Annotated in this window: 51 protein-coding genes and 1 pseudogene (1 of these 52 only partly in view); 30 read left to right on the forward strand and 22 right to left on the reverse strand. The window is 63.2% G+C overall.

What is annotated here, in order from left to right:
* Positions 1–217 precede the first annotated feature (217 nt).
* From IVB22_RS13975 to IVB22_RS13990, 4 genes are all read left to right on the forward strand, one after another.
* Entirely contained in the window at positions 218–979 is a 762-nt protein-coding gene (locus tag IVB22_RS13975) for an SDR family NAD(P)-dependent oxidoreductase (protein WP_247517924.1), read from the forward strand.
* Positions 980–1,020: 41 nt separating this feature from the next.
* On the forward strand, positions 1,021–1,857 hold the full coding sequence (locus IVB22_RS13980; RefSeq protein WP_247517925.1) for an enoyl-CoA hydratase family protein: 837 nt from the start codon (positions 1,021–1,023) through the stop codon (positions 1,855–1,857).
* A gap of 175 nt (positions 1,858–2,032) precedes the next feature.
* Positions 2,033–4,381, forward strand: coding sequence for a bifunctional salicylyl-CoA 5-hydroxylase/oxidoreductase (locus IVB22_RS13985; protein ID WP_247517926.1), 2,349 nt, complete (start codon positions 2,033–2,035; stop codon positions 4,379–4,381).
* 78 nt (positions 4,382–4,459) lie between these two features.
* A complete protein-coding gene (locus IVB22_RS13990; RefSeq protein WP_247517927.1) occupies positions 4,460–5,710 on the forward strand; it encodes a flavin-dependent oxidoreductase in 1,251 nt (416 codons plus the stop codon).
* Between the two features lie 121 nt (positions 5,711–5,831).
* Here IVB22_RS13990 and IVB22_RS13995 read toward each other — a convergent pair whose 3' ends face one another.
* On the reverse strand, positions 5,832–6,287 hold the full coding sequence (locus IVB22_RS13995) for a cupin domain-containing protein (protein ID WP_247517928.1): 456 nt from the start codon (positions 6,285–6,287) through the stop codon (positions 5,832–5,834).
* 21 nt (positions 6,288–6,308) lie between these two features.
* Positions 6,309–7,484, reverse strand: coding sequence for an ABC transporter substrate-binding protein (locus IVB22_RS14000; protein WP_247517929.1), 1,176 nt, complete (start codon positions 7,482–7,484; stop codon positions 6,309–6,311).
* Positions 7,485–7,694: 210 nt separating this feature from the next.
* On the opposite strand from IVB22_RS14000, the gene IVB22_RS14005 reads away from it, so the two are divergent.
* The gene (locus IVB22_RS14005; RefSeq protein WP_057833485.1) at positions 7,695–8,189 is read left to right on the forward strand and encodes a MarR family winged helix-turn-helix transcriptional regulator; all 495 of its coding nucleotides are present in this window, start codon (positions 7,695–7,697) and stop codon (positions 8,187–8,189) included.
* A 24-nt stretch (positions 8,190–8,213) separates the two neighbouring features.
* On the opposite strand, the gene IVB22_RS14010 is transcribed toward IVB22_RS14005, so the two are convergent.
* Positions 8,214–9,227 (reverse strand): AraC family transcriptional regulator, encoded by a 1,014-nt coding sequence (locus IVB22_RS14010; protein WP_247517991.1) that lies wholly within the window; start codon positions 9,225–9,227, stop codon positions 8,214–8,216.
* A gap of 252 nt (positions 9,228–9,479) precedes the next feature.
* Between IVB22_RS14010 and IVB22_RS14015 the strand changes: the two genes are divergently transcribed.
* From IVB22_RS14015 to IVB22_RS14030, 4 genes are all read left to right on the forward strand, one after another.
* Positions 9,480–9,929, forward strand: a complete 450-nt coding sequence (locus IVB22_RS14015; RefSeq protein WP_247517930.1) for a cupin domain-containing protein — start codon at positions 9,480–9,482, stop codon at positions 9,927–9,929.
* Positions 9,930–10,014: 85 nt separating this feature from the next.
* On the forward strand, positions 10,015–11,505 hold the full coding sequence (locus tag IVB22_RS14020) for an NAD(P)/FAD-dependent oxidoreductase (protein ID WP_247517931.1): 1,491 nt from the start codon (positions 10,015–10,017) through the stop codon (positions 11,503–11,505).
* Between the two features lie 175 nt (positions 11,506–11,680).
* Entirely contained in the window at positions 11,681–13,369 is a 1,689-nt protein-coding gene (locus tag IVB22_RS14025; protein WP_247517932.1) for a benzoate-CoA ligase family protein, read from the forward strand.
* A 31-nt stretch (positions 13,370–13,400) separates the two neighbouring features.
* The gene (locus IVB22_RS14030) at positions 13,401–13,859 is read left to right on the forward strand and encodes a RidA family protein (protein WP_247517933.1); all 459 of its coding nucleotides are present in this window, start codon (positions 13,401–13,403) and stop codon (positions 13,857–13,859) included.
* 22 nt (positions 13,860–13,881) lie between these two features.
* Here the strand turns inward: IVB22_RS14030 and kynA are convergent, their stop codons facing one another.
* Positions 13,882–14,721 (reverse strand): tryptophan 2,3-dioxygenase, encoded by an 840-nt coding sequence (gene kynA, locus IVB22_RS14035; RefSeq protein WP_247517934.1) that lies wholly within the window; start codon positions 14,719–14,721, stop codon positions 13,882–13,884.
* Positions 14,718–15,911 (reverse strand): kynureninase, encoded by a 1,194-nt coding sequence (gene kynU, locus IVB22_RS14040; RefSeq protein ID WP_247517935.1) that lies wholly within the window; start codon positions 15,909–15,911, stop codon positions 14,718–14,720. The genes kynA and kynU overlap by 4 nt, the downstream gene beginning before the upstream one ends.
* Positions 15,912–16,075: 164 nt before the next feature.
* On the opposite strand from kynU, the gene IVB22_RS14045 reads away from it, so the two are divergent.
* On the forward strand, positions 16,076–16,906 hold the full coding sequence (locus tag IVB22_RS14045) for an alpha/beta hydrolase (protein WP_247517936.1): 831 nt from the start codon (positions 16,076–16,078) through the stop codon (positions 16,904–16,906).
* 69 nt (positions 16,907–16,975) lie between these two features.
* Here the strand turns inward: IVB22_RS14045 and IVB22_RS14050 are convergent, their stop codons facing one another.
* On the reverse strand, positions 16,976–18,496 hold the full coding sequence (locus tag IVB22_RS14050) for a mannitol dehydrogenase family protein (protein WP_247517937.1): 1,521 nt from the start codon (positions 18,494–18,496) through the stop codon (positions 16,976–16,978).
* Positions 18,497–18,618: 122 nt separating this feature from the next.
* Here IVB22_RS14050 and IVB22_RS14055 point away from each other — a divergent pair, with 122 nt between their 5' ends.
* The 6 genes from IVB22_RS14055 to uxuA all read left to right on the forward strand — a co-directional run bounded on the left by IVB22_RS14055 (position 18,619) and on the right by uxuA (position 24,763).
* Positions 18,619–19,356 (forward strand): FadR/GntR family transcriptional regulator, encoded by a 738-nt coding sequence (locus tag IVB22_RS14055; RefSeq protein WP_247517938.1) that lies wholly within the window; start codon positions 18,619–18,621, stop codon positions 19,354–19,356.
* A gap of 95 nt (positions 19,357–19,451) precedes the next feature.
* Positions 19,452–20,426, forward strand: coding sequence for a sialic acid TRAP transporter substrate-binding protein SiaP (locus tag IVB22_RS14060; RefSeq protein ID WP_374207529.1), 975 nt, complete (start codon positions 19,452–19,454; stop codon positions 20,424–20,426).
* 88 nt (positions 20,427–20,514) lie between these two features.
* Complete coding sequence (locus IVB22_RS14065) at positions 20,515–21,087, forward strand: TRAP transporter small permease (protein ID WP_247517939.1); 573 nt, start codon at positions 20,515–20,517, stop codon at positions 21,085–21,087.
* 4 nt (positions 21,088–21,091) lie between these two features.
* Positions 21,092–22,498 (forward strand): TRAP transporter large permease, encoded by a 1,407-nt coding sequence (locus IVB22_RS14070; protein ID WP_247517940.1) that lies wholly within the window; start codon positions 21,092–21,094, stop codon positions 22,496–22,498.
* Positions 22,495–23,541, forward strand: a complete 1,047-nt coding sequence (locus IVB22_RS14075; RefSeq protein WP_247517941.1) for an L-idonate 5-dehydrogenase — start codon at positions 22,495–22,497, stop codon at positions 23,539–23,541. The genes IVB22_RS14070 and IVB22_RS14075 overlap by 4 nt, the downstream gene beginning before the upstream one ends.
* Positions 23,542–23,572: 31 nt before the next feature.
* Complete coding sequence (uxuA, locus tag IVB22_RS14080) at positions 23,573–24,763, forward strand: mannonate dehydratase (RefSeq protein WP_247517993.1); 1,191 nt, start codon at positions 23,573–23,575, stop codon at positions 24,761–24,763.
* Position 24,764: 1 nt separating this feature from the next.
* Here the strand turns inward: uxuA and IVB22_RS14085 are convergent, their stop codons facing one another.
* Genes IVB22_RS14085 through IVB22_RS14110 form a run of 6 tightly spaced genes read right to left on the reverse strand, consistent with a single transcriptional unit; the run spans position 24,765 to position 31,795 of the window.
* Entirely contained in the window at positions 24,765–25,844 is a 1,080-nt protein-coding gene (locus tag IVB22_RS14085) for an ABC transporter ATP-binding protein (protein ID WP_247517942.1), read from the reverse strand.
* Entirely contained in the window at positions 25,841–26,821 is a 981-nt protein-coding gene (locus IVB22_RS14090; protein WP_247517943.1) for an ABC transporter ATP-binding protein, read from the reverse strand. The genes IVB22_RS14085 and IVB22_RS14090 overlap by 4 nt, the downstream gene beginning before the upstream one ends.
* Entirely contained in the window at positions 26,821–28,392 is a 1,572-nt protein-coding gene (locus tag IVB22_RS14095; protein WP_247517944.1) for an ABC transporter substrate-binding protein, read from the reverse strand. The genes IVB22_RS14090 and IVB22_RS14095 overlap by 1 nt, the downstream gene beginning before the upstream one ends.
* Positions 28,393–28,407: 15 nt before the next feature.
* Positions 28,408–29,976, reverse strand: coding sequence for an ABC transporter substrate-binding protein (locus IVB22_RS14100; RefSeq protein ID WP_247517945.1), 1,569 nt, complete (start codon positions 29,974–29,976; stop codon positions 28,408–28,410).
* On the reverse strand, positions 29,973–30,860 hold the full coding sequence (locus IVB22_RS14105) for an ABC transporter permease (RefSeq protein WP_247517946.1): 888 nt from the start codon (positions 30,858–30,860) through the stop codon (positions 29,973–29,975). The genes IVB22_RS14100 and IVB22_RS14105 overlap by 4 nt, the downstream gene beginning before the upstream one ends.
* Entirely contained in the window at positions 30,857–31,795 is a 939-nt protein-coding gene (locus IVB22_RS14110) for an ABC transporter permease (protein WP_247517947.1), read from the reverse strand. Before IVB22_RS14110 ends, IVB22_RS14105 begins: the two co-directional genes overlap by 4 nt.
* 494 nt (positions 31,796–32,289) lie before the next feature.
* Between IVB22_RS14110 and IVB22_RS14115 the strand changes: the two are divergent.
* Positions 32,290–33,537 (forward strand): annotated as a pseudogene (locus tag IVB22_RS14115) (SulP family inorganic anion transporter); the annotation flags it as partial.
* Positions 33,538–33,560: 23 nt separating this feature from the next.
* On the opposite strand, the gene IVB22_RS14120 reads toward IVB22_RS14115, so the two are convergent.
* The 4 genes from IVB22_RS14120 to IVB22_RS14135 form a co-directional block, all read right to left on the reverse strand.
* Complete coding sequence (locus tag IVB22_RS14120) at positions 33,561–34,142, reverse strand: DUF2889 domain-containing protein (RefSeq protein WP_247517948.1); 582 nt, start codon at positions 34,140–34,142, stop codon at positions 33,561–33,563.
* 29 nt (positions 34,143–34,171) lie between these two features.
* On the reverse strand, positions 34,172–35,149 hold the full coding sequence (locus IVB22_RS14125) for an NADPH:quinone oxidoreductase family protein (RefSeq protein WP_247517949.1): 978 nt from the start codon (positions 35,147–35,149) through the stop codon (positions 34,172–34,174).
* An 82-nt stretch (positions 35,150–35,231) separates the two neighbouring features.
* Positions 35,232–36,305, reverse strand: coding sequence for an LLM class flavin-dependent oxidoreductase (locus IVB22_RS14130; RefSeq protein ID WP_247517950.1), 1,074 nt, complete (start codon positions 36,303–36,305; stop codon positions 35,232–35,234).
* Positions 36,306–36,387: 82 nt separating this feature from the next.
* Positions 36,388–37,146, reverse strand: coding sequence for a FadR/GntR family transcriptional regulator (locus tag IVB22_RS14135; protein ID WP_247517951.1), 759 nt, complete (start codon positions 37,144–37,146; stop codon positions 36,388–36,390).
* 154 nt (positions 37,147–37,300) lie between these two features.
* Here IVB22_RS14135 and IVB22_RS14140 point away from each other — a divergent pair, with 154 nt between their 5' ends.
* From IVB22_RS14140 to IVB22_RS14180, 9 genes are all read left to right on the forward strand, one after another.
* Positions 37,301–38,665, forward strand: coding sequence for an ABC transporter substrate-binding protein (locus IVB22_RS14140; protein ID WP_247517952.1), 1,365 nt, complete (start codon positions 37,301–37,303; stop codon positions 38,663–38,665).
* Positions 38,662–39,561, forward strand: a complete 900-nt coding sequence (locus IVB22_RS14145) for a carbohydrate ABC transporter permease (protein ID WP_247517953.1) — start codon at positions 38,662–38,664, stop codon at positions 39,559–39,561. Before IVB22_RS14140 ends, IVB22_RS14145 begins: the two co-directional genes overlap by 4 nt.
* Positions 39,558–40,397, forward strand: a complete 840-nt coding sequence (locus IVB22_RS14150; protein WP_247517954.1) for a carbohydrate ABC transporter permease — start codon at positions 39,558–39,560, stop codon at positions 40,395–40,397. The genes IVB22_RS14145 and IVB22_RS14150 overlap by 4 nt, the downstream gene beginning before the upstream one ends.
* 5 nt (positions 40,398–40,402) lie before the next feature.
* Positions 40,403–41,194 carry a shikimate dehydrogenase gene (locus IVB22_RS14155; RefSeq protein ID WP_247517955.1) on the forward strand — a complete coding sequence of 264 codons (792 nt, stop codon included), beginning with the start codon at positions 40,403–40,405 and terminating at the stop codon, positions 41,192–41,194.
* Between the two features lie 140 nt (positions 41,195–41,334).
* On the forward strand, positions 41,335–42,477 hold the full coding sequence (locus tag IVB22_RS14160) for a mechanosensitive ion channel family protein (RefSeq protein WP_247517956.1): 1,143 nt from the start codon (positions 41,335–41,337) through the stop codon (positions 42,475–42,477).
* A 142-nt stretch (positions 42,478–42,619) separates the two neighbouring features.
* Entirely contained in the window at positions 42,620–43,033 is a 414-nt protein-coding gene (locus IVB22_RS14165) for a DUF3830 family protein (protein WP_247517957.1), read from the forward strand.
* A 2-nt stretch (positions 43,034–43,035) separates the two neighbouring features.
* Positions 43,036–43,974, forward strand: coding sequence for an allantoinase PuuE (gene puuE, locus IVB22_RS14170; RefSeq protein WP_247517958.1), 939 nt, complete (start codon positions 43,036–43,038; stop codon positions 43,972–43,974).
* Between the two features lie 4 nt (positions 43,975–43,978).
* Positions 43,979–45,244, forward strand: a complete 1,266-nt coding sequence (locus IVB22_RS14175) for an allantoate amidohydrolase (RefSeq protein ID WP_247517959.1) — start codon at positions 43,979–43,981, stop codon at positions 45,242–45,244.
* A gap of 101 nt (positions 45,245–45,345) precedes the next feature.
* A complete protein-coding gene (locus IVB22_RS14180) occupies positions 45,346–46,716 on the forward strand; it encodes a hypothetical protein (RefSeq protein WP_247517960.1) in 1,371 nt (456 codons plus the stop codon).
* Between the two features lie 6 nt (positions 46,717–46,722).
* Here the strand turns inward: IVB22_RS14180 and IVB22_RS14185 are convergent, their stop codons facing one another.
* The gene (locus IVB22_RS14185; RefSeq protein WP_247517961.1) at positions 46,723–47,271 is read right to left on the reverse strand and encodes a DUF4440 domain-containing protein; all 549 of its coding nucleotides are present in this window, start codon (positions 47,269–47,271) and stop codon (positions 46,723–46,725) included.
* A gap of 99 nt (positions 47,272–47,370) precedes the next feature.
* Between IVB22_RS14185 and IVB22_RS14190 the strand changes: the two genes are divergently transcribed.
* The 3 genes from IVB22_RS14190 (at position 47,371) to IVB22_RS14200 (ending at position 50,908) form a co-directional block, all read left to right on the forward strand.
* Positions 47,371–48,369: a LysR family transcriptional regulator gene (locus IVB22_RS14190; protein ID WP_247517962.1), complete on the forward strand. Its 999-nt coding sequence runs from the start codon at positions 47,371–47,373 to the stop codon at positions 48,367–48,369.
* Between the two features lie 179 nt (positions 48,370–48,548).
* Positions 48,549–49,259, forward strand: coding sequence for a cysteine hydrolase family protein (locus IVB22_RS14195; protein ID WP_247517963.1), 711 nt, complete (start codon positions 48,549–48,551; stop codon positions 49,257–49,259).
* The gene (locus IVB22_RS14200) at positions 49,256–50,908 is read left to right on the forward strand and encodes a regulator (RefSeq protein WP_247517964.1); all 1,653 of its coding nucleotides are present in this window, start codon (positions 49,256–49,258) and stop codon (positions 50,906–50,908) included. The genes IVB22_RS14195 and IVB22_RS14200 overlap by 4 nt, the downstream gene beginning before the upstream one ends.
* A gap of 169 nt (positions 50,909–51,077) precedes the next feature.
* On the opposite strand, the gene IVB22_RS14205 is transcribed toward IVB22_RS14200, so the two are convergent.
* Complete coding sequence (locus IVB22_RS14205; protein WP_247517965.1) at positions 51,078–51,932, reverse strand: VOC family protein; 855 nt, start codon at positions 51,930–51,932, stop codon at positions 51,078–51,080.
* 73 nt (positions 51,933–52,005) lie between these two features.
* Between IVB22_RS14205 and IVB22_RS14210 the strand changes: the two genes are divergently transcribed.
* Positions 52,006–53,310: an FAD-binding oxidoreductase gene (locus IVB22_RS14210; RefSeq protein WP_247517966.1), complete on the forward strand. Its 1,305-nt coding sequence runs from the start codon at positions 52,006–52,008 to the stop codon at positions 53,308–53,310.
* Between the two features lie 37 nt (positions 53,311–53,347).
* On the opposite strand, the gene IVB22_RS14215 is transcribed toward IVB22_RS14210, so the two are convergent.
* The 4 genes in view from IVB22_RS14215 to IVB22_RS14230 are tightly spaced (at most 24 nt apart) and all read right to left on the reverse strand, a layout consistent with a single transcriptional unit that may run on beyond the window.
* A complete protein-coding gene (locus IVB22_RS14215) occupies positions 53,348–54,979 on the reverse strand; it encodes an ABC transporter ATP-binding protein (protein WP_247517967.1) in 1,632 nt (543 codons plus the stop codon).
* Positions 54,976–55,806, reverse strand: coding sequence for an ABC transporter permease (locus IVB22_RS14220; protein WP_247517968.1), 831 nt, complete (start codon positions 55,804–55,806; stop codon positions 54,976–54,978). Before IVB22_RS14220 ends, IVB22_RS14215 begins: the two co-directional genes overlap by 4 nt.
* Before the next feature lie 4 nt (positions 55,807–55,810).
* Positions 55,811–56,785 carry an ABC transporter permease gene (locus IVB22_RS14225; RefSeq protein WP_247517969.1) on the reverse strand — a complete coding sequence of 325 codons (975 nt, stop codon included), beginning with the start codon at positions 56,783–56,785 and terminating at the stop codon, positions 55,811–55,813.
* Between the two features lie 24 nt (positions 56,786–56,809).
* On the reverse strand, positions 56,810–57,549 hold the end of the coding sequence (locus tag IVB22_RS14230) for an ABC transporter substrate-binding protein (RefSeq protein ID WP_247517970.1). Its footprint extends 877 nt past the window's final position; the window shows 740 of its 1,617 coding nt (coding positions 878–1,617); its start codon lies beyond the right edge, outside the window; its stop codon occupies positions 56,810–56,812.

Raw genomic sequence — 57,549 nt, forward strand, 5'->3', positions numbered from 1 at the left:
CGCACCAAACCCGGCCCCATCACCATCAGGCATGGCCTCCAATACTTCTTGGGCGTCGCCTCCGCGTGGGAAACCCTCAAAGATGTGTGAATCAGCTAGTGCGTTCGCAGGGACGACCCTTTGATTTAGGCTGCCGTGACCGTGGGCTCCAGCCACTTCCTTGCAAAAGCTTGAAGTTTAAAATATATGCTGAACCCTCATCCAGGAGGCTTGACCGATGTCCTCATTGTCGCGTTCCTCCCATGCGCTCGTCACCGGCGGCGGGCGGGGCATAGGACTAGCGATATCGGCGGCGCTGTCGAAGGCGGGCGCGACGGTAACGGTGCTCGGCCGCAACCGCGCGACGTTGGATGAAGCCGTTACCTCCGGCGCGGCGCAGTTCGCAGCCGTAGCCGACGTCGCCGATCAGGCGTCGGTCAAATCGGCCGTTGCGGAAGCTGCCGCGCGGCAGCCGATCGACATCCTCATTGCCAACGCGGGCGCGGCGGAATCCGCGCCGTTCGGCCGCTCCGATGCGGCGTTGTTCCAGCGGATGATGGACGTCAATTTCATGGGCGTGGTCCACGCCACGCAGGCCGTATTGCCTGGAATGGTCGAGCGCCGTCACGGGCGGATCATTGCCGTCGCGTCCACCGCCGGTTTGAAAGGCTACGCCTATGTCTCGGCCTACAGCGCGGCGAAGCATGCCGTGATCGGCCTCGTTCGTTCGCTGGCGCTGGAGACGGCGAAGAGCGGCGTCACCGTCAACGCCGTCTGCCCCGGCTTCACCGAAACCGATCTGCTGGAAGGCTCGATCGACAACATCATCAAGAAGACCGGCCGCAGCCGCGAGCAGGCCATCGCGGAACTGTCAAAACACAATCCGCAGGGACGCCTCGTGGCGCCATCGGAGGTAGCCGACGCCGTGCTGTGGCTGTGCGGCGAGGGCGCCGGCGCGATCACTGGACAGGCCATTGCGGTGGCGGGCGGCGAAGTCTGATCGGCCGTCATATCGATAACGATTAAATTCAGGGAGATCCCATGAGCAAGCCTGCCAATCCAGTCACGCTGCCGCTGGCTGACTATTCACCGAAGCATTTCCTGCTGGCCGTGGTCGATCGCGTCGCCACGGTGACGCTCAATCGTCCCGAGCGCAAGAATCCGCTGACCTTCGAAAGCTATCGCGAACTCACCGATTTCTTCCGCGCCTGCGCAATGGATGACGAGGTCAAGACCATCGTCGTGTCAGGTGCGGGCGGCAATTTCTCGTCGGGTGGCGACGTGTTCGAGATCATCGGTCCCCTGATACAGATGGACACCAAGGGGCTGACCGCCTTTACCCGGATGACCGGTGATCTCGTGAAGGCAATGCGGGCCTGCCCGCAGCCGATCGTGGCTGCCGTCGAGGGCATCTGCGCCGGGGCCGGCGCGATCGTCGCGATGGCCTCCGACCTGCGCCTGGCCGCCACCGGCGCCAAGGTCGCGTTCCTGTTCAACAAGGTCGGGCTCGCCGGCTGCGACATGGGCGCCTGCGCGATCCTGCCGCGCATCATCGGCCAGTCGCGGGCCTCCGAACTGCTCTACACCGGCCGCTTCATGACCGCGGAGGAGGGCGAGCGCTGGGGCTTCTTCAGCCGTATCGTCACCCCGGAGGCGGTGCTGCCGCAGGCGCAGCTTATGGCCAAGCAGATTTCCGAAGGCCCCACCTTCGCCAACACCATGACCAAGCGTATGCTGGCGATGGAATGGGCGATGTCGGTGGAGGAGGCGATCGAGGCCGAAGCGGTAGCCCAGGCGCTCTGCATGACCACGGAAGATTTCGGCCGTGCGTTCGAGGCGTTTTCGAACAAGCGGACCCCGGTATTCGAGGGGAACTAGCGGGATCGTAGCCCGGGTGAAGCGAAGCGAAACCCGGGACCGCCGCCCGAATGTCGCGGGAATCCCGGATTGCGCTTCGCTCCATCCGGGCTACCCACCAGCCCCCTTGCCGGAAAATTATTTTAGGCTTAAAGTAATTTCGAACTAGCCCGACGGCCTGTTTCGGAGGCGGCAGATGAAGATCGCGATTATCGGCGGCGGACCGGCCGGTCTCTACGCCGCGATCCTCTTGAAGAAACAGCGGCCCCAGGCCGAGATCACGGTCTATGAGCGCAACCGCACCGACGACACGTTCGGTTTCGGCGTGGTATTTTCAGATGCGACGCTGGACAATTTCGAGAAATACGATCCGCCAAGCTATCGCCGCATCACGCAAGAGTTCGCCTATTGGGACGACATCGCCGTGCATTTCCGCGGCACCGTGCACCGCGTTGGTGGCAACGGTTTTTGCGGCTGCTCGCGCCGGACGCTGCTATTGATCCTGCAAGAGCGGGCCCGCGAACTCGGCGTGACGCTGCTGTTCGAGACCGATATCGACGACGAGCGGCGTTTCGCCGATGCCGATTTGATCGTGCTCGCCGACGGCATCAATAGCCGCTTCCGCGACAAGCACGTCGAGCACTTCCAGCCGCAGGTCGACCTGCGCTCCAACAAGTTCGCGTGGATGGGCTCAACCAAGCCGCTCGACGCCTTTACCTTCATCTTCCAGGAGACGGAGTGGGGTCCGTTCATCGCCCATGCCTATCAGTATGAGGCAGGACGCTCGACCTGGATCTTCGAGACGGATGCGGAAACCTTCCAGCGTGCGGGTCTGGAAGGGTTGAGCGAACAGCAATCCGCCGATCGGATGGCGGAGATTTTCGGCTGGTTCCTCGACGGCCATCCGCTGCTGATCAACCGCTCGATGTGGCGCAATTTCCCGATGATCCGCAGCCAGCGCTGGGTCAAGGACAATATGGTGCTGCTCGGCGATGCCAAGGCGACCGCGCATTTCTCGATCGGCTCCGGCACCAAGCTCGCGATGGAAGACGCGATTGCGCTGGCGGACGCCATGGCGCAGGCGCCGACGGTCGATGCCGCGTTGCATACCTACGAGCATGGCCGGCGCGAGGAGGTCGAGAAGACCCAGCACGCCGCCGACGTTTCACTGGTCTGGTTCGAGCATGTCGACCGCTTCTGGGATTTCGATCCGGTGCAATTCGCCTTCGGCGTCATGACCCGCGCCAAGGCGATTACCTACGATAACCTTACGCTGCGCGCGCCGGAGTTCGTCCGCGAGGTCGACACGGCCTTTGCAAAGCAGGTCCGTTCAAAGGGCTTCGACGTCGATACCGACAAGCCGGTGGCGCCGATGTTCCAGCCGCTCAAGTTGCGGGAGATGGAAGTCAGAAACCGCGCGGTGGTGTCGCCGATGTGCATGTACTCCGCAAAGGAGGGTGTGCCCGGCGATTTCCATCTGGTGCATTACGGCTCGCGCGCGATCGGCGGCGCCGGGCTGATCTTCACGGAGATGACCTGCGTCGGCCGCGACGCCCGCATCACGCCCGGCTGTACCGGTCTGTGGAACGACGAGCAGCAGGCGGCCTGGACGCGGATCGTCGATTTCGTCCACGCCAATTCGGCGGCCAAGATCTGCCTGCAGCTTGGACATGCCGGCCGCAAGGGCGCGACCAAATTGATGTGGGAGGGCATGGACCGGCCGCTGGAGCAGGGCGGCTGGGACACGATCTCGGCGTCGCCACTGCCTTACTTCCCCGACAGCCAGGTACCGCGCGAAATGGATCGCGCCGCGATGGATCGCGTCAAGCAGGAGTTCGTCGCCGCGGTCTTGCGTGGCGAGGCCTGCGGCTTCGACATGCTGGAGCTGCACTGCGCTCATGGCTATCTGCTGGCGAGTTTCATCTCCCCGTTGACCAACACACGTACCGATGAATATGGCGGCACGCTCGCCAACCGGCTGCGCTATCCGCTGGAAGTGTTCGAGGCGATGCGCGCGGCATGGCCGGCGCACAAGCCGATGTCGGTTCGAATCTCCGCCACCGACTGGGCGGCGGGCGGCATCACCGGAGACGACGCGGTGGCGGTCGCACGCGCGTTCGGCGAAGCCGGTGTCGACCTGGTCGATGTTTCCACGGGCCAGACCGTGCGCGACGCGCAACCGATCTACGGCCGGATGTTCCAGACACCATTCTCCGATCAGGTCCGCAACGAGGCCCGGGTCGCGACCATGTGCGTCGGGAACATCACCACCGCAGACCAGGTCAACACCATCCTTGCTGCCGGCCGCGCCGATCTCGTCGCGTTGGCCCGGCCGCACCTGGTCGATCCGTCGTTCACGATGCGGGCGGCGGCCTGGTATGGCGCCGATATCGCCTGTCCGCCGCAATATCTCACCGGCAAGGAACAAATCTTCCGCAACAGTGTGCGCGACCGGCAGGATTTCGAGGACCTCAAAATTAAGGGTAAGCCGAAAACCCGCGCCGAGCTGAAAGCCGAGGCGACAAAGCCGCTTGCAGCCGAATAGGCCGGATGGCAGGCTTGCTCTATCCTTCCCTCTCCCCGCAAGCGGGGCGAGGTTGAGGAAGAGAGTGGAGTAGAGCGCATGAAAGCAATCATCGTCGGGGGCGGCATCGGAGGCCTTACCACTGCGCTGATGTTGCGCGCGCGTGGCATCGACTGCGAATTGTTCGAGCAGTCCGAAAGCATCCGCGAGCTTGGCGTCGGCATCAACACGCTGCCGCATGCGATCAGAGAATTGACAGGTCTCGGTCTGCTGGACCGGCTCGATGCTGCCGCCGTTCGCACCGACCAATTATATTATCTCAACCGCCACGGTCAGGAAGTCTGGAGCGAGCCGCGCGGGCTCGAGGCCGGACACGACGTGCCGCAATTCTCGGTTCATCGCGGCCGTCTGCAAAGCGTGATCCATCGCGCCGTCGAGGAACGGATCGGTAATGAGGCGATCCACACCGGCTGCCGTCTCGGCGCGTTCGCGCAGCACGAGGGCGGCGTGGTCGCGCATTTCTTCGACCGCACTGGTGCCCATGTAAAAACCGCGCGCGGCGATATTCTGATCGGCGCCGACGGCATTCACTCGCGCGTGCGCGAGATGCTATTCCCGGATGAGGGGCCGCCGTGCTGGAACGGACATATGCTGTGGCGCGGCGCGCGCGACTGGCCGGCGTTCCTGACGGGCAGCTCGATGATCGTGGCCGGCGGGCTGAACGCCAAGGTCGTGATTTATCCGATCGCGGAAGGATCGAGCCCGGCGAGCCGGCTGACCAACTGGGCGGTCATGGTGAAGATCGGCGACGGCAATTCGCAGCCGCCGCGCCGCGAAGACTGGTCGCGGCCCGGCAAGCGCGAGGAGCTGATGCCGCATGTCGAGCGATTCAAGGTGCCGTATGTCGACGTGCGCAGCCTGATCTCGGCGACGCCGGAATTCTACGAGTATCCGTGCTGCGACCGCGATCCCCTGCCGCACTGGACCTGGGGCCGGGTCACGCTGCTCGGCGACGCCGCGCATCCGATGTATCCGGTCGGTTCCAACGGCGCCTCGCAGGCGATTCTCGATGCCCGCGCGCTGGCCGACGAACTGGCGCGAGCTGAGCATCCGCGCCAGGCGCTGGTGGCCTATGAGCAGAAGCGGCTGCCGATGACGGCGGAGATCGTGCGCGCGAACCGCCGTGGCGGCCCCGAGGGGGTGATCGACGCGGTCGAGCAACTGGCGCCGGATGGCTTTACCGATATCGAAAAGGTGCTGAGCCACGCCCAGCGCGAGGCGATCGTGCGCGGCTATGCCTCCAAGGCCGGCTTTGCGGCACCGCCGCTGGGATTGGCGGCGGTGCGGTAAAGGTCCCGTAGTCCCGTAGCCCGGATGGAGCGAAGCGCAATCCGGGATTCTCGCAAGATCAGGCAGCGGCCCCGGATTTCGCTGCGCTACATCCGGGCTACGGGCGCCTACGAAGAACGCCTCACGCCCCCGGGGGCGGTGGCAGGAAGTGGATGTTGTGCTCGGCGGCCAGCGCCACCACCGCGTCCGGCGTCTGCTCCTTCATGTTGTGGATCACCCAGAACAGGTCGTAGAGCCGCCGCGTCGGCGACACCCAGAACAGCGTCTTCGCGGTGCGGCCGGACTTGTTGAAGATGCCGTGCGGCTTGCCCATCGGCAGCCGCACCAGATCGCCCGGTGTGGCCTGCGTCTCGGTGCCGTCGAGGAAGAAGTCGAGTTGACCTTCCAGGATGTAGAGATACTCGTCCTGGTCGGGATGAATGTGCGGCGGCACGAAGGTCTCCGGCGGAAACGTCGCATGCCATGAGAAGGAATGCTCGGTGACGTGCTTCGGCACATAGGTCTGGCCGAGGATGCTCCAGGAAATTCCCTGGATGCCTTCATTGGCGCGGGTGATGCCGGCGATTTCGGTCTTCATTGGCTGTTCCCTTCCCAAACATTATTTCGCGGGCGAGCAATCCTTGGCGTAACGGTCGCCGTAGTTGGAAAACACCTTCTCGACGATCTCGGTCTGGAATTTTCCGTCCGCGCGTTTGGCGACCTTGGTCAGGTAGAAATTCTGGATCGGATAGCCGTTGACGTTGAACTTGAAGTCACCGCGCAGCGAGGTGAACTCGGCCTTCCTGAGCGCGGCCGACACCGCCTCCTTGTTCTTGAGATCGCCCTTCACCGCCTTCACCGCGCTGTCGATCAGCATGGCCGTATCATAGCCCTGCATGGCATAGGTGCCGGGCACGCTGTTGTAGGCAGCTTCATAGGCGGCGACGAATTTTTTGCTCTGCGGATTGTCCATGTTCGGCGCCCAGTTGGCGCCGCCGAACATGCCGACGGCGGCGTCCTGCTGCGCGGGCAGGGTGGATTCATCGACCGTGAATGCCGACAGCACCGGAATCTTGTCGGCGAGGCCGGCCTGCCGGTACTGCTTGACGAGGCCGACGCCCATGCCGCCCGGCATGAAGGTGAACAGCGCATCGACCTTGGAAGAGGAAATCTTGGTCAGCTCGACCTGGAAATCAAGCGTACCGAGCGGCGTGTAGCTTTCCTCAGCGATCTCGCCCTTGTAGTCGAGCTTGAATCCGGCCGCTGAATCCTTGCCGGCCTGATAGTTCGGCACCAGCACATACATGCGCTTGTAACCGCGGTCCTGCGCGACCTTGCCGAGGATCTCGTGAACCTGGTCGTTCTGGTAGGAGGTCACGTAGAAGAACGGGCTGCACTCCTTGCCGGCGTAGCTCGACGGCCCCGCGTTCGGGCTGATCAGGAACGTCTTGTTCTCGGTCACCGGCCGGTGAATGGCCTGCAGGATGTTGGAGAAGATCGGTCCGACCACGAAGTCGACTTTCTCGCGCTCGAGCAGGCCCTTGGCCTTGGTCACGGCGCCGTCGGGCTTGAGCTCGTCGTCGACGACGACGACCTCGACGTCCTTGCCGGCCATCTTGCCGCCGAGGTCCTTGATTCCAAGTTGCAGGCCGTCGCGCGATTGCTGGCCGAGCACTGCCGCAGGGCCGGACAAGGTCGTGATCACGCCGATCTTGATTTTCTCCTGCGCTGCGGCCGGAGCTGCGGCAACACCCAGCAAGACGGCAAGTCCGGTCAGCTTCAACGACTGCTTCATGATTACCTCCGTTCGGCCTTTGCAGCCGAAACCCACGCCACACCAAATGCTCTGGCTGCAGCTTATTCTGACCGTGACGGCGCCTGCAAGCACAACGCGTCCATGCAAGCCATGCGCCAATTACTTGAAACCTAAAGAAATCTGGGCAATGATCCGCAAGCTGCGCTCTGTTCGGATCACCGAACGCCCAAGCCGGACAAGATTTGCATCATGATCCTCGATTCAGAGACCAAGGCCGTCGAACTCCCCGAACATCATGGCGACGAACTCAGGCTGTGGCTGCGCCTGCTGACCTGCACGACCCTGATCGAGGGTGAGGTGCGCAGCCGGTTGCGCGAGCGCTTTGACGTCACGCTGCCGCGGTTCGATCTGATGGCCCAGCTCGACAAGGTGCCGGAGGGCATGACGCTATCTGACGTCTCCAAGCGGATGATGGTCTCGAACGGCAACGTCACCGGGCTGGTCGAGCGCCTCGTCGAATCCGGGCACCTCGACCGCCGCACGTCGGATGCCGACCGCCGCGTGCAGGTGATCCGCCTGACCAAGGCAGGGCGGGCCGAATTCCGCAAGATGGCGGCGGAGCACGAATTGTGGATTGCCGATGTCTTCGGCGACTTGACGCCGAAGGACGTCCGCGAACTGATGCGCCTGCTGGCGAAGACCAAGGCGTCGGCGCAGAAGTCTGCGAAGGCGCGAGCGGGCTGAGGCGACGAAGCAACTGGCCGGGCGCTAGTTCATCCCGCGCAGGGTTGCCGACGGCGTCTCGCCGAACTTGGCGCGATAGGCGCTCGCCATCCGGCTGAGATGGGTAAATCCAAGCTCGAATGCGATATCGGTGATGCTGTCGCCAGGGGAGGCGGCGGCCAATCTGGCATTGAGATGCGCGAGCCGGATATCGCGCAGCATCTCCGAGATCGACATTCCGAAATGCCGCTGGAAGCCGAGCTGCAGCGCACGGATACCTGTGCCTGCTGCTTCCCCCAGTTGCACGAGATCGAGCGGCTCGTCCGCGTGCGCATAGAGGAATTCGCGCGCTCGCCGTAACGACTGCGGCAGCGCTTCGGCCCGGCCGCCAAATCGCTCGATCGCATCGCTGGCGCTGTGGCGCTGGCCGTGGAGCAAGGTACCCAACAGCGCCTCGCGCAGATTGGCTGCTGCGATCGGCGAAAGCGGCCGTCGCGGTCCGAGGCGTTCGGCGAGATCGACGAGCTCCAGAATCCGCGACTGAAGCGCTCGGCCGCCTGTGGAGGAGAGATCGACCGCAGGTTCGAACTCGACCGCGCCCGCCGGCCGGCCCGATAGCGCCGCAGCCCGTTGCTCCAACAGGCGGCGGTCGACCAGCAGGATGAGCTGGGCGCAATCGCCCAGCCAGGTCATTCGTGTGGGAATCGTCGGCGACAATAGCGAAGCGCAGGCGCCGGGAACGGCTGCGATGTCGCGCGCCGCCGTTTGGATCCGCGCCGAACCGTGCACCGGAATCTGCAACAGGAAGAATCGCTCGAGACAGCCGGGGTCGATCGATACCGACCCGCCATAGGCGACGTAGTTGACGGAGAATCCGCCAAAGACGGCGCTGTTATGCAGGGCGAAAAAGTCGGGTGATGTCCTGTGCTCAGGCGTAAGGCGATGCGGGCAGAATATCCGACCGACCGCATCGGCGGCAGCGTCGACACTGTCGGTCGAAACGCGGTTAAACGCCGCCAGCCGGGCGGCGGGATCATGCTGGGGAATGCTGGTAGCTATCGCCACGGCCCGGCCCTTGCATTATTTGAAGCCTATAATATCTGCGGGCGCGGTGGTTGGGAAGGCGATTTGATGGCCGTTGATGCCCGATCGGAGCGCGATGCGATCTTTCCGCGCCGCAGCAATCCGAAAATTCGCATGTCGCGCGGGCGGGATTCGTTTTGCGGCTAGACGGCCGTTTCGGCTCGATCCAGCCTGCGTGAACCATTCGGAACATCGCAACCAAGCCAACTGCGACAGAGGAGATGGACAATGGCAGCACTCGAAAAAGGCATCACCGCCAACGGCACCGGTTACGGCGGCAAGACCTGGAACATCCTGGGTCAGGTCTACTTCCCCAAGGCCGTAACCGATTCAACCTTTGCCTTCGAGACCAACAGCGAGCCCGGCCAGTTCGTGCCGGTGCACGTCCACCCGACGCAGGATGAATTCATCCTGGTGCAGGAGGGTACCCTCGACCTCAAGCTCGACGGCGTCTGGGTGCAGGCCAAGGCCGGCGACCTGGTTCGGATGCCGCGCGGCATTCCGCATGGCTATTTCAACAAGTCAGACAAGCCGGCGCGTGCGCTGTTCTGGGTGTCGCCGATGCAGAAGCTGGAAGCGCTGTTCAACCAGCTCCACAATCTGACCGATCCCGAAGAGGTGGTTCGGATCTCGGCGCAGCATGAGGTGAACTTTTTGCCGCCCGAGGCCAACGAATAGCTCCGCGCGCCGCCGAACAACTGCGCCGGAAATCGCAACGCGTTGAGCCCTCAGTTCTGGGGCCGAACCCTGCTGGAGAATTGTCATGGTCAGGCAAAAACAGGTTTGCATCATCGGCGCCGGCGTATCCGGTCTGGCCGCTGCAAAAGCCTTCGTCGCGCGCGGACATCGGATCACGATCGTGGAGCGCAGCGGCGATCTCGGTGGCGTCTGGGAGCCGGCGCGGTCCTATCCCGAGGTGCAAACGCAAAGCCCGAAGGATCTCTATCGCTACACCGACAAGGCGATGCCGGACTCTTATCCCGAATGGCCGAAGGGTCCGCAGGTCCACGCCTATCTCACCGAGTACGCCAAGGACAATGATCTCCTCGGTGCTGTCAGCTTTAACACGGCCGTGGTACAGATGACCCGGCGCCCGGATTCTGCCCCGGGCTGGCGGCTTGATCTGCGCAGGCCGGACGGTAGCACCAGCCATGAAGACTTCGATTTCGTCGCGGTGTGTACCGGGCAGTTCAACGAGCCCCAGACGCTCAGCCTGCCCGGCGAAGAATCGTTCAAGGCGCAGGGCGGGCGCATCCTGCACTCCTCGCAATACAACGATCCGATGATCGCCAAAGGCAAGAGGATCGTCGTACTCGGCGGTTCGAAGTCGGCGACAGACATTGCGGTCAATGCGGTCCATTCCGGCGCTGCCGAAGTGACGCTGGTGTATCGCGAACCGGTATGGCGAATTCCTTATTTCATCGGCGGCCTGGTCAATTTCAAACGCATTCTCTACATCCGCGCGCAGGAGGAGATGTTCCGGAGCTGGGGCATCGGCGCGATGTCACGGTTCGCGCATGCGGTCGCAAAGCCGCTCGTCTGGGCCAACTGGCGTGGACTGGAGAGCTTGCTGAAAGTTCAACTCAAGCTCGGCAAGTGCGACATGGTGCCGAAGGAGAGGATCGAAGACGGCGTCAACTGCTCGGTGCCGATCGCAACCCCCGACTTCTTTCCGATGGTCGCTGACGGCCGCATCAAGGCTATCAGAGGCAGCTTTGAGCGCTACGACGGCAACTCCATCGTGACGACCGGCGGGCAGCGCGTCCAAGCTGATGTTGCCGTGCTCGCGATCGGCTACAAACTTGGCGTGCCATTCCTGCCGCAGGCGTACCGCGACAAACTTGTCGACCCTGACGGGCAGTACCGGCTCTATCGGCTGATCGCCAATCCGGACCTGCCCGAGATGGGGTTCGTCGGCTTCAATTCCAGCTTCTGCACGGTGCTGTGCGCCGACCTCGCGGCGAACTGGCTGGTGCGCTACGCCGATGGCCAGCTCGTCCGTCAGCCGACGCCTAAGGAGATGCAGGACAACATCGAGATGATGCTGCATTTCAGGCGCGTCGAGCGGCCGGCGGCCGGTGTCTATGGCGGGCTGTGCGTCGCGCCTTATCACTTCAAGCATTTTGACGAATTGCTGGCCGATATCGGCGTGTCCGGGCGCCGGGCCAATCCACTGGTGGAGAAATTTACCCCGCCCGATGCCGCCGCCTATGGCCGCTTCCTGGCCTCGGCGCCGGCCTATCGCGCAGCCTGACGGGTTCCCATGGCGCTGCCGCCGTCAGGTTGGGGCGGGGGAGGCGTGATTCCGTTCGTGATTCTACCCTTGCGAAAAATTGTTTTAAGCCTAAAATGATTTGCGAGCCGGCGTTGCCGGGCGTCCTCGATATTGATCTCGAGCCTTTCATTGATGGAAGCGAGGGGAGATGAAAATGTCAGGTAGAACTCCCAGCCAACCTCTTGGCCCGTCGGGCCATGTCGACGATTTCGCGCGGCGAAACCTGCCTCCATCAGAACAATGGCCGGACCTGCTGCTCGACCGGCCCGAGTTTCAATATCCGGAATACCTGAATGCCGCGGTCGAACTGACCGACCGTATCGTCGAACAAGGCTGGGGTGATCGGATCGCGCTGATCGGCAACGGCCGCCAGCGCACCTACAAGGAGCTGGCTGACTGGTCCAACCGCCTCGCGCATGCGCTGGTGGAGAATTACGGCGTCAAGCCCGGCAACCGCGTCCTGATCCGGTCCGGCAACAACCCGGCGCTGGTGGCGGCATGGCTTGCGGCCACCAAGGCTGGTGCCGTCGTCGTCAACACCATGCCGATGCTGCGTGCCGGCGAACTGACCAAGATCATCGACAAGGCGGAGATTGCGCTGGCGCTGACCGACAGCCGCATTGCTGATGAACTGGTCGCGTGCGCGAAGACCAGCAAGTTTCTCAAGCAGGTCGTGAACTTCGACGGCACGTCCAACCATGACGCCGAACTCGACCGGGTAGCGCTGAACAAGCCGGTGAAGTTCGACGCCGTGAAAACGGGACGCGACGACGTCGCCTTGCTCGGATTCACCTCGGGCACTACGGGCGAACCCAAGGCGACGATGCATTTCCATCGCGATCTCATGATTGTGGCGGATGGCTATGCCAAAGAAGTTCTCAAGGTCACCGAGGATGACGTCTTCGTCGGCTCGCCGCCGCTGGCCTTTACGTTCGGGCTTGGGGGACTGGCGATCTTTCCGTTGCGGTTTGGTGCGACCGCAACGCTGTTGGAAAACGCGGCGCCGGCCGAAATGGTCAAGATCATCGAGACCTACAAGGCGACGATCTGCTTCACTTCGCCGACGGCGTATCGCGCGATGATGGCGGCGATGGACAAGGGCGCCGATCTGTCGTCGCTGCGGCTGGCCGTTTCCGCCGGCGAGACATTGCCGGCGCCGGTGTTCGAAAATTGGACCCGCAAGACCGGCAAGACCATTCTCGACGGCATCGGCTCGACGGAACTGCTACACATCTTCATCACCAACCGGGTCGGCGACGCCGTCGCCGGGACGACAGGGCAACCGGTCGCGGGCTACGATGCAAAAATCGTCGACGACGACATGAACGAATTGCCACCTGATACCGTCGGCAAGCTTGCGGTGCGCGGGCCGACCGGATGCCGCTATCTCGCCGACAGCAGGCAGTTGAATTATGTGCGCGACGGCTGGAATCTGACGGGCGATTCCTTTTTCCGCGACGCGACCGGCCGGCTCTCCTTTGTCGCCCGTTCGGACGACATGATCGTCTCTTCCGGCTACAACATCGCGGGTCCCGAAGTCGAAACGGCGTTGCTGTCGCACCCTGCGGTGGCCGAATGCGGCGTGGTCGGCGCCCCCGACGATGCGCGCGGCATGATCGTCAAGGCTTACGTGGTTCTGGCCGGCGGCGCTGCTGCCGATGCCGCGCTGACGCAGGCGTTGCAGGATCACGTCAAGCAGACGATTGCACCCTATAAATATCCGCGTGCGATCGAATATGTCGCGCAACTGCCGAAGACCGAAACCGGCAAGCTGCGGCGCTTTGCGCTGAGGCAGATGGCGTCGGCCGGAGCCGCCTCATCGCCTGATGTCGCCGCGGAGTGAATGCTTTGAACTCGACGAAGGAGAACAGCCGGTGACCGCGCCCAAAGGCCCCACCTTGACGGTGGTGCCTAATCCCAAGTCCGATACCTCGTCATCCGGCCCGCAAGTGCTGCAGCCGAGTGGCTGGCCGATGCCGAAAGGCTACGCCAACGGCATGGCCGCCGATGGCCGGCTTGTGGTGACCGGCGGTGTGATCGGCTGGGATACGCAAGGGCATCTGGCGCCGGACTTCGTCGCGCAGGTGCGTCAGACGCTCTCCAACATTTCCGAAATTCTTGCCGAGGGCGGCGCCGGGCCTGAGCATCTCGTGCGTCTGACCTGGTATGTCGTCGACATCGAGGAATATCTCGCGAGCCTGAAAGAACTTGGCCGCGCCTACCGCGAGATTTTTGGTGCGCATTATCCGGCGATGGCGCTGGTTCAGGTGGTGCGCCTGGTCGAGAAAGCCGCCCGCGTCGAGATCGAAGCTACCGCAGTGGTGCCGCGCTGAAACCCGCTTATCGGCTGACGTCTTAGAGTTCTGTTCTCAGCCTCCAGAGTTCCGGAAAAAGTTCGACCTCGAGCATCTTGCGCAAGTAGGAGACGCCCGACGTGCCGCCGGTTCCGCGCTTCAGGCCAATGATGCGCTCGACCGTCGTGACGTGGTTGAAGCGCCAGCGGCGGAAATAGTCCTCGAAGTCGACCAGCTTTTCCGCAAACTCGTAGAGCATCCAGTGTTTCGCCGGCGATGCATAGACGGTCTTCCAGGCCGCCAAAACCTCGTCGTTTGGCGTGCGCTTGACGCGCCAGTCGGTTCGGCGTGCGTCTTCGCCGATGTCAAAGCCGTTGCGCGCCAGCAGGAGCAGCGCCTCGTCATAGAGGCCCGGCTCGGCGAGAATTTCCTCGAGCTTCGCCATGATGTCGGCGCGGTGGGCGTGCGGGCCAAGCAGCGCCAAATTGCGATTGCCGGCGAGGAACTCGATCGCGCGGTACTGGTACGACTGGAAACCCGAGGATTGCCCGAGCTGATCGCGAAACTCGGTGTATTCGCTGGGCGTCATCGTCCGCAACACGTCCCAGGCGGTATTGAGCTGCTCGAAGATCCGCGCGATGCGCGACAGCATCTTGAAGGCGGGCTGCAACTGGTCGTGGCGGATCGCCTTGATGGCGGAACGGAGTTCGTGGATGGCGAGCTTCATCCAGAGTTCGGAAGTCTGGTGCTGGATGATGAACAGCAGTTCGTCATGCGCGTTCGAGAGCGGCTCTTGGGCGTTCAGAACGCGTTCCAGATGCAGATAATCGCTGTAGGACATGCGCCCTTCGAACGACATCTGGGCTGCCTCAGGCGAGGAGTCGTCGGGCTCGCCAGTCATGTTACGAGCGCCTTTTTGCGGTAATCCGCGGTATCCCAGCGGCGATTGGTCAAGACGTCGGCGATGATTTCGACTGCCGCGCGCACCTCCGCTTCTCCGATGTAGAGCGGCGTAAAGCCGAAGCGCATCATGTCCGGCGCGCGGAAGTCGCCTATCACGTCGCGCGCGATCAGCGCCTGCATGATCGCGTAGCCATCCGGGTGACGGAACGAAACCTGGCTGCCGCGCTGCTTTCCGTCCCGCGGCGAAGCCAGCGTCAGTTCGGGACACCGTCCTTCGACTTCGCGGATGAACAGGTCGGCGAGCGCGATCGATGCATGGCGCACGTCAGTCATGTTGACGCCGTCCCAGACGTCGAGGGCGGCGTCGAGCGCGGCCATCGCAATGATCGGGGGCGTACCGACCCGCATTCGCTCAATACCCGGCCCGGCCCGATAGTCGAGGTCAAAGGCAAAGGGCGCGTGATGACCCATCCAGCCGGAAAGCGCCGGCCGCGCCGTATCGGCGTGCTTCGGCGCGACATAGATGAAGGCCGGCGCGCCAGGACCGGCATTGAGATATTTGTAGGTGCAGCCGACTGCGAAATCGGCCTCAGTACCTTCCAACTCGACCGGAATCGCGCCCGCGGAATGCGCCAGATCCCAGACCGTCAACGCGCCGGCGGCATGCGCCCTGCGCGTCAGTGCGCGCATGTCGTGCAGCCGGCCGGTGCGATAGTCGACCTCGGTCAGCATCAGCACCGCGATCGTCTCGTCGATGGCGGCTTCGACGTCTTCGGGGGCCACGACCTTTAACTCGTAGCCACGGTCGAGCGATTCAAGCAGACCGCTGGCGATGTAGAGATCGGAAGGAAAGTTGCCGGTGTCCGACAAGATCACGCGCCGCGACGGATTGAGTTCGAGCGCGGAGGCCAGCGCCTGGTAGACTTTGATGGACAGCGTATCGCCCACGACCACCGTCCCGTCGGCTGCGCCGATCAACCGGCCGATGCGATCGCCGATGCGCCGCGGCTGCGTCATCCACCCGGCGACGTTCCAGCCCTTGATGAGGTGCTTGCCCCATTCCTCCGATATCATGCGGCCGACACGATCGGCGGCTGCAACGGGCGGGGGACCGAGCGAATTGCCGTCCAGATAGATCACGCCATCCGGGATGGCGAACCGGGATTTTGTTCGCGTGAAATCGGTCATGTCTTTCCCTGGTCCACGCCCCGGTGGAATTATTCGCGCTGATATCGATTATTTCAAGCTTGAAATTTATGGGCGCAAGGTGCGCTTCCCGGTATAGTCTGGTTGCCTGCGGGCATCGATCGGACATCCGCCCGGCCCACAGAATCAAATGGAAACCGAACCACGTGATTTTTCATCAGATTTCCGACTGGAACGACGCCTATGCGAATGCTCCGAACATTCCGGGCGGCGAACGCTGGCCGGCGGCGTGGGTGCAGCCCGCGCAGGCCTATCGCGACGCGCTTCAAGGCAGCGGCCGCGCGACGCTCGATATCAGCTATGGCGAGCGCGCACGAAACCGCTTCGACCTCTTTGCGCCGGAAGGCCGGCCAAAGGGCCTGGTCGTCTTCGTCCATGGCGGATTCTGGAAGGCGCTCGACAAGAGCTTTTGGTCGCATCTCGCGCGCGGGTCGGTTGAAAGCGGCTATGCGGTGGCGATGCCCTCCTACACGCTGTGCCCGACTGTGCGCATCTCCGAGATCACGTGCGAAATTGCCGCGGCCGTCGAGCGCGCCGCCGCGATGGTCGAAGGCCCGCTTTTTCTGGCCGGCCATTCCGCCGGCGGGCATCTGGTGACGCGCATGATTTCGGCGACGTCGCCGCTCCCGGACCGTGTCCGGGAGCGCATCAGCCACACCGTTTCCATTTCCGGCGTTCATGACCTTCGTCCGCTGATGAAGGCCGCCATGAATACGGACCTTCGGATAGACGAGGCCGAGGCGCTCGTGGAAAGCCCCGCATTGCTGGAGCCGATGCAGAATGCACGCGTGACGTGCTGGGTGGGCAGCGCCGAGCGCCCGGAATTCGTCCGCCAGAACGCGCTCCTCTCCAACATCTGGACTGGGCTCGGCGCGAAAACCCGCATCATCGAAGAACCCGGCCGGCATCATTTCGATGTCATCGACGGGCTCGCCGATCCCGATCACCAACTCACCAGGACCTTGTTGTCTCCGTAGCCGGCTGAATTTCCGAAATGAATGGCGGTCGCGGCGTGGCCTTGCCACCAGATGGTTCTGACCTAGCAATCATGCTGGCTGAAACGTCTGCACGGTCTGACGTGCACCGAGTGCATAGAGTTTTGAGAGCGCCTCGGTGACGGCGCTGCGCATGCGAGGATCGCTGCCAAGGTTGCCGAAAATCGAGTGCACCTCCAGCAGCGCGGGAGCAAGGCGCTCCGCGTAGGGGCCGGCGCGCTCGGCGATATCAGCCAGTTCCCTGGCAAGCGGATCGCGCACGTCGATGGCGCGTCCCTGTTCGTCCTTTGCGGTGACGTAGCGCATCCAGCCCGCTACCGCGAGCGCATGGGTGTCGATCGAAAGGTCCAGCCGCAACCGGTCCTGCATGGTGGCGAGCAGCCGCTGCGGCAGTTTCTGCGAGCCATCCATCGCGATCTGCCAGGTACGGTGATGCAGAGCGGCATTGGAAAAGCGCTGCAGCAGCGACGCGCTGTAGGCCGCAATATCGGTGCCTTCAGGCATCGTAAGCGTCGGCGCCGCGTCGTGCATCACCTGTCGGGCAAGCGCTGCAAAGCGATGGTCGGTCATGGTGGAAGCGATGGTCTCATGGCCGGCGAGATAGCCGAGATAGGCCAGCGCCGAGTGACTGGCGTTGAGCAGCCGCAGTTTCATGTGCTCGAACGGCGTCACATCCGAAACCATTTGCACGCCCGCGGCCGCGAAATCCGGCCGTCCGGCCGGAAAGCGATCTTCAACGATCCATTGCGTGAACGGCTCCGTCACTACCGGCCACGCATCGTTCATGCCGAGCGCGGAGGAAACCTCTGATCGGTCGAGATCGGTGGTCTCCGGCACGATCCGGTCCACCATGGTCGAAGGGAAGGCGACCTCGGCTTCAATCCATTTGGCGAGATTGCGCGATCGCAAGGCGGCGAACTGCGTCACGATCCGCCCGACGGTATGGCCATTGGCGGAGAGATTGTCGCACGACAGAACGGTGAAGGGGGCTGCGCCTGCAATCCGCCGGCGCGCCAGCGCTGCCACCAGGAATCCGATGGCCGAGCGCGGCGTGCCCGGATTCTGCAGGTCATGAACGATGTCGGGATGATGCTCGTCGAGGTCGCCGGTTTGCGGCGTGTGGCAGTAGCCCTTCTCGGTGACCGTCAGCGAGACGATGCGCGTGGCCGGATGGGTGAGGCGCGCGATCAGCGGGGCGGGTTTCTCGGTGGCGACTTCGCATGCGAGGACCGAGCCGATGATCCGGTGATCGGTGCCCGCGCCGGCGCGAACGGCGAGGGTGTAGAGGCAATCCTGCGGGGCGAGGGCATCGCGCGTTTCCGAACTGCGCAAGCTGGCCCCGACGATTCCCCAATCCGTGGCGCCAATTGTAAGGAGGTCGTCGATCACCACCGCCTGGTGTGCCCGGTGGAACGCGCCGATTCCGAGATGAACGATGCCCGGCGTGACGCGCGAGCGGTCATAGGCTGGACGCTGGACCTGGCTGGGGAGCCTGTCGAGGTTGGCGTTGGACAGGCGCAAATCGCCGTTTTTCGGGCCGGAAGGCAGGCTTTTCGCCGTTTCGCTTGACATGGGAGACTCGATCTATCAATCTTTGGTCAATTGGTAAGGCCAATATTTCCGATTTATTGGCCTTGGCCCGATCAAAGCAAGAAAAATCGATCACTTCAGGGGATCGTCAGGGAGAGCCGAGCGTGCCGCTCGAAGCCGTGGAAGCGCGACGCCTATATCGCCAGGTTGCCGATCAGCTCCGCGCCTTGATCGACAGCGGCGAATACTCCGTCGGCAGCCGGCTTCCGACCGAGCGCGATCTTGCCGAACAGTTGAAGGTGTCGCGGCCGACGGTACGCGAAGCGCTGATCGCTTTGGAAGTCGAGGGCCGGGTTCGCATCCGCGTCGGCTCCGGAATTTACGTCAGTGAACCGGCGGCGCTCGCACCGCCCTTGCTGGCGGCGGCCGAGATCGAAGGTCCGTTCGAACTGTTGCGCGCGCGCGAATTCCTCGAAGGCGCCATCGCCGAACAGGCAGCGCGGGTGGCGACATCTGAAGACATCGCGCGCATCGAGGCTTCGCTGGAAGCGATGGCCACCGTGCAGCATCCCGGCGAAGCCTCGATGATCCATGACCGCGCGTTTCATGTCGCGGTAGCCGGATGTCTCGATAACGCCGTGCTGGTCCGTGTGGTCGGCGAGTTGTTCGACCAGCGGCTCAATCCCTACTTCGCCAAGCTCGCGCACTATTTCGAGAATCCGCAATCCTGGAGCGCGGCGCTGGCCGAGCACCGGGCGATCCGCGATGCCATTGCCGCGCGTGATCCAGACGCGGCGCGCGTGACGATGCGCGAACACCTGGCGCGTTCGCAGGCCCGCTTTGCACAAAATTTCGGGGCCGAAGCCTCGTCCGCGTCCCGCGTCCGCGCGAGGAGCAGCTGAACGACCAAGGAAAACGAAAGAATTCGAACGGTTCGGCGAAATGCCGCGCCGGTTGGGTAACAAAAGCAAATTGTAGCAAGGGAGGAATTCACGTGTTGAAGAAATTGACGATTGCATTCGCGGCGTCTGCTGCTGCGCTGTTGGCCGCGACCACATCTGGCATGGCGCAGACCAAGCTCAAATGGGCGCACGTCTACGAAACTTCGGAGCCGTTCCACACCGCTTCCGTCTGGGCCGCTGGCGAAATCGGCAAGCGCACCAATGGGCGCTATGCGATCGACGTCTATCCGGCCTCGCAACTCGGCAAGGAAACCGACATCAACCAGGGGCTTTCGCTCGGCTCCGTCGACATGATCATTTCCGGCTCGAGCTTCGCGGCCAAGAGCTTTCCGCCGATCGGCGTGACCTATTATCCCTACACGTTTCGCGACGCCGACCATCTGTTGGCCTATACCAAGAGCGACGTCTTCAAGGAGCTTACGAAGGGCTACGAGGACAAGACCGGCCATCGCATCCTCGCGGTGACCTACTACGGCGTGCGCCACACCTCCTCGAACAAGCCGATCAAGACCTGCGCCGACATGAAGGGCCTCAAGATTCGCGTGCCTGACGTTCCGGCCTATCTCGCGATGCCGCGCGCCTGCGGCGCCAATACCGCGCCGATCGCGTTTGCAGAGGTCTATCTCGCGCTGCAGAACGGCACCGTTGAAGCCCAGGAAAATCCGCTCACGACCATCGAGGCCAAGAAATTTTACGAAGTGCAGAAGCACATCGTGCTGACCGGCCACATCGTCGATCATCTCAACACCGTGATCTCCGCCGCGCTCTGGAAGAAGCTGTCCGAGGAAGACCGCAAGATCTTCACCGACGTCGCGCAGGAAGCGGCGGCGAAGGCGACCGCCGAGATCAAGACCAACGAAGCCAAGCTGGTCGATTTCTTCAAGCAGAAGGGCCTGACGGTGACCGAGGTCAACAAGTCTGAGTTCCGCGACACCGTCCTCAAGACCGTCAGCTTCGAGAGCTTCGACTACCGCAAGGCCGACTGGGAACGCATCCAGGCGGTGAAATAAACGGTTGGGCTTTCGTCCGTGCCTGCTGTGATTCCACGGCAGGCACGGCGGTGGCTTTCAAACGCCGGTTCGGGGAGGGCGCAAGCCGATGGTTGAAGTTCACAAGCAGATCACGGCGGACGAGATCGCCCATACGTTCGAGGACGAGGTCCCCAAGGGCGCCGATCTCGGGCAATACGCCGCCGAGGACTGGCTGGCGCTGGTGATCTTCTGGATCATGGCGCTGTCGGTCTTCCTGCAGTTCTTCACCCGCTATGTCCTCAATGACAGCTATGCCTGGACCGAGGAGATCGCGACCTACTGCCTGATCGGCGTCGTGTTCATCGGCTCGGCGATGTGCGTGCGGTTGTCGCGGCACATCCAGGTCGATCTGCTGTTCCGCTATCTGCCGCATCTGCCGGCGCGCGCGCTTTCGACCGTCATCGACCTGATCCGTATCGCGTTCTTCGGTTATGCGATCAAGCTGGTCTGGCAATTCATCCAGATCATCGGCGACGAGCGGATGACCACGATCAAGTTTCAAAAGGGTTTTGTGTATTACGCGGTGCTGCTCGGCTTCGTGCTGATGTTCGCGCGCTCGATCCAGATCGCGGTCGAGAACTGGCGGCGGGGCTACTCTATCCTGGAGCGTCCCGGCGCATTCGACGGAACGGAAGGGTAGGGCGATGCTGCTGCTGCTTGGGGGATTTCTGCTGCTGATGCTGATCGGCCTGCCGGTCGCACTGGCGATGGCGGTATCGTCGCTGGTCTACATTCTCGTTACCGGCATCACGCCCGACGTGACGCTGGCGCAGCGCATGATCGCCGGTGTCGAGAGCTTTCCGCTGCTCGCGGTGCCATTCTTCATTATGGCCGGCAACCTCATGAACATCGCGGGCGTGACGGGGCGCATCTACAAATTCGCGGTCGCGCTGGTGGGGTGGATGCGCGGCGGTCTCGGCCACGTCAATATCGTCGGCTCGGTGATCTTTTCCGGCATGTCCGGCACCGCGATCGCGGACGCCGCAGGCCTCGGCACGATCGAGATCAAGGCGATGAAGGATCACGGCTACTCCACCGAGTTCGCCGTCGGCGTGACCGCGGCGTCCGCGACGCTCGGGCCGATCATTCCTCCGTCGCTGCCGTTCGTAATCTACGGCATGATGGCGAACGTCTCGATCGGCGCGCTGTTCCTCGGCGGCGTGATTCCCGGCGTGGTCATGACGTTGGCCATGATGGCGACGGTGGCCTATTTCGCCCACAAGAACGGCTGGGGCAGTGACACGCCGTTCTCATGGCCGCAGATCGGTTCGGCCGCCCTCGAGATCTTTATCGTTCTGGCATTCCCGCTGGTGGTCTGGCTGTTGGTCGTCGGCGGGATGTCGGTGAACATGGCGGTCGGCATCGGTCTCGTGGCGCTGCTGGCGCTCGACTGGTACTTCGATTTCTCCGCCGTGATGGCACTGATGGCTCCGGTCATCCTGATCGGCGGCATGACGCTCGGCTGGTTCACGCCGACCGAAGCCGCGGTGGCAGCCGTGATCTGGTCGCTGTTCCTCGGGCTGGTGCGGTACCGCTCGATGACGCTGCAGACGGTGGCCAAGGCGACCTTCGACACCATCGAGACCACGGCCTCGGTGCTGTTCATCGTCACCGCGGCCTCGATCTTTGCGTGGCTGCTGACGGTGTCGCAGGCGGCGCAGACGCTGACGGATGCGATGCTCGGGATCACCCAGAACAAATGGGTGTTCCTGCTGCTCGCCAACATCCTGATCCTGTTCGTCGGCTGTTTCATCGACACTATCGCCGCCATCACCATCCTGGTGCCGATCCTGCTGCCGATCGTTCTGAAACTGGGCATCGACCCCATTCATTTCGGCCTGATCATGACGCTGAACCTAATGATAGGCCTCTTACACCCGCCGCTCGGCATGGTGCTGTTCGTGCTCGCGCGCGTGGCGAAACTATCCGTCGAGCGCACGACGATGGCGATCCTGCCGTGGCTGGTGCCGCTGCTGCTGGCGCTTATCGCCATCACCTACATCCCGGAGCTGACGCTCTGGCTACCGAAGTATATGGGACTCTCAAAATGACATCGATGGCTTTGGCCGCAACGCTGTTTGGCCCGGAAGATCTGCGCATGGTCGAGCGGCCGCTCGATCCGTTGGCGTCAGGCATGGTGCGGATTCGCTTCGGCGCCGGCGGCATCTGCGGCTCCGACATGCATTACTATCGCCATGCTCGCACCGGCGATTTCGTCGTGACCTCGCCGCTCGTGCTCGGCCACGAGATTGCGGGCGAGGTGGTCGAGATCGCGGGCTCCGCGCCCGGCGTGAAGGTTGGCGACCGCGTCGCGGTCAATCCGTCGCGCTGGTGCGGCCACTGCAAGCCCTGCCGTGAAAACCGGCCCAACCTCTGCGAGAATATCTTCTTCATGGGTTCGGCTTCGAAGACCCCGCACATGCAGGGCGGCTTTGCGTCCTACTTCGACGCCGTCCCGGCGCAATGCGTGAAGATTCCGGACCACGTGACGTATCAGGCGGCGGCGCTCGCCGAGCCGCTTGCGGTATGCCTGCATGCGGTCGCCCGCGCCGGCGACGTCGCGGGAAAGCGCGCCGTGGTGTTCGGCGCCGGTCCCATCGGCTTGCTCACCATGCTGGCGGCGCAGCGCGCCGGGATCGCGGAGACGACCGTCGTCGATATTGCGAAGGCGCCGCTGGCGTTTGCCAAGCGATTGGGCGCCAATCATGTCGTCGATATCTCCGGTGGCGAAGAGGCGTTGAAGGCGGAAGCTGCGGCGCGTCCGTTCGATGTCGCATTCGAAGTCTCGGGCACGGCCGCTGGCCTTGCCAGCGCCATCGGCGTCATCAGGCGCGGCGGTGTTGTGGTTCAGGTTGGCAACCTGCCCGGCGGGCAGATCCCGGTGCCGGCGAATGCTGTCATGGCCAAGGAGATCGACCTCCGCGGCTCGTTCCGCTTCGGGACGGAATTCTTCACCGCGGTCGAACTGATCGCCGATGGCAGCGTCGATGTGCTTTCGCTGGTGACAGCTCAACGCCCACTATCGGTCGCGCCCGATGCAGTGCGGCTGGCGCTCGACCGCTCGCAGAGCGTCAAGGTCGTGCTGACGGCTTGATTGCATTTTTCGTTTCAGGAGATCGCCCATGATGCTGCAGGGATGGCGGTGGTACGGCCCCAGTGATCCCGTATCGCTCGATGATATCCGCCAGGCCGGCGCGACCGATGTGGTGACGGCGCTGCATCAGGTGCCGATCGGCGAGGCGTGGACGCGCGCCGCGGTCGAGGAGCGCAAGAACCTGATCGAGAACAGCCAGCCCGGTCGTTCGCCGTTGACATGGTCGGTGGTGGAATCGATTCCGATCCCCGATGACGTCAAGCGGCTCGGCGGCGGCGCGACGCGCTCGATCGAAGCCTGGATCGCAAGCCTCGAGGCGGTGGCTGCCGCCGGCATCAAGATCATCTGTTACAACTTCATGCCGGTCGTGGACTGGTGCCGCACCGATCTCGAATGGGAACTGCCGAACGGCGCCAAGGCGATGCGCTTCGACCAGGAGCGCTTCGCTGCGTTCGATCTGCATATCCTGCAGCGGCCGGAAGCGCCGGCCGAATATTCCGAGGCCGCGCGGCGTCGCGCCAAGGAGGTTTATTCGCAGATGACGGAGGCCGATATCGATGTCCTCGTCACCAACATTGCCAGCGCGCTGCCGGGCTCTACGACGGATCCGCTGACGATCCCGCAATTCCGCGACCGCTTGCAGCAATATCGCGGCATCGATTCCGCGGTGCTGCGCCGGCACCTCAGCGAATTCCTCGCGCGCGTGACGCCGGTCGCCGAAGCCCTCGGCGTGACGCTGACGCTGCATCCGGACGATCCGCCGCGGCCGCTGTTCGGCCTGCCGCGCATTGCCTCGTCAGCCGAGGACTATCAAGCGCTGTTCGACGCGGTGCCCTCCAAGGCCAACGGAATCTGCTTCTGTACTGGTTCCCTCGGCGTGCGGGCGGAGAACGATCTGCCCGCGATGGCGAAACGCTTCGCGCCGCGGATCGGCTTTGCCCACCTGCGCGCGACCAAGCGGGAAGGCGACGGCCTGTCGTTCTTCGAGTCCGATCATCTCGACGGCGACGTCGACATGATCGCGGTGCTCAAGGCGCTGCTTGCCGAGAACCACAAGCGTTCATCCAGTCATCAGATCGTGTTCCGGCCGGATCACGGCCATCGCATGCTCGACGATCTCGCGGAGACCAAGCGGACCAATCCCGGCTATACTGCGATCGGCCGGCTGCGCGGGCTCGCTGAACTGCGCGGCGCCATCCGCGCCATCGAACACGCCGGCTAACTCAGACGAGCGTCTTCGCCTGCTTGGCGGCCTCGAACGCCGCCAGCCGCTCGGCGAATTTGCCGTTGGCGAGGCCGGCGCGCGCGATGATGGTGGGGATGGGCAACGTCTCGAAGAAGTGACAGGCCACGCGATGGCCGGGCGCTGCCTCGCGCAGCTTCGGCTCCTCGGCCGCGCAGCGTGGCTGCGCATGCGGGCAGCGGGTGTGGAAGCGGCAACCGGTCGGCGGCTTGAACGGGCTCGGCACGTCGCCCTGCAGCATGACGCGCGTGGTGCGCAAGCCCGGATCGGGCTTGGGAATCGCCGCCAGCAGCGCCTGGGTATAGGGATGCAGCGGCCGATCGTAGAGCGTCTTCTTGTCCGATATCTCGACCAGCTTTCCCAGATACATCACCGCGACGCGGTCGCTGATGTGCTTCACCACGGCGAGATCATGGGCAATGAACAGGTAGGAGAGGCCGAAGCGCTGTTGCAGATTCTGCAGGAGGTTGACGATCTGCGCCTGGATCGAGACATCAAGCGCCGACACCGGCTCGTCGCAGACGATCAGGTCGGGATTGACGGCGAGCGCGCGGGCGATGCCGATGCGTTGGCGCTGCCCACCCGAGAACTGGTGCGGATAGCGCCTGGCGTGTTCGGGCGACAGGCCGACGATGTCAAGGAGCTCACGCCCGCGCGCGGCGCGTGACGAGGCGTTGCCGATCTCGTGGACCCGCAGCGGCTCGTCCAGGATTTCGCCCACGGTCATGCGCGGGTTGAGCGAGGCGTACGGATCCTGAAAAATGATCTGCATGTGCCTGCGCATCCGGCGCAGCGAATCCTTGTCGAGATTGGCGATTTCCTTGCCCTTGAAGCGCACCGAGCCCGACGTCGGGTCCATCAGGCGCAGGATCAGGCGTCCCGTGGTCGACTTGCCGCAGCCGGATTCGCCAACCAGCGCCAGCGTCTCGCCGCGGGCGATCTCAAAAGTCACATCCTCGACGGCGCGCACGAGTCCAATCACCTTGCGGCGGATCAGGCCGCGCGTGACCGCAAAGTGCTTGACCAGACCGTCGACCTGCAGAACCGGGGCATCGTTCATGACGCCACCTCGACCGGCGCCTTCCAGCAAGCCACCTGATGGCCGGGTGCGATATCGCGCAATGGCGGCGGTTGCTGCTTGCAACGCAGGTCCGCGAACGGGCAGCGCGGCGCGAAGCGACAGCCGGCAGGTTGGTTGTTCGGGCTGGGCACCGTTCCCTCGATGGTGGCGAGGCGTTCGCGGTCGACGTTGATGCGCGGGATCGAGCCGAGCAAGCCGATCGTATAGGGATGCTGCGGATCGGCGAACAGGTCGTTGACGTCGGCGCTCTCGACGATGCGGCCGGCATACATCACCAGCACCTGATCAGCGACCTCGGCGATGACGCCGAGATCGTGCGTAATGATCAGGATCGCCATGCCGAGCCGCTGCTGCAGGTCGCTCAGGAGGTCGAGGATCTGGGCCTGGATGGTGACATCCAGCGCCGTCGTCGGCTCGTCGGCGATCAACAGCGCCGGCTCGCAACTCAGCGCCATCGCGATCATGACGCGCTGGCGCATGCCACCCGACATGTTATGCGGGAAATCGTCGATGCGCTGAGCCGGTGAGGGGATACGCACCAGGTCGAGCATCTCGATCGCGCGTTCTCTCGCCGCGCGCGGCGACATCGCGCTGTGGGCCAGGATCGCCTCGATGATCTGCTGGCCGACAGTGTGGACCGGATTGAGCGAGGTCATCGGCTCCTGGAAGATCATCGACATCTTGCCGCCGCGCAGCTTGCGGCGTTCGTCGGCCGAAAGCCGCAGCACGTCGCGATTGCCGAACAGCACCGCCTCGGCCTCGACCTTGCCCGGCGGGCTCGGCACCAGGCCCATCACCGACAGCGACGTCACACTCTTGCCGCAGCCGGACTCGCCGACAAGGCCGATCGTGCGTCCGCGGGGAACGCTGAAGCTGATGCCGTCGACGGCGCGGAACAGGCCGCGATCCGTCGCGAAGTGGGTTTTCAGCCCACGAACCTCGAGGAGTGTATCCATCAGAACGAATAATCCAGTCCCTTGTAGAAGGTGTTCTGATAGAGCATGTGCGGCCTGACGCCCTTCATCTTCTTCGAACTCGTCGTATACATCGCGACGTTCATTACCGGCATCAACAGATGCTCATTCGTCACCTTCTCCTGCACGCGCGCATAGTTGAGCGCGCGCTCGGTGTCGGTCAATGCGCCGCGGCCGGCGCTCAGCCACTCGTCGGTCTCGGCGTCCTTCCAGTTCATGCGATTGGGGGTGGGGATGTTCTTCGAGTTGAAATAGATATTCATCAGCTCACCCGCCGACAGATAGGGCACCGTCACGGTCCACAGCTCGTAGTCCTGTTTGCCCATCTCGGCTGGCGCAATCGTGGAGTCGTAGCCGACGATCTTCCAGTCGACGCCGATCTTGCGCATATAGCCCTGAATGGCTTCGGAGACGCGCGGGAAATAGCTAACCTGCGTGAACAGCACACGGGGCGCGAGCTTCATGCCGTCCTTCTCGCGGATGCCGTCACTGCCTACCTTCCACCCTGCCTCGTCCAGGAGCTGCTTCGCCCGCTCGACGTCCTCCTTGATGACACCCTTGGTCTTTTCGGCGAAGTCGAGCGCCTTCGGATCGACGAAGGTGTACGCCGGTTCGGCATTGCCCAGCATGACGCCCTTGACGATGTCGGCGCGATTGATCGCGATGTTCATCGCCTCGCGCACGCGCTTGTCGGAGACCATCGGGCGCGTGATCTTGTAGCCGTAATACATCAGCTGGAAGTTCGGCTGGGCTTCCTGGACAGTCAGGTTGGGCGCAGCCTTGACCTGCGCGATGAATTGCAGCGGAACCTGGTGGCTGAGATCGAATTGACCGCCCATGATCGCGGCGACGCGGCTGGCGTCCTCGGGCACGATCTTGATGCTGAGCTTGTCGAATTTCACCGGGCCCTTGTTCGTGTACATCGAGGGGCCCCATTTGTAGGCGTCGTGGCGCTTCAGCACGATTTCGGTGCGCGGCTGCCAGCTCTCGAAGCACCACGGTCCGGTGCCGTCAATTCCCTTGATGCCGTAGTCCTTGCCCAGCGTTTCCACGCTCTCCTTGCTATGGATCGCGTTGGTGTACATGGTGAGCTGCAGCAGCAATTCGGAGTAGGGTTCGTTAAGCTCATACTCGACGGTGTAGGGATCGGGCGCGCGGAGTTCCTTGATGTCGCCGGCGCGCCAATGATACGGCGCCTTGGTGTCGGGATCCTTCAGCCGCTTGAAGCTGTAGACGACGTCGGCGGCGGTGAACTTCTTGCCGCTGCAGAACGTCACGTCGTCGCGCAGCTTGAAGGTATAGGTTCTGCCGTCCTCGCTGATCGTCCACGACTTGGCGAGATAGGGGATCGCGGTCTTGCCGTCCCAGTCGAGCGCCACCAACGTATCCTGGAACATGTTGACGATATCCGACGTCGGCGACCACGTCGTGCGCTGGCCGTCGTAATGCGGCGCGTCCAGCGACTTCATCACCCGCAAGGTCTGCGCCTCGGCGGCTGAAGCAATTCCGACCGCTCCCAGCAGCGCCGCAACGCCCGTCAAAATGCTGCGCATCGTATTCTCTCCCTGTTATTTCTGGCGCGACACGTCCAGGCCTTTGTAAAAAGTGTTCTGGTAGATCATGTGCGGCCTGGCATCGGTGATCTTCTTGTTGGCCACCTGGTCCATGTTGATGTTGAGCACGGGTATCCAGAGGTGCTCGCGCATCACCTTCTGCTGCACCAGCGCATAGTATTTGGCGCGGTCGGCCTCGGTCAGTGCCGAGCGGCCCTGCTTCAGCCAATCATCAGTCTCGGCGTCCTTCCAGTTCATCCGGTTCGGCGTCGGGATGTTCCTGGAGTCGAAGTAGATGTTCATGAGGTCGCCGGCCGACAGATAGGGCACTGTCACCGACCAGATTTCGTAGTCCTGCTCGGCCATCTTGGCGGGAGCAATGGTGGAGTCCCAGGGCTGAAGCTGCCACTGCACGCCGATGCGGCGCAGGTAGCCCTGGATCGCCTCGGCGACCCGCGGCGTGTTGCCGGCCTGGGTATAGTAGACCTTGGGCTGCAGCTTGACGCCGTCCTTCTCGCGGACGCCGTCGCTGCCCATCTTCCAGCCGGCCTCGTCGAGCAGCGCCTTTGCGCGCTCAATGTCCTCCTTCACGATGCCCTTGGTGCCGGCGTCGTGATCGAGGGCGTCGGGATCGACGATAGTGAAGGCAGGATCGGCGTTGCCGAGCAGGATACCTTTGGCAATCTCGCCGCGGTTGATGGCGATGCTCATCGCCTCTCGCACCCGCCGGTCCTCCACCATCGGCCGCGTCGTCTTGAAGCCGAAATAGAGCAACTGAAAATTCGGCTTGGCGGCGGTGACGGTCAGCATCGGGGCGGCCTTGGCCTGGGCGATGAAGGCCGGAGGAAACTGGTGGGTCATGTCGAACTGCCCGGCCATCATCGCTGCGACGCGGCTGGACTCCTCGGGCATGATCTTCATGCTGAGCTTTTCGAACTTCACCGGCCCCTTGTTCTTGTACAAAGACGGGCCCCATTTGTAGGCGTCGTGGCGCTTGAGCACGATCTCGGTGCGCGGCTGCCAACTATCGAAACACCAGGGTCCGGTGCCGTCGGCGCCCTTGATGCCGTAATCCTTGCCGAGCGCCTCGACGCTCTCCTTGTTATGGATGACGTTGGTGAACATCGTTAGTTGCAGCAGCAGTTCGGAGTAAGGCTCGTTCAGCTCATACTCGACGGTGTGGGGGTCGGGCGCGCGCAGCTCCTTGATATTGCCCGCGCGCCAGGCATAGGGCGCCTTGATCGCGGGATCCTTCAGGCGCTTGAAGGTGTAGACGACGTCATCGGCGGTGAATTTCTTGCCGCTGCAGAACGACACGTCGTCGCGGAGCTTGAATGTATAGGTTCTGCCGTCCTCGCTGATCGTCCACGACTTGGCGAGATAGGGAACCGGCGTACGGCCGTCCCAGTCGAGCGCCACCAGCGTGTCCTGGAACATGTTGACGATGTCGGAGGTCGGTCCCCAGGTCGTGCGTTGCGCATCGTAATGCGGCGCGTCGATGCCCTTCATCAGTTGGAGCGTCTGGGCCGTTGCCGGGCCCGTAACGCTGAGTGCCAGACACATTCCCAGTACGATCCTGATCATGTCTGCAGCCTCGGATCGAGGACGTCGCGGAATGCGTCGCCCAGAAGATTGGCGGCCAGCACGATCACGAAGATCGCACAGCTCGGGATCGTCGCGATGTGCGGCGCCATGAACAGGAAGTCGCGGCCTTGCGCTGCCATCATGCCGAGTTCGGCGGTCGGCGGTTGCGCGCCCATGCCGAGGAAGCCGAGCGCGGCGCCGATCAGGATGATCTGGCCGAAGCGTAAGGTAAGAAACACGAAGATCGTCGAAATGCAGTTGAGCGTCAGATAGCGCCAGATCAGTTCGCGGTCGCACACGCCGACGGCGCGGCCGGCTTCCATGAATTCCTGGCCCATCACGCTTATCGCAGCACCTCGCGCCACTCGCGCGACATCGGGCACGGTGGCGACGACGAGCGCGATCACCACGGCCGTCAACCCGGCGCCGAAGATCGCGGCGACCGCCAGCCCGATCAGGATCGCGGGGAAGGCCAGCATCACGTCGACCAGCCGCATGATCCAGCCATCGAGACGGCGATAATAGGCGGCGAGGATGCCGAGAACGCCGCCGATGACGCCGCCGACGATCACGCCGACCAGCCCCAGCATCAACGTGTTACGCGTGCCGTAGATGACGCGGCTGAAGATGTCCCGGCCGGTGTTGTCGGTGCCGAACCAGTGCTCTGCGCCGGGCGGCTGCATCACCTTGGTGAGATCCGTGAAGTAGGGATCGTAGGGCGCGATCCAGGGCGCAAACATTGCGGCGAACACGATCACCGTGAGCACCAGCCCGGCCATGGCAGCCACGCGGTCGCGCGCCAGACGGCGCAGCACCCCGGAACGGGCGAATACGCCGGTGTCGCGCTCTTGGACAAAGCCTGTATCGAGAGCCTCGGCGCTCATCGTCGCTGCACCCTCGGATCGAGATAGACGTAGAGCACATCGACCAGCAGGTTGATCGACAGGAAGGCGATCGCGAGGATCATGATCGCGCCCTGTGCGGTCGGAAAATCGCTGGAGACGATGGCGCCGACGGCGAGCCGGCCGACGCCGGGCCACGAGAACATGGTCTCGGTGACGACGGCACCGCCGAGCAGGAACGCCGCCTGCAGCCCGATCAGCGTGACGACGGGGATCATGGCGTTGCGCAGCGCGTGATGGATGATCACCACCCGTTCACGCAGTCCCTTGGCGCGCGCCGTGCGTACGAAATCGGCGCCGAGCACTTCGAGCACGGCGGTGCGCGTCAGGCGCGCGATCGGGCCGATCAGCACCGCGCCCAGCGTCAGCGCCGGCAGGATCAGGCTCGGCAGTCCGCCGTCCCATATCGGCCCGGTGCGGCCGGTGAATGGCAAGAGCGCCCATTTGAACCCGACATACTGGATCAGGATCAGGCCGATGAAGAACACCGGCATCGATACGCCGGCCACCGAGCAGGCCATGATGACGCGGTCAGTGAGGCGGCCGCGGTTGACGGCGGCCAGCGTTCCGAGCGCGAGCCCGATCGGCACGGCGAGCAGCATCGCGCCCAGCATCAGTTCGACCGTAGGCCCGATGGTCATCGCCAGTTCCTCGCTCACCATCCGGTTGGAAATGATGGAGCGGCCGAGATCCCCACGCAGCACACGCAGGATGTATTCGAAGAACTGGATGGGAATAGATCTGTCGAGGCCGAGTTCCAGGCGGATGGCGGCGATGGTCTCGGCCTTGGCATCGGGCCCGGCAATGATCATCGCCGGATCGGCCGGCACGACCTGCAACAGGCAAAAGCAGAGGAAGAGAACCCCGAGCAAGGCGGGGAACGAAATCAGCAGACGATGGACGATCTGTTGTCCCATGCGACGCCAACGGACGAGTTCGGCCTAAAGGAACTCACGCGCCGACGTTGACGCTTTTGTTTCCCCCTCGGCAGCCGCGCTTCGTCCGACGTGCGCAGCTTTTGCTTATAGCTGGATAGTGGCACCTGTCCGACGCGGCGTCACGCCCAATTTGCCAATTCGTTCCGGCTGCGTCCTTTTGCGCGTGATGCTGTGATGACATTTCGCAATGCGAATATTTCGTCTCACGAAAACAAGTGCACACGTGCAGGTCGTCGCTCTTTACTGGTGGCGCGTGCGAAGGATGCGCACAACCTAAAGCGGACGCGGGCTGTCGACGTCGAAAGTGTTGCTGGATGCCGCGATCGCTCATCGCAACCTCAGGCATGCTGGCGTCGGCTGATCCGTGCTTTTACGGGGGCTCATCTCCACGCCATTGCGATGATCGGGAGTTTTTCTGGTTCCGCCTTTAGCCCTTCGCTATAATCCGCGAATCCTTGATCGGTTAATATGCAATGCCTGATGGCTCTGCCAGCGCCCATCATTACCGCCCCAAGCTCGTCACCGTGTTGTCGGAGGGCTACGTTCTCGCCAGCTTTCGCAAGGATATGCTGGCCGCGCTGACAGTTGCGATTGTCGCGCTCCCGCTCTCGATGGCGATCGCCGTTGCCTCGGGCGTGTCGCCCGAGCGGGGATTATATGCCGCCGTCATCGGCGGCTTTTTAGTATCGGCGCTGGGCGGCAGCCGTTATCAGATCGGCGGTCCCGCCGGCGCGTTCATCGTCCTCGTATCGGCCACCGTGGCGCGATTTGGCCTCGAAGGGTTGTTGCTGACGGTTTTCATCTCCGGTTTCATGCTGACGCTGATCGGCTTGCTGAGGCTCGGCGCGCTGATCCGTTATATTCCCCATGCGGTGACCATCGGCTTCACCTGCGGCATCGCGGTGACGATCTTTGCCAGCCAGCTCAGGGATCTCGGCGGATTGAAACTGCCTGCCGCCGAACCAGGGCCGTTATTGCCAAAGCTCGCCGCGCTCGGGCAAGCGCTGCCGACGCTCAATCCTGCTGCGCTCGCCGTCGGCGTTGGTTCGGCCGCCTTGATCTTCCTGCTGCGGCGCCTCGTGCCGAACTGGCCGGGAATGTTGATCGCGGTCGTTCTGGCCTCGGTCGCTGCCTGGCTGTTCCACCTGCCGGTGGAAACGGTCGGCAGCCGTTTTGGCCAGCTTCCGGATGGTCTGCCGGGGCCGCGTCTGCCTGATATCTCTTACGCAACCATTCTCGAAGTGTTGCCGGCGGCGCTTTCCTTCACGCTGCTGGGCGCAGTCGAAAGCCTGCTGTCCGCAAAGGTCGCCGACGGCATGACCGGGCGCAAGCATCGCTACAATATGGAGGTGGTGGCGCAAGGCATCGCCAACGTCGCCTCCGCCATCTTCGGCGGCATCAGCGTGACAGGTACGATCGCCCGTACGGCCACCAATATCCGCGCGGGCGCGTGCAGCCCGGTCTCCGGCATGGCGCATGCGTTGTTCGTGCTGATGTTCATGGCGACCGCAGCGCCCTTGGCGAGTTTTGTTCCGCTGTCGGCGCTGGCCGGTGTGCTGGTGGTGGTGTGCTGGAACATGGCCGAGAAGGAAGAATTTTCGCGCCTGCTTCACGACTGGCGCCCGGCCTGCGTGCTGATCGCGACCTTCGGCCTGACGCTGATCGAAGACCTGACGATCGGCATCATCGCCGGGTGCGTACTGGCGGCAGCGCTTGCGATCTATGATCGCGTTCGCTCTCGCGTCTAATCCTTCGCGGTCGGCTTGGTCGCGAACTGCGGGAACATCGCGGCGACGATCGGGCCGTCGGTGCGCCAGGAATGGCAGCCGCCGATGAAGAATGGACGTTCGCCGGAGTTCTGCTGGTTCTCCAGCGTGTCCCTGCCTTCCGGCTTCTTGCCGTAGGACATGGTCTGGTACAGCGTGGTCACGGCGGGGCCGAGCAATTCCATCAGATGCGTGCAGGTCTCGAGCCGGCCGATCTTGCGCCGCACCGTTTCGCGCCAGCCGGGGCCGATGCGCTCGCCGATCAGACGTTCAAGGATCGGCTCGACCTCGACGCAGGTCGGGTAGGGCGTCGCGCGCATCATCGCTTCCGCTTCGCGGATGGTCATGCTGTCGTCGATCGCAATGCGCAGGCCGATATCGTGCACGGGATCGCCCGGCTTCAGTTCGCCGCGAAACCGATCGGCGCGCTGGGTGAAGGGCTTTGTGTCGCGCAGCCATGCCTCGACTTCCCAGAGCCCGTCGTCGCGCAGAAAGCCTTCGCATTCGACCGATCGCGTATGCATCAGGCGGCGCGATTTGTTGCTATTTTCCAGAGGCATCAGTTCGTATCCTGCATTGATGCGTCACCTCAGTCGAATTTGACGATCATCTTGCCGAGCGCCGATCGCGACTGCATGGTCTTGAACGCCTCGCGGAAATTCTCGAACGGCACGACCTTGCCGACCACGGGCCGCAATTTGCCCGATGCCAGCCAGTCGAACAATTGCGCCATCAGGCGGGTATGCGTCTCCGGCTCGCGCTTCTGGATCTGGGCGAGATCGACGCCGAGCAGCGCACCGCCCTTGAGCAGCGGCAGGTTGAACGCCAGCGCCGGGATGGTGCCCGAGGCGAAGCCTACGACCAGATGCCGCCCGCGCCAGGCAATCGAGCGAAACGCCTGCAGCGAGACTTCGCCGCCGACGGGGTCGAAAATAACGTCCGGCCCATGCCCGCCGGTGAGTTCCTTGAGCGTGTCCCGCCAATCCGACTTGGTGTAGTCGATGGTGTCATCGGCGCCGAACTGCACCGCGAAGGCGCGCTTCTCCGCCGTCGAGGCGGCGGCGATCACCCGGGCGCCTATCAGTTTGCCGATCTGGACGGCGGCGATGCCGACGCCGCCGGCCGCGCCCAGCACCAGCAATATCTCGCCTTCGCGCAACGACGCACGGGCATCCAACGCGTAAAGCCCGGTCAGATAGTTTGCCTGAAACGATGCGCCGGCCTCGAAGGGAACTTGCGGCGGCAGGTGCTTGAGCGCCGCTGACGATACCGAGATGTATTCAGCCAGCGCGCCGGAACGGGTCATGCCGACCACCGGCATATCAGGCTTGAACGCGGTGACGTCGTCGGCAACGGCGTCGACGATGCCGGCAAACTCCGTACCCGGCACGAACGGCAGCGGATCCTTGGTCTGATAAAGCCCTTGCACCTTCAATCCGTCGACGAAGCCGACCGCCGCGGCGCCGACCTTGACGCGGACTTCGCCTTTGGAAACGCCGGGCGTATCGATCTCCTTGATCGAGATGCCGTCGATCGAATTGTAGCTGTCGACAACCACGGCCTTCATGCGATTTCTTCCATGCGTTTTCTTTTGGGGCTCCAATGCATTACGCCGACATCTTGAGGTGCTTGCAGATTCTTCGGAAGCACTATTCGGCCGCTTCGGCCTGCCGGTCGATCGCAAGCGCCCCTTGCTTGATGAGTGGAATCAAGTCGCGGCCGATTGCCATCGTGTCGTGCGGATTCTCGAAACCGCGCAGCAGGAAGGAATGAATGCCGAGCCGGTAATATTCCAGCACCGCCGCCGCAATCTGCTCCGGCGTTCCGACCAGGCATGACGTATTGCCGGGTGCGCCGGTGGCGCGCGCGATCCCCATCCACAGCCGCTCGTCATGCACGTCGCCGCGCGCGGCGTAGCCGAGCAGGCGTTCGGCGGAACGGTTGGTCGGCTGCGGCGCGGCGCCGGTCTTGCGCTCAACATCCGCCAGCAGGGCGTTGGCCTTGTCCCACGCAGCACCCTCGGTTTCCGCCATGATCGGTCGTAGCGACATGTTGAAGCTGATGCTGCGCCCGAAGGCTGAAGCGCGGCGGCGGAAATCCTGTATCCGTTCCCGTGTCTCCTTGAGCGGCTCGCCGAAGATGGCGAACACGTCGCAGTGCTTCGCGCCCATCTCCAGCGCGCCTTCGGATGAGCCGCCGAAGAACAGCGGCGGGCAGGGCTGCTGAAACGGCTTGATGTCGGAATAGCCGCCCTCGACGCGGTAGAACTCGCCTTGGTGGTTGATCGGGCTGTCGTTGGTCCAGAGCTTCCGCATCACGTCCAGATACTCGCCGGCCCGGCGGTAGCGGTCGTTCTTGGGCAGGAAGTCGCCTTCGCTCGCCTGGTCCGCGTCGCTGGTGCCGGCGATGATATGCAGCGCCATCCGGCCCTGCGTGAGCTGGTCGAAGGTCGCGACCTGCCGCGCGGCGAGTGCCGGCGCCACCGAGCCCGGCCGGTGCGCGATCAGGAACTTGATCCGCTCGGTGTGGTCGGCCGCATAGAGCGCAATCGCAAAACCTTCGGCGGCGGAGGCGTAATATCCAACGAGAACAGAATCATAGTTCCACTGCTCGTGCAGACGGGTGAAGTCGATCACCCATTGGCGCGATATCTGTCCCTTGATGAGGTGAACCGCGACGCCTTCCTGCTGGGTGCCGATCATTCCGATGATTCTTGCGGGCATGGGTGTTTCCTGAGGTCGCTTGACGTTTGCCTGGAATGAAACGCACAACAGCAAGGGAAAGCAAGCGTTTAGGGCTGCTCTGTTAAGCGTCGTGTTCACGGCTGGCATCCGCTGCCGCCATCGCTTCGCCATGCCGGCGTGACAGGGCCGAGATGATATTGCGCTCGGTCAAGTCCATCAGGCGGTGCATCGCGCGCCGCGCGCCATCGGGATTGCGCGCCCATATCTCGTCGAGGATGGCGCGGTGATAGGGCAAGCTCTTGCGCGGCGCACCAGGATTCAGCGTCGAAAGATCGAACGACATCCGAAGCGCCGCTTCGACGGTGGCGCCAAAGGCGACCAGAAAATCATTGCCGGTCGCCGTCAGGATGCCGCGGTGGAAGCGCAGATCAGGCTCGGAATAGGCGCGGCTGTCCATCCCGGCGGCGTCCATCTCGCGATAGGCCCGTTCAATGCGGGCAAGATCGGCATCGGAGCCGCGCTCGGCGCAGATCGCGCAGGCCTCCGGCTCGACGATCCGCCGCACCTGCGTGAGCTGCCGGGCGAACTCTTCCGTGGGACGCAGCGCCCATGCCCACTCCAGAAGCTCCGCATCCAGCATGTTCCAGTTGATCCGCTCGCGCACATGCGTACCGGCCTTCTGCCGCGCCGCGATCAAGCCTTTCGCCTTGAGGACGGACAGCGATTCCCGGATCGAGGTGCGGCTGACGCTAAATTGCGAGGCGAGCTCGATCTCGCGCGGCAGCGTCCAGCCCTCGTGCCATACGCCGGAGACAATGAGCTTGGCGATTTCGCGCGCGACGTGGGTGTTGGATTGGCGGAGTTCGGCGTCCCTGGGCAAATCGTTACCCCTCAAGCCTTGAAATAATATTGTCTGCTTTATTGCGATACGATGTCAATTGATACCACAAAAATAGCGGATTTGAGAGAAGCCTCCTTTTGACAGTACATTTTATGTCGGTCATATTATCGAAAAGCTCGTCAGGGAGGGCGCCATGACCAAGAAGAATTCGGACCATAAATCCGCAGCCGTCAGCCGCCGAACGCTGCTTCAGGCCGGCGCCGCCACAATCGGCGCGGCGGCGTTCCCGATGCCGGGAATCGCGCAAACTAAACCTTTCGCCGGCGTCACCCTGCGCGGGGCATCGTTCCAGCACCGCTTCTTCACCCTGCTGCAGAACTACATCCCGGAATTCGAGGCGCAGACCGGCATGAAGGTCGATCTGCAGCTCTCGGCATTTCCGGTCTACAACCAGCAGGCCAATCTCGAACTGTCGTCGGGCGGCTCGGCGTTCGATCTCGTCAACGTCACTTTCATTCTCGCCTCGCGCTGGGTCGCGGCGGGGCTGCTGGCCAATCTCGATGAGTTCACCGGCGATCCCAATCTGACGCCGGCGGAATGGAAACCGAAGGACTTCGTCGAGGGCGCACAGGTGCCTTATCGCGACGCCAAGGGCGCTACCTACGGCTATTCCTGGGAAGGCGGCGCCATGGTGATGGGCCTCTCCCGTATGGACCTGATGGAGAAGAAGGGGCTGAAGGTTCCAAAGACCTTTGCTGAGTTGCAGGAGGTCTGCGCCGCGATCAACGGCACAGACAATGTCAGCGGCCTCGTCAGCTTCCAGCTTCATCACTGGTGCCTGCCGCCCTACATCCAGGGTTTTGGCGGCAACATCTTCCGCAATCCGCCCGCCGACATCATGCCGGCGCTGAACTCGCCGGAAGCGATTCAGGCGATCGAATTCTACGCGAACCTGTTGAAGAATTACGCGCCGAAGGGCGTGCTGACCTATACCGAGGACCAGGCCCGGCAAGCCCTGCTCACCGGCCGCTCCAACATCTTCATTCATTCCAGCGCGTGGATCACGCCGATCCTGATGTCCGGCGATAGCAAGGTGAAAGACACCTCGCGCGTCGTGCGGATGCCGGCCGGACCGGTGCGCGATTTCCCGGCCGCCAACAGCCAGGGGCTCGGCATTCCCAAAAACGCCAAGAACAAGAAGGCGGCGTGGGAATTCATCAAATGGGCGCTCAGCCCGGAAATCTCGATGCGCCTCGTCAAGGAGCACGGCCATTCCTCGGTCTGCCGCAGATCCGTGATCGAGAGCGAGGAATATCGCAAGCTCAACACGGTCAACGGTCAGGACCTCGGCGCGCTCTATCTCGAGGTGCTGGGTCTGCCGGCCAAGGGCGAGAACTACATGGCCTATCGCACCGTCAAGGAATTCCCGATCGTAGGCGATGTCCTCAACAAGGCGTTCGAGCAGGTGGCGACCGGACAGCTCCCGGCTCAGGCTGCGATGAACGCTGCGCAGGAGCAGGCGATTGCCAATATGCGCCGGGGCGGGACTGCGCTTTGAGTGGAAGAGGACTGGTCGACGCCGAGCGCCGCCGCTTCAATCGCTGGGCGCTGGCGCCGAGCCTGATCGTGTTGTTCATGATCGCGGGCCTGCCCGCGATCTATCTGGTCGTGACCAGCCTGACGCCATTCCAGCTGGTCAATCCCGGCTCGTCGACCGATTTCAGTTCGCCCTTGCGCAACTATCGCCTGCTGCCTGATGATCCGCGCTTCGTCAATTCGCTGTGGGTGCAGGCCAAGCTGTCGTTCTGGGGCGTGCTGTTCCAGGTTCTGCTCGGCATGTTGCTGGCGCTCCTGTTGCACACACAGTCGCGCGTCGTGGAATTCGCCCGCACGTTCTTCCTGATCCCGATGGTGCTGCCGCCGATCGTGGTGGCGATCATCTGGAAGCTGATCTACACGCCCGACATCAGCCCCCTCTATTACGCCGCAGGCCTGCTCAACATCACGATGCCGTCGCTGACCTCCAGCGTCGATTTTGCCCTGACCGCGATCATCATCGCCGACACCTGGGAATGGTTGCCCTTCACCTTCCTGATGGTGCTGGCCGCATTGCAGACCATTCCGGACGAATTTTCCGAAGCGGCGCTGGTCGACGGCGCCAACCGTCTGCAGATCTTTTTCTACATCACGCTGCCCTTCATCACGCCGATCCTGGTGATCTCGGGCATGTTTCGCCTGATCGACAGCGTCAAGGCGTTCCCGCTGGTGTTCCTCTTGACCGGCGGCGGGCCGGGCAGCGTCACCGAGGTGACGAACTATTACGCTTATCTGCTGGCCTTCGATTTCAACGAGATCGGCTATTCCAGTTCGGTCACCATCGTGATGCTGCTGCTGGTCGTTGCGGTCAGCCTCGGCGTGGTGTGGATGGGCCGCCGCCGGGAGGCCATGGCATGAGTGGAAGCTCGAGCGGGCCGATCCGCCGTTCCGCCAGCGTTCGCCGGCTCGTGGCGATCGGCGTGACGCTGATCGTGTTGCTGTCGCCGTTCCTCTGGCTGCTGCAGATGAGCTTCAAGTCCAACGACCTGATCCTGCAGTTTCCGCCTCCACTGATCTTCACGCCGACGCCGCAGAACTACACCTCGCTCTGGCAGGGCGCGTTCCCGGCTTCCTTCGTCAACAGCCTGATGAGCGCCTCGTTCTCCACCGCGCTGGCGCTCATTCTCGGCGTGCCTGCGGCCTACGCGCTGTCGCGATGGGCGGGGCGGGGCAAGCATGCGCTGAGCTTTGCGATCCTGGTAACGCGGATGGCGCCGCCGATCGCGTTCACGATTCCGTTCTTCCTGTTCTATCGCTGGATTGGACTGCTCGACACCGTCACCGGGCTGGTGCTGGTCTACACCAGCTTCAACCTGCCGCTGGTGATCTGGATGATGCAGCCGTTCTTCGAGACGGTGCCGCGATCGCTGGAGGAGGCGGCGCTGGTCGACGGCGCGCCGACCCGCGTTGTCTTTCTCGAAATCGTGCTGCCGATGGTCGCGCCCGGCCTCGCCGCTACCGCGATCCTGTGCTTTCTGTACGCCTGGAACGACTTCTTCTTCGCGCTGATCCTGACGCGGACGAATGCGCGCACCGCGCCCGTTGCCGTGGTCAACTTCATGAATTACGAGGGCTGGGAGTGGGGCAAGATCGCCGCCGGCGGATCGCTGGTCATGGCGCCGGTCCTGATTTTTTCTCTCGCGGTCCGCCGCTATCTGGTGAGCGGGCTGACGGCCGGCGCCGTGAAGGGGTAAGAGCGATGCGGCTTCCGACCGGTGCCTCGCGGTTCGTGTTCATCTTCGCCCACCCCGCCGGACATGTTGGCGCGCCGCGCCATTACACGCCTTACTTTCAAGGCGCAGGGCTCGACTGGCACATGGTGCCGCTCGACATTGCGCCGGAACATTTGTCAGAGACGATCCGCACACTGGCGAAGTCGCCGAATATTGCCGGCTTCAACCTCACCATGCCGCACAAGCCGGCGGCGTTCGAGCTCTGTGACGCCGTCGGGCCGGCCGCCTGTTTCGAAGGCGTGGTCAACACCATCCGGATCGAGTCCGGCGGACGCTTGGTCGGCGAATCCTTCGACGGCGGTGGTTTCCTGAATGCCGCGCGTGAGGCCGATGTCTTCGATCCGGAGCGGCGCTGCGTCGTCATCGGCGCGGGCGGGGCGGGCCGCGCGATCTGCCATGCGCTCGCGTCGGCTGGGCTGAAGCGGCTGCGAATCCTTAACGAGACGCCGGGTCCGGTCGATGCGCTGGCGACGAAACTCCGCAACCATTTCACCGGAATCGACATCAGCTTCGATGAACGGTTCGACGACGCCGGCCTTGTCGTCAACGCGACCTCGCTCGGGCTGCATGCAACGGATGCCCTGCCGATGGATCCCGCGAAGCTGTCGGCCGACTGCGCGGTGTTCGATATCATCGCCGCACGCCGGACCGAGTTCATGCAGGCCTGCGCCGCACGCGGCCTGAAGGTGGTGGATGGCGTGGCGATGATCAAACACCAGCTTCCGCTGCAGACCGCATTCTGGCGCGGCGAGGCGTGAATATGGACTAATGCGGGGAACCCGCGTTCCCAATCGAATCCGGAATGCGCTCAGTGAATTGCTGCGCTGCGTGAGCCACGGGACCCCATCCGCTGCAGCCCGCGTTAGCGGCGGAGCGTGTGCCACGCAGCGGGAATTGCATGGACGATATTCTGTCAAGGTTCGAACAGATATTTGGCTGGGTGCCACAATGGATGGTGGGCCTCGGCCTCGTCGTGGGCGCCATTATCGTTGCGCTGTTCGTGCACGGTATCGCAGCGCGCATCATCAAGCGCGCGGCTGGGACGCGCTGGCCGGTGGTGACCTTGCTTCTGCAAAGGGTCGCCGGGCCCGCGCGGCTGGCGCTTTGTCTGGTGGCCGGGGCGCTGGTGCTGCCGCTGGCGCCATTAAACGACGTGCTTCGGGAACAGCTCCGGCACTTCTTCATCGTCGCCGTCATTGCGCTGATCGGATGGATAACGGTCCGCGCCGTGGATATGGGGGCGGCGCGCTATCTCCAGCGGTTTCGCCTCGATACCGACGAGAACTTTCTCGCCCGCAAGCATGTCACCCAGGTCCGCGTCTTCAAGCGCGTGATCGATATCTTGATCGTCATCATTGCGGTTTCCACCGCCCTGATGACTTTCGAATCCGTCAAGCAGTATGGCGTCAGCCTGTTCGCCTCCGCGGGCGCCGCCGGCCTGATACTCGGCCTTGCTGCCCGGCCGCTGCTCTCAAACCTGATCGCCGGCGTCCAGATCGCGATCACCCAGCCGATCCGAATCGAGGACGCCGTCATCATCGAGAATGAATGGGGCTGGGTCGAGGACATCGCCTCGACCTACGTCGTGGTCCGGCTGTGGGACTGGCGCAGGATGGTGGTCCCGCTGTCCTATTTCATCGAGCGTCCGTTCCAGAACTGGACCCGCGACACCCAGTCGCTGATCGGGGCCATCGCCTTCCATGTCGACTACTGCACCGATGTCTCGCGGATCAGGCAGCGGTTGGAGGAGGCCGTGCGCGAGACCAAATTGTGGGATGGCGCGGTGGTCAATCTCCAGGTGATCGAGGCCAGCCCGCGGGCGATCGAGCTTCGGGCGCTGGTCAGCGCCAGATCCGCGCCGCAATCCTGGGATCTGCGCTGCGAGATCAGGGAAAAGCTGCTCGCCTTCATTCGCGAAGAGATGCCCGAAGCGTTCCCGCGCGAACGCGCCATGGTATCGCCCCCGATCGCCGACTTCGGCGGCGCCTTCGAGCATGGCGATGGGCCGCCCCGGCCGGTCCCGGCGCGAACCCATAATTGAGGTCCTGCAAGGGCAAATTCCCGGCTCCGCTGCTCTCGTTGAATCTGCCCGACAAGGCCGGAATCGGCCTTGCTTCCGGTTGTTCCGGCTGTAATGGATACCGCTGAACCACTTCCTCAAATACATCCAGAAGAAGAGATCGATGAGCCAACTGATTGTCCGTGCCGGTGAATTCACCTTCCAGGCCCGCTTTGAGGAGCAACTGGCGCCGAAGACCGTTGCCGCCTTCCGCAAGGCGATGCCGTTCGAGAGCCAGGCGATCCACGTCCGCTGGAGCGGTGAGGGTGTCTGGATGCCGCTCGGCGATCTCGATTTCGGCGTCTCCTACGAGAACCACACCAGCTATCCCGCGCCCGGCCAGATCATTCTTTATCCGGGCGGCATCAGCGAGACCGAAATCCTGCTCGCCTATGGCGGCGTGCACTTTGCGAGCAAGATGGGCCAGCTCGCCGGCAATCACTTCATCACCCTGACCTCGGGGCTGGAGAACCTGACCGCGTTCGGCAAGACCGTACTGTGGCAGGGCGCGCAGAAGATCCGCTTCGAGGAAATGTAGACGTGGCCGCGCCGACCTACCCGCGCGATTTTCGCGGCTACGGGCGCAACCCGCCCGATCCCAAATGGCCCGGCAACGCGCGGGTCGCGGTCCAGTTCGTTGTGAATTTCGAGGAAGGCGGCGAGAACAATGTTCTCGACGGCGACCGCGCCTCGGAGGCTTTTTTGTCCGACGTGCTGGGCGCGCAGCCCTGGCCCGGCCAGCGCCATGCCAATATCGAATCGATGTTCGAATATGGCTCGCGCGCCGGCTTCTGGCGGCTGTGGCGTATGTTCACCGAACGCAATCTGCCAGCCACCGTGTTTGGCGTCGCCAAGGCGTTGAAGCGAAATCCCGATGTGGTCGCCGCCATGAAGGAGGCCGGCTGGGACATCGCCAGCCATAGCCTCAGATGGATCGAGCACAAGGATATGTCAGAGAGCGAGGAGCGGACGGAGATCGCGGCGGCGATCCGCGTCCACACCGAGGCAACCGGCGCGCGCCCGCTCGGCTGGTACACCGGGCGCACCTCGATCAATACGCTCAGGCTTTTGATGGAAGCCGGCGGTCTGCTTTATCTCTGCGACTCCTACGCCGACGACCTGCCATACTGGATCAAGGCGCGCGGGTCGAAGCCGCATCTGGTCATTCCCTATACGCTCGACGCCAATGACATGCGCTTTGTGAATGCACAGGGTTTTGGCGGCGGCGAGGAATTCTTTACCTATCTCAAGGACAGCTTCGACGTTCTTTACAGGGAAGGCGAAACCGCGCCGAAGATGATGTCGGTCGGCCTGCATTGCCGGGTCGTCGGCCGCCCCGGCCGCGCGGCAGCGCTGATCCGCTTCCTCGACTACATCGGACACCACGAACGCGTCTGGGTGCCGACGCGGCTGGAGATCGCGCAGCACTGGCACGCCAATCTGGCGCATCTGGCCGACAACGCATTCGATATTGGATGAGCCGATGCTCGGCGATGAAATCGTAAGCCGGATCAATCAGCTCGGGACGATTTCCGAGACACCTGAGCATCTGGCGCGGATCTTCCTTTCGCCTGAACATCGCATCGCGGCCGATCTCATCATGTCATGGATGAAGGATGCCGGCATGGCGGCGCATCTCGACGCCATCGGCAATGTCTGCGGCCGCTATGAAGGCGACCGGCCGGGGCTGCCATGCCTGATGCTGGGCTCGCATTACGACACCGTGCGCGACGCCGGCAAATGGGATGGGCCGCTCGGGATCATCACCGCGATTGCCTGTGTCGCCGATCTGAACCGGCGGGGCGTGCGGTTGCCGTTTGCGATCGAAATCGTCGGTTTCGCCGACGAGGAGGGGGTACGATTTTCCTCCACGCTGCTCGGCAGCCGGGCCATCGCCGGAACTTTTGACGAAAGCGTGCTCAACACGCGCGATTCAGCCGGGCTCACCATGCGCGACGCCATGGTGGCATTCGGGCTCGACCCGGCCAAAATCGGCGCGGCTGCGCGCGCCCGCGGCGAACTGCATGCCTATGTCGAGCTGCATATCGAGCAGGGGCCGGTGCTAGAGCAGCAGAACCTGCCCGTTGGCGTGGTCACGGCAATCGCTGGCGCCACGCGGCTGGCGGCGAACCTCTCCGGCATGGCCGGCCATGCTGGCACGGTGCCAATGGCGCTGCGGCGCGATGCGCTGGCGGGCGCCGCCGAATGCATCGTCGCGGTCGAGGCGTTCTGCAAGGCGGATGACGCCGGGCTGGTCGGTACGGTTGGCATCATCAACGCAATGCCGGGCGCCACCAACGTCATTCCGGGGCGGGTATCCTTCACGCTGGACATTCGTGCGCCGGCGGATGCCCACCGCAAGCTTGCGGTGGCGGAGATCGTGGGGTGGATCGAGGCGATTGCGAAACGGCGCGAACTGTCGCTGCAGATCGACGTCACCCACGAAAACCGTACCGTGCCCTGCGCGCCATCGCTGAAAGCGCAGATGGCGGAAGCGGTTGCCGCCGAAGGCTATGGCGTGTTCGAACTGCCGAGCGGGGCGGGGCATGACGGCATGGCGATGATCGACATTGCTGACGTCGCCATGCTGTTCGTGCGCTGCCGCGGCGGCATCAGCCATAACCCGGCCGAGCATGTCGAGATCGCCGATGCCGACGCCGGCGCACGCGTGCTGCTGCGGCTGATCGAGAATTTTCGGCCGGGGAGCCAAACCAGGGAAGCAGGCGGGGGCCAAGATCGAGCAAGATGACAATTCGATGACAGGCCACCGTGCTTTGGCGGAGAGACGAATCAATCCTGTTTGGGTACCAACGCGTGACCTCGAAGATCAGGACATCGATCATCCAAGCCATGAATAGCGATATTTCATTTCCGTCACATCGCGAATACCGATTTTATCAGGGACAGTTTGCGAGCCTCGTCGCCAACGGTATTCAGGCGGTCAATTTTCTCGGCGACCGGTTCCTGAGAAAAGCGCATCGCCTGTCGCTGGGAATCGATGAATTGTACCGGCACGCAGTCGACAGCGCATTTTCTCCGCAGGAAGCCTTTCTCGTCACGGGGGCGCCGCACGCAACCGCCTATTATCCGCGGGACTTCGCGTGGTTTTATCCCGATGTTCTCGATCCCGAAACCATCATGGATTCTGACGATGCCATCCGTCGGGTTCGCTTGCTCGAAAAAAGCGTCCGGCTGATGTTGGAGGCCGTGCGCTCCAATGTTGTCACGACCACCATTATTCCGGCCGGCCGCGACCGCTACATCGGCATCAATTACTTTTCGCTGCCTTCGGATACGCTGCTGGGTATCCTCGCAGGCCTCGAGCAAATCATCAGTGCAGATCAAAGGACATCTTCGTATCTGGCGATGTCGCAAGGCGCGCACGCCGGCCGTCTGTTGCTCGCCGAGTATCGCGGGGATCTGAAGAAGGCGATACTTCAACTTGCGGAAGCGCTGGAGCCGTTCGAGGACGGCGGCGTCACGGCTTTGCTGTGTGACGTAACCGCACCGCGCTCTGCGGCAACCGATACCCGCGCCGAACGCAGGCGTTTTGTCACCAATGCATGCGTTTACGCGACTTTTCTCCGCGGGATAAAACTTGGGGTGATCGACCGGGTCGAGCTGGAAGCCGTGCTCGGACGCGAACTCTCGCAATACAAAAAGGAGCTGCTCCGGCTGTTCGGCAGGCCCGGCTACATCAGGCATGCCTTGCACGCCGGCAGCGAACCGCCGGTGTTTTCCATTGCGCTCGATTTCGTCAACGTGCACCAGGGATTTTGGGATTTGAGCGACGAGGCCGAACGCGCGTTGTTCGCGGCAACGACGGATTTGATACTCGCCGAACCGCGATTTCGAATACCTGGCACCTCTCACTTCCTGGTATCCGTGGACAACCCGCTGAACAAGCTGATCCACAAGATTGCAGCGCCCGCCTATCAGGGACGTTCGTCCTGGCCGACGTTTAACGTCGAATTCGCCGATCGCATGCTGGAGTACGATGAACACTCCGGCACGCATAGATACAGATCCTGCGCGCAGGACATTTTGCGCGACATTCGTACCGCGACCGAAACGCACGGCGGATATCAGGAGCTCTTATCCGAAAACGGTCAGAAGTATCGCACATGGGCCTATCAGGGCGCGGTCGCTCACTCCTGGTTTCCGCGTTTTCTGTCGGTCTGGCGGCGGGCTTTCGGGACCCCGCTGCTTAGCGGCAACTAGACCGCCTCATTTCTTGTCGAGAGTTGCACCGCGGGCCAATGCGGCCGCGGTCTCAAGCCCGACGTGGCGCACGAGCGGGTCGGCGTGGCGGTGAACCAGCCACCACTCCGCGCCTTGCCTGCGATAGACCAGCGTCACCCGCAGCGACCAGTCCTGGTCCGGCAAGCCGCCGACCTCGCCGTGCTCACGCTCGATCACTGCAAGGACGACCAGGTCGCCCGACGCGTAGGATTGGACCAGTTCGACTTTGGCGTCGCCGTTTCTGAAATAGCTGGCGAGCCGCGCCAGCCGCTCGGGACTCATGTCAAAACCCCGGCTGGGTTCACCGCCAAACGGCTGCATCAGGGTAAAATCGTCAGCGATGCGCGTCAGGCCGGCCCATTTGTCCATGTCGCCGCGCATGAAAGCCGAAGCCCGAGCCTCGGACTTCCGGACCAGATCGACAAGCTCCTGCTCCGAAACTGCCGACGTCGGCTCCTGTGCGGCGCTGGCCGACAGCGGCATGGCGAGTGCGGCCTTCAGCGCCAAGCGCCTCCAGCGCTTCGATTGGATCATTTCGGTGTCTTTCCATTCGGGTTGGGCCGGCAACTGGCCGGCGGTGCTACCCAAATCCCACTTCAATGATACTGAATCCAGTGATATGATTTCAGCATTATGCTGAACCAGACTGACCTATCCCGGATCGATCTCAACCTGCTCGTGCTGTTCGAAATCGTCTTTCAGGAGCGGCATGTCGGCCGGTCGGCGGAGCGGCTGCATCTTTCGCCGTCCGCGATCAGCCATGGTCTTGGACGCCTGCGAACGCTGCTCGGCGATCCGTTATTCCTGAAAACTCCGAAAGGTGTCGTGCCCACGGAACGCGCCTCCCAACTCGCAACCTCGGTGTCTGAAATTCTCGCGCGTGTCCGCGGGGTGGTTTCGACAGCGACGCCGTTTGATCCGCGGCATTCGACGCGCCGTTTCGTCATTGGCGCGCCGGATGGCGTGTCGTCGGTCATTCTGCCTTCGCTGCTGGAGACGTTGCGTAGGGTGGCGCCGGGCGTCGATGCAGGCATCCGGCAGCTTCTTCCGGTGCAAGGCTTCACCGCTCCTCATCTGGCGTGGAAGGATGCGTTGAAGGAGCTCGAAGACCGGACGACGGATATCGCAATCATTCCCTTCGACGATATTCCGGTCCGTTTCCATAAACAGAAGCTCTACGAGGAGGAGTTCGTCATCGCCGTTAGGAAGGGGCATTCGTTCCAGCGTAATCCGACCCTCAAGCGCTACTGCGAGATGGAGCATCTCGTCGTTTCGCATACCGGCGATGTTACCGGATTCGTGGATGTTGAGCTTGCCAAGAAAGGGGCGGCGCGGCGCGTTGCCCTGACCGTGCCGAATTTCAATTTCGCACTTTCGGTGCTGGCCGAAACCGAGATGGTTTCCGCGCTGCCGAGACGGTTCGTGGAGATATATGGCGCCCGCTTCAACGTCGTTGCCGTCAAGGCGCCGCTGCCGCTGCCGCGTTTCTCGATCAACGTCGTCCTTCCGCAAGTGGCGATGATGGATGCCGGCCTTGCCTGGCTGGTCCAGTTGTTGGGAAAGGTGCGAACGGGAAATGACAGATCGTCCGTTCTTCGATCGGGTAAGCGCAACCGCAGCATGCACAGCTAATGGGCAACTGCTCGCTCGTGATGCGTTCGATGAAGGCGAGCCGAGATCGGCATCCGCGAGTAACAGACTGACAATATGATTGATTTTCTCCAGACCGATCGCCTGGCGCCATTGTACACAATGGCATGGGCCTTGCTTGACTTCTCCCGAAGAGTTCTCTCGTTCGGGGCGCGTACGTCATGGCGAACTCAGCAAAGCTCGCAGCAGAGCCGGAGCCGATCGAGCTCGACTGGGCGGCGACCGCGCTCCTCATCATCGACATGCAGCGCGATTTCATGGAGCCGGGCGGATTCGGCGAGACGCTCGGCAATGACGTCAGCCAGCTTGCACGAGCGGTAAAACCGATCGCCTCCGTGCTGGATGCGGCGCGCGCGGCCGGCATGCTGGTTATTCATACCCGCGAGGGCCATCTGCCCGATCTGTCGGACGCGCCGCCGGCCAAGGTCGAGCGCGGCGCGCCGTCTTTGCGTATCGGCGATCCCGGGCCGATGGGTCGCATTCTCATTCGCGGCGAGGCCGGCCACGACATCATTCCCGAATTGTATCCGCTCGACAGCGAGATCGTGATCGATAAGCCGGGCAAGGGCGCGTTCTACGCCACCGAGCTCGGCGACGTGCTGCAGCGCTACGGCATCGAGAATTTGCTGGTCTGCGGCGTCACCACTGAGGTCTGCGTCAACACCACGGTGCGCGAAGCCAATGATCGCGGCTATCGCTGCGTGGTGCTGGCAGATGGCTGCGCATCCTATTTTCCAGAGTTTCATGAGATGGGCCTGAAGATGATCAAGGCCCAGGGCGGCATCTTCGGCTGGGTCTCGGACTCGGCCGCGGTGCTGGAGGCACTTTTACCGGAGATTCCAAGGTCGGCAGTAGCGGGGGGATTACGATGAGCACGGGCACGACGGAGACTGCAGGCACATCCACTTTCAAGCCGGCGCTGTGGACGCCGGGCGACTGGAACGCGCTGTTCGGTTTCGGCACCAACATCCTCGTCAACATGCTGGTGCTGACCGGGTTGTTGCGCTTCGTGCTCAAGATGCCTGACAGCATCGTGTTCGGCCGCATCCTGCCGGCGCTCGGCCTGATGATGTGCCTGTCCACCTTCTATTATGCGTATCTCGCCTACAAGCTCGCGCAGAAGACCGGCCGTAACGATGTCTGCGCGCTGCCGTCGGGCGTCAGCGTGCCGCACATGTTCATCGTCACCTTCGTGATCATGCTGCCGATCACGCTCAAGACGGGCGATCCGATCAAGGGCTGGTCGGCAGGTCTCGTCTGGGTGTTCTTCCAGAGTTTTATTCTCATGATCGGCGGGTTCATCGCGCCGTATATTCGCAAGATTACGCCGCGTGCGGCACTGCTCGGCACGCTCGCCGGTGTCTCCGTCACCTTCATCTCGATGCGGCCGGCGCTGGAAATGTTCATGACGCCGCAGATCGGGCTGGTGTGTTTTGCCATCATCCTGGTCGCCTGGTTCGGCGGCGTGAAGTATCCGAGAGGAATTCCAGCGGGTCTCGTCGCCATCGCGGCCGGCATGCTCATCGCCTGGGGTTCGAACCTGTTCGGTCTCGGCCTCGGTGGCCTGAGTCTGAAGGGCGTCGGCGATGCCTTTGCCAATTTCGGCTTCTCGGTGCCGCTGCCGGCCTTCGGCCTCGTCTTCTCCGGCTTCGAATTCCTCGGCATCATCCTGGTGACCGCGATCCCATTCGGCATCTACGACCTCGTCGAAGCCATGGACAATGTCGAAAGCGCGGAAGCGGCCGGCGACGAATATCCGACGACGCGCGTGCTGACCGCCGACGGCGTCGTCAGCCTGATCGGCTGCCTAATGGGCAATCCCTTCATCAACGCTGTTTATATCGGCCATCCCGGCTGGAAGGCGATGGGCGGCCGGATCGGCTATTCGGCGGCGACCGGCATCATGGTGGTGCTGCTGAGCTGGTTCGGCATCATCTCGGTGCTGCTGGCGCTGGTGCCCGTGGTCGCGATCTCGCCGATCCTGCTCTATATCGGCATGCTGATCGGTGCGCAGGCGTTCCAGACCACGCCGGCCAAGCACGCACCCGCGATCGTGCTGGCGCTGACGCCGCATCTCGCCGCATGGGCAAAACTGCAGGTCGACACCATGCTCGGCTCGACGATATCAGCGGCCCAGTCGGTCGGCGGACTTGCCGCCGACAAGGCGGATGCAGTGAAGACTGCCGCGATTGCAGCGCTGCCGCAGCAGGGCGTGCTTTATCACGGGCTCGAAGTGATGGGCGGCGGCTCGATCCTCGCCGGCCTCGTGCTGGGCGCGATCGGCGTGTTCGTGATCGAACGCGATTTTCTTAAAGCCTCTGCCTTCGCGCTGGCCGGCGCCGTCATGACCTATTTCGGCTTCATGCACGGCGAAGCCGTCGGTATCGGTGGCGGGCTCGGCGTCACGCCGGGGGTGGCGCTGGCTTATGTGGTGATGGCCGGGGGCCTGTTCGCACTGGCGAAGACGAGTCCGAGCGTGGATTACAGCGCGCAAGTGCCAGCGGCAGCGCCAGCGGAGTAGCGGGCTGTCGCGTTCCCCGGATGCTGCGCAGCGCGCCGCTTGCGGCGTGATGCGCTGCTGATCCGGGGTCCACGCTTTGCGGCTGTGGGTCCCGGCTCTGCGGAGCAGCGTTGCCGGACGATGCTTCGCATCGCCTAGGCTGCACCGCGTCCGGGACAGGAGGCATTCCTTACCCCTTCACAAACGCCAGCATTGTGCCGTTGCCTTCAGCCGGTGGCACCACCACGCCGCCAGCGCTTTTCACGCCGGTCGCGCCCAGCACCTTCTGCGCCGCCGCGACATCGGCCACGATCACGAGCCCCGCGCCACCGCGTTCGGGCAGGCCGGCCAGCGATACGTTCGCGTAGCGCTTGCCGAGCTGGTCCTTGGTCAGGAACACGAAGTCGGCACGATCGCCTCCCGAGGGTACCGCGATAGCGCCATCGGACTCGTTGCGAACGTCACGATCGATCAGTTTGGACATAAGCGCGGCCTCCTTGGCCGGCTCCGGCGCGACGATCAGCACCTGCTTCAGGCGCTTGGCGCCGTTGGCATGCTTCATCAGTTCGGGAATCCAGACCGTCTCGCGCGTCTTGTGCTGGCAGGCAAAGATGCGCAGGCCGCCCGGCGCTTCCACCGTCGGCCATTGAAAGGTCCGGAACCTGGCTTCGGATTCCGTGCCATCCGGCAGCGTCACCGGCCGCTCGAAATCCGTCGGGCCAACAGGGACATAACCGCGCGCGAGAATTTCTTCCGCGCCCCGCGCCGAATCCACGGCGGTGAAGGCGATACGCTCGATGCCTTCACCGCTCTTTTCGAGAAACGCCCGCGCTGGCTCATTATGTTCAGTCGGCCTGAGCACGCCGAGCAATTCCATATAATCAGGGTCGAACATGATGGTGTAGTTGCCCGATCCCATATGCGCGCTGTGGGTGCCGCGCGGCGATACGGTGAAGCCCAGCCGCTTGTAATTCTCGGCCGCCTTGTCGAGATCCTTCACCATGACCACGGCGTGATCGATTCCGATGACGTTTTTGAGTGCCACTCTGTTATTCCTTGAGGCTGATTAGCGGGCTAAACTAAGCAGAACGATCAGTTGCCTGCAAGAAAGGATACCGATGAATAAGAGTAACGTCCGCTGGCCCAATTCGCTGTGGGCGGCGATGACGCCATCGGGGCCTGAATTGCCCGAACTGACCGGCACGCAGCAGGCGGACGTGATCGTGATCGGCGGCGGCTTCACCGGCCTTTCCACCGCGCTGCATCTGCGCGAAGCGGGCGTCGATGTCGCGATCGTCGAGGCAGCGGAACCGGGATGGGGTGCATCGGGCCGCAACAACGGCCAGGTGATCCCGACGCTGTCGCGGCCCGATCCGGAGGACATTGTTGCGAAGCACGGCGAGGCGGGAGAGCGTTTTGTCGGCATGCTGCGCGACAGTGCTTCGTATCTGTTCGACGTGACAAGGCGCTACAACATCGATGCCGAAGGGGAACAGGCCGGCTGGGTTCAGCCTGTGCATTCGCCCGGCCGCATCAAGATCGCGGAGCGGCGGGTGCGGCAATGGTCGAAGTTCGGCGCGCCGGTTGAGTTGCTGTCGCGCGAACAGACGCGGGACATGCTCGGGTCCGATGCATGGTTCGGCGGTTTCTGGAACAGGACCGGCGGCCACATCAATCCGCTTGCGCTGGCCCGCGGCCTCGCGCGCACCGTGCTCGAACTCGGCGCTCGCATCTATGCGCGCTCGCCGGCAGAAAGCTTTGAGCGCCGGAACGACCGCTGGGTGGTGAAGACGGCAAAGGGCGAGATTTCCGGCCGCGCGCTTGTCGTGGCAACCAACGCCTACAGCGGCGAATTTTCGAAGTCGCTTGTGCCTGACATCGCGCGCGAGGTGATGCCGGTGCTGTCCTGGCAGATGGCAACGCAGCCGCTGTCGGATAATGTCCGCAAGACCATCATTCCCGGCCGGCAGGCGATGTCGGACACCCACGGCGAACTCTATTTCGCGCGCTATGACGCCCGAAACCGCCTCGTCACCGGCGGCGCGGTGGTCGGCCCCGGCAACAAGGTGGAGCGGATCAAGGCGCGCGTCACGGAGCGTTTACAGCGGCTGTGGCCGCAGATCGGCGAGGTCTCGTTCGATTACGTCTGGAACGGCTATGTCGGCATGACCACGGATTTCCTGCCGCGCATTCACAAGCTCGGTCCCAACGCCTATGGCTGGACCGGCTGCAACGGCCGCGCCGTGGCGCTGACGATCCCGCTCGGCAATGAACTCGCCAAGGCCGTCCGCGGCGTGCCGGAAAACGAGCTGGCGCTGCCGTTTACCGGGCCGGTGCCGATCGTGGGCCACGGCATTTTGCGCAAACTGGCCCCGCTGATGCTGCTGGTCTACCGCCGCCGAGATGCGAGGGAGATGGCCTGAACTTCTCCTTCTCCCCGCAAGAGCGGAGAGGGAGAAGCTACACCGCCGCTGTATCGTGCTCCCTCGCAAACTCCCCACCCGGAATCGAATCGAGCAGCGCCCGCGTGTAAGCGTGCTGCGGGTTGCCGAACACTTCGCCTGCGAGCCCGTGCTCCACCACTTCTCCGTCCTTCATCACGGCGACGAGGTCGCAGATTTGTGCGGCCACACGCAGATCATGCGTGATGAAGACGATGGAGAGCCCCAGCCGCTGGCGTAATTCAGCAAGCAACTTCAGCACCTGCGCCTGCACGGAAACATCGAGCGCCGACACCGGCTCGTCCGCGACCAGCACATCCGGCTTCAGCGCCAGTGCCCGCGCCAGCCCGATGCGCTGGCGCTGGCCGCCGGAGAATTCATGGGGATAGCGATCGGCAGAGGAAGGATCGAGCCCGACCAGCGCGAACAGTTCTTTGGCATCCGCAATCGCCTGCGCGCGCGGCGTGCCGTGCACGATCGGGCCCTGCGCCACCAACTCGGCCGCCTTGCGGCGCGGATTGAGCGAAGCGAACGGGTCCTGGAACACCATCTGGATATGGCGCGTCTCGCGGCGGACTTTTTCGCGCGTCATCTTCGCCCAGTCATTGCCATCGAGCACGATCGACCCGCTGTCCGGATCGATCAGCCGCACGATGCAGCGCGCCAGCGTCGATTTGCCCGAGCCGGATTCGCCGACGATGCCGAGCGTTGCGCCACGCGGCAGGCTGAGCGACACGTTCTTCACGGCCGGCGTCACCCGCGCACCGCGTCCCAAAAAGCCGCCGGTGCGATAGGTTTTCGAGACATCCTCAATCGTCAGGATATTGTCGGCTGCGAGCGCACGCGGCGGCGGCGCCTTCAGCGGCGGGACGGCGGCAATGAGCTGTTTGGTATAGGCATGCTGCGGATGGTGCAGCACGTCGGTTGCCATTCCCTGTTCGACGATGACGCCGTGCTGCATCACCACCACGCGGTCGGCGATCTCGGCGACCACGCCGAAATCATGGGTGATGAACATGACCGCTGTTCTGCGGCGCTGCTGCAGGTCGCGGATCAATTTCAGGATCTGCGCCTGCGTGGTGACGTCGAGCGCGGTGGTCGGCTCGTCCGCGATCAGCAGTTTTGGATCGAGCGCCAGCGCCATCGCGATCATGGCGCGCTGGCGTTGTCCGCCGGATAGCTCGTGCGGGTAGGCTTTCGCCGCTACCTTGGGATCGGGAATCCGCACGTCCGCGAGCAGGGCCAGCACCTTCGCGCCGATCTCGGCTTTTGACAATTCGGTATGGATCGAGAACATCTCGGCGATCTGGTCGCCGATGGTACGCAGCGGATTGAGCGCCGTCATCGGCTCCTGGAAGATCATGGCAATGCCGGCGCCGCGCACCTCGCGCATTTGGGCAACGGATGCCGCGCAGAGATCGCGGCCTTCGAACAGTGCCCGGCCACCGTCGATCGTCACTTCATTGGGCAACAGCCGCATGACGGCATTCGCCATCATCGATTTGCCGGAGCCGGATTCGCCGACCACGCAGAGGATTTCGTTGGACGCGATCTCCAGCGACACATCCCGGAGCGCATGCGTCCGATCAGCGCCGCGGGGCAGGCGGACGCTCAAATGCTCGAGCGAGAGGATGGCTTCTTGCTCGCTCATCGCCCCTTCAGCCTCGGATTGAGCGCGTCGTTGAGCCCTTGGCCGACCAGCGACACCGCGAGCACGGTGACCAAAATGGCGAGGCCGGGGATCGCGGAGACGTACCATTGCAACCGCAGCACGTCGCGGCCGAGGCCAATGAGATTGCCCCAGGACGCCACATTGGGATCGGACAGCCGCAGGAAGGCCAGCGCGCTTTCGAGCAGGATCGCGACTGCCATCACCACGCTGGCATAGACGATGACCGGCGGCAGCGCATTGGGCAGGATTTCGCCGAAGATGAGCTGGATGTTTTTCATCCCCAGCGTCCGGCCGGCCTGGACGAATTCGCGGTTGCGCAACGACAGGAATTCCGCGCGGGTCAGCCGCGCCGGCGCCGGCCATGACACCACGCCGACCGCGATGGTGACGGTGGTCAGCGTCGAGCCGAACACGGCGACCAGCACCAGCAGCAGCACGAAGTTCGGCAGCGTCTGGAACGCCTCGGTGATCCGCATCAGCACGTTGTCGACCCAGCCGCCATAATAGCCGGCGAAGGCACCGACGAGGATGCCGATCAGGATAGCGATTGCCGTGGCGACGCCACCGATCAGGAGCGAGATGCGCGCGCCATAGAAAATCTGCGCGGCGATATCGCGGCCCGAATTGTCGGTGCCGAGCAGAAAGCGTGGATTGGAGAACGGCCAGATTAGCGGGCGGCCGGCCAGCGCCAGGGGATCACGTGGATAGAACCAGCCGGCCGAGATCGCCATCGCAATCACGATCACGAGCAGGATCAGGCCTGCGACCGCGGCGGGACTTCTGAAATAGCGCTTGACCGCATCCATCGCGTTAACCCGCCGTGATGCGCGGATCGAGCCGCGCATAGATCAGGTCGACGACGAAGTTGACTGATATCACAAGCAGCGCCGAGACGAACACGATGCCGAGCAGCGTATTGAGGTCGCGCTGCACCACCGATTCATAGGCCAGCCGCCCGAGGCCGGGCAGCGAGAACACGCTTTCGACCACCACCGATCCGCCCAGCATGGTGCCGGCCTGCAGCCCGATCAGCGTCACCATCGGCAATAGCGCATTGCGCAGCACGTGCCGCGTCACCACGCGGGTCTCGTCGAGGCCTTTTGCGCGCGCGGTCCGGACATAATCGAGGTTGAGCACTTCCAGCATCGAGGCGCGCATGATGCGCAGGTAGATCGCGAGGAAGATCAGCCCGAGGGTGAGCGTCGGCAGCACCAGGTGGCTTGCAATGTCGAATACGCGCCAGATGCCGGTTCGCACCGTGCCGATGTCCTCGAACCCGCCGGGCGGCAGCCATTGCAGGTAAACGGAAAATACCACGATCGCCATCAGACCGAACCAGAACGACGGCGTCGCATAGAAGATCAGTCCGAGGGTGGAGATCAGCGTATCCGGCCACCGGTTGACGGCGCGGGCGGCGATCACGCCGAACACAAGCCCGAAGAAGAACGCGAACGACAGCGACGCGGTCATCAAGAGGATCGTCGGCGGCAGCCGCTCCAGGATGACCGACGCCACCGGCTTGCCGTAGATCGAGGAAAAACCGAGATCGAGCCGCACCAGCCGCCAAAGGTAGTTGCCGAGTTGCGCCGGGATCGAGAGGTCGAGCCCGTAGAATTTTCGCAGCTCCTTGGCGGTCGCGGCGTCGCCGCCGCCCATCTGCGCCATCATCGCGTCAACAGTGTCCCCCGGTGCGAACTGCAGCAGCAGAAACACGCCGATCAGGATCAGGATCAGGGTCGGGATCGAGGCGGCGAGCCGCCGCCCCGCTAGGCCAAGGATGCGCATAGACCTATCTTGGCGGATAAGGTGTCAGGCGGAAAGCCAAAGATCGTGCCAGCTCGCCGAGCCCCAGCGCGGGGTGTTGGAGTGGTTGCGTGCCTTTGCCGTAATCGTGGTGACGAAAATCTGCTCGATCGGCATCCAGACCGGCAGCTCCGTATTCACCTCCTTGACGAACTGGGCATAGAGCGCCTTGCGCTTGGCCGGATCGACTTCGGTCGCGGCGTCGTCGATGGTCTTGTCGACGTTCTTGTCTTCCCAACCCCACTGGTTGGTCCAGGGCGCGCCCTTCGGCTGACCCGAGCGGTACCAGACCGTGGTCGAGACGGCAGGGTCGTTGCGGTACTGGTGCCAGCCGGTCGCGATATCGAAGGCGTGCTCGTCATAGACCTGCTTGAGAAAGCCGCCGCCGTCGTTGCGGACGATCTCGACGGGAATGCCGATCTCGCCAAGCGACTGCTGGATGAAGGTCGACCACAGCGAGATGTCCTCGCCCCAGGGCGCGGGCAGCAGTTTCAGCGAGAACCGCGTGCCGCCGCGGCCTGCCTTGAAGCCGGCTTCGTCGAGCAGGGCTGCGGCCTTGGCCTTGTCGTAGGGGTATTGCGGCGTGTTCGCACCCGGATAGAAATCAGTCGAGGTCGAGGGGATCGGGCCTGTGCCGAGCTTGGCGAAATCGCCGAGAAAATTGTCGATGAAGAACGGGACGTTGATCGCATGCGCGATCGCGCGGCGAACCTTGATGTCGGACAATTCCTTGCGGCGGAAGTTGA

This window comes from Bradyrhizobium sp. 190, from assembly GCF_023073415.1.
In the GTDB taxonomy this organism is placed as follows: domain Bacteria; phylum Pseudomonadota; class Alphaproteobacteria; order Rhizobiales; family Xanthobacteraceae; genus Bradyrhizobium.

Bases quoted from the DNA above. Each gene is read 5' to 3' on its own strand.
- IVB22_RS14000 (WP_247517929.1), bottom strand. From the start codon at position 7,484: ATGAAGCAGTCGTTGAAGCTGACCGGACTTGCCGTCTTGCTGGGTGTT.
- IVB22_RS14155 (WP_247517955.1), top strand. From the start codon at position 40,403: ATGCGGCTTCCGACCGGTGCCTCGCGGTTCGTGTTCATCTTCGCCCAC.
- IVB22_RS14070 (WP_247517940.1), top strand. From the start codon at position 21,092: ATGCTGCTGCTGCTTGGGGGATTTCTGCTGCTGATGCTGATCGGCCTG.
- IVB22_RS13985 (WP_247517926.1), top strand. From the start codon at position 2,033: ATGAAGATCGCGATTATCGGCGGCGGACCGGCCGGTCTCTACGCCGCG.
- IVB22_RS14180 (WP_247517960.1), top strand. From the start codon at position 45,346: ATGAATAGCGATATTTCATTTCCGTCACATCGCGAATACCGATTTTAT.
- IVB22_RS14140 (WP_247517952.1), top strand. From the start codon at position 37,301: ATGACCAAGAAGAATTCGGACCATAAATCCGCAGCCGTCAGCCGCCGA.
- IVB22_RS13990 (WP_247517927.1), top strand. From the start codon at position 4,460: ATGAAAGCAATCATCGTCGGGGGCGGCATCGGAGGCCTTACCACTGCG.
- IVB22_RS14090 (WP_247517943.1), bottom strand. From the start codon at position 26,821: ATGGATACACTCCTCGAGGTTCGTGGGCTGAAAACCCACTTCGCGACG.
- IVB22_RS14165 (WP_247517957.1), top strand. From the start codon at position 42,620: ATGAGCCAACTGATTGTCCGTGCCGGTGAATTCACCTTCCAGGCCCGC.
- IVB22_RS14150 (WP_247517954.1), top strand. From the start codon at position 39,558: ATGAGTGGAAGCTCGAGCGGGCCGATCCGCCGTTCCGCCAGCGTTCGC.
- IVB22_RS14065 (WP_247517939.1), top strand. From the start codon at position 20,515: ATGGTTGAAGTTCACAAGCAGATCACGGCGGACGAGATCGCCCATACG.
- IVB22_RS14225 (WP_247517969.1), bottom strand. From the start codon at position 56,785: ATGCGCATCCTTGGCCTAGCGGGGCGGCGGCTCGCCGCCTCGATCCCG.
- IVB22_RS14050 (WP_247517937.1), bottom strand. From the start codon at position 18,496: ATGTCAAGCGAAACGGCGAAAAGCCTGCCTTCCGGCCCGAAAAACGGC.
- IVB22_RS14130 (WP_247517950.1), bottom strand. From the start codon at position 36,305: ATGCCCGCAAGAATCATCGGAATGATCGGCACCCAGCAGGAAGGCGTC.
- IVB22_RS13995 (WP_247517928.1), bottom strand. From the start codon at position 6,287: ATGAAGACCGAAATCGCCGGCATCACCCGCGCCAATGAAGGCATCCAG.
- IVB22_RS14195 (WP_247517963.1), top strand. From the start codon at position 48,549: ATGGCGAACTCAGCAAAGCTCGCAGCAGAGCCGGAGCCGATCGAGCTC.
- IVB22_RS14200 (WP_247517964.1), top strand. From the start codon at position 49,256: ATGAGCACGGGCACGACGGAGACTGCAGGCACATCCACTTTCAAGCCG.
- IVB22_RS13975 (WP_247517924.1), top strand. From the start codon at position 218: ATGTCCTCATTGTCGCGTTCCTCCCATGCGCTCGTCACCGGCGGCGGG.
- IVB22_RS14025 (WP_247517932.1), top strand. From the start codon at position 11,681: ATGTCAGGTAGAACTCCCAGCCAACCTCTTGGCCCGTCGGGCCATGTC.
- IVB22_RS14075 (WP_247517941.1), top strand. From the start codon at position 22,495: ATGACATCGATGGCTTTGGCCGCAACGCTGTTTGGCCCGGAAGATCTG.
- IVB22_RS14105 (WP_247517946.1), bottom strand. From the start codon at position 30,860: ATGAGCGCCGAGGCTCTCGATACAGGCTTTGTCCAAGAGCGCGACACC.
- IVB22_RS14015 (WP_247517930.1), top strand. From the start codon at position 9,480: ATGGCAGCACTCGAAAAAGGCATCACCGCCAACGGCACCGGTTACGGC.
- IVB22_RS14210 (WP_247517966.1), top strand. From the start codon at position 52,006: ATGAATAAGAGTAACGTCCGCTGGCCCAATTCGCTGTGGGCGGCGATG.
- IVB22_RS14100 (WP_247517945.1), bottom strand. From the start codon at position 29,976: ATGATCAGGATCGTACTGGGAATGTGTCTGGCACTCAGCGTTACGGGC.
- IVB22_RS14005 (WP_057833485.1), top strand. From the start codon at position 7,695: ATGATCCTCGATTCAGAGACCAAGGCCGTCGAACTCCCCGAACATCAT.
- kynA (WP_247517934.1), bottom strand. From the start codon at position 14,721: ATGACTGGCGAGCCCGACGACTCCTCGCCTGAGGCAGCCCAGATGTCG.
- kynU (WP_247517935.1), bottom strand. From the start codon at position 15,911: ATGACCGATTTCACGCGAACAAAATCCCGGTTCGCCATCCCGGATGGC.
- IVB22_RS14160 (WP_247517956.1), top strand. From the start codon at position 41,335: ATGGACGATATTCTGTCAAGGTTCGAACAGATATTTGGCTGGGTGCCA.
- IVB22_RS14125 (WP_247517949.1), bottom strand. From the start codon at position 35,149: ATGAAGGCCGTGGTTGTCGACAGCTACAATTCGATCGACGGCATCTCG.
- IVB22_RS14190 (WP_247517962.1), top strand. From the start codon at position 47,371: ATGCTGAACCAGACTGACCTATCCCGGATCGATCTCAACCTGCTCGTG.
- IVB22_RS14120 (WP_247517948.1), bottom strand. From the start codon at position 34,142: ATGCCTCTGGAAAATAGCAACAAATCGCGCCGCCTGATGCATACGCGA.
- IVB22_RS14215 (WP_247517967.1), bottom strand. From the start codon at position 54,979: ATGAGCGAGCAAGAAGCCATCCTCTCGCTCGAGCATTTGAGCGTCCGC.
- IVB22_RS13980 (WP_247517925.1), top strand. From the start codon at position 1,021: ATGAGCAAGCCTGCCAATCCAGTCACGCTGCCGCTGGCTGACTATTCA.
- IVB22_RS14175 (WP_247517959.1), top strand. From the start codon at position 43,979: ATGCTCGGCGATGAAATCGTAAGCCGGATCAATCAGCTCGGGACGATT.
- IVB22_RS14110 (WP_247517947.1), bottom strand. From the start codon at position 31,795: ATGGGACAACAGATCGTCCATCGTCTGCTGATTTCGTTCCCCGCCTTG.
- IVB22_RS14185 (WP_247517961.1), bottom strand. From the start codon at position 47,271: ATGATCCAATCGAAGCGCTGGAGGCGCTTGGCGCTGAAGGCCGCACTC.
- IVB22_RS14085 (WP_247517942.1), bottom strand. From the start codon at position 25,844: ATGAACGATGCCCCGGTTCTGCAGGTCGACGGTCTGGTCAAGCACTTT.
- IVB22_RS14020 (WP_247517931.1), top strand. From the start codon at position 10,015: ATGGTCAGGCAAAAACAGGTTTGCATCATCGGCGCCGGCGTATCCGGT.
- uxuA (WP_247517993.1), top strand. From the start codon at position 23,573: ATGCTGCAGGGATGGCGGTGGTACGGCCCCAGTGATCCCGTATCGCTC.
- IVB22_RS14220 (WP_247517968.1), bottom strand. From the start codon at position 55,806: ATGGATGCGGTCAAGCGCTATTTCAGAAGTCCCGCCGCGGTCGCAGGC.
- IVB22_RS14095 (WP_247517944.1), bottom strand. From the start codon at position 28,392: ATGCGCAGCATTTTGACGGGCGTTGCGGCGCTGCTGGGAGCGGTCGGA.